The sequence below is a fragment of the Roseomonas sp. AR75 genome (assembly GCF_005222815.1).
In the GTDB taxonomy this organism is placed as follows: domain Bacteria; phylum Pseudomonadota; class Alphaproteobacteria; order Acetobacterales; family Acetobacteraceae; genus Falsiroseomonas.
Window position 1 is genome coordinate 1 of the sequence record NZ_STGB01000002.1, and the last position, 54,116, is coordinate 54,116.

General features: G+C 71.5%; 55 protein-coding genes (1 of these 55 running past the window's edge). 30 read left to right on the forward strand and 25 right to left on the reverse strand.

What is annotated here, in order from left to right; all coding sequences use genetic code 11:
* Positions 1-386 precede the first annotated feature (386 nt).
* Both E4T13_RS07920 and E4T13_RS07925 read left to right on the forward strand, forming a co-directional pair.
* Positions 387-1,598 (forward strand): DNA methyltransferase, encoded by a 1,212-nt coding sequence (locus tag E4T13_RS07920; RefSeq protein WP_137177754.1) that lies wholly within the window; start codon positions 387-389, stop codon positions 1,596-1,598.
* Positions 1,599-1,718: 120 nt separating this feature from the next.
* On the forward strand, positions 1,719-2,096 hold the full coding sequence (locus E4T13_RS07925; RefSeq protein WP_137177755.1) for a rhodanese-like domain-containing protein: 378 nt from the start codon (positions 1,719-1,721) through the stop codon (positions 2,094-2,096).
* 21 nt (positions 2,097-2,117) lie between these two features.
* Here the strand turns inward: E4T13_RS07925 and E4T13_RS07930 are convergent, their stop codons facing one another.
* Positions 2,118-3,896 (reverse strand): hypothetical protein, encoded by a 1,779-nt coding sequence (locus tag E4T13_RS07930; protein ID WP_137177756.1) that lies wholly within the window; start codon positions 3,894-3,896, stop codon positions 2,118-2,120.
* 209 nt (positions 3,897-4,105) lie between these two features.
* Here E4T13_RS07930 and E4T13_RS07935 point away from each other — a divergent pair, with 209 nt between their 5' ends.
* Both E4T13_RS07935 and E4T13_RS07940 read left to right on the forward strand, forming a co-directional pair.
* A complete protein-coding gene (locus E4T13_RS07935; protein WP_137177757.1) occupies positions 4,106-4,663 on the forward strand; it encodes a DUF882 domain-containing protein in 558 nt (185 codons plus the stop codon).
* A gap of 15 nt (positions 4,664-4,678) precedes the next feature.
* Entirely contained in the window at positions 4,679-5,302 is a 624-nt protein-coding gene (locus tag E4T13_RS07940) for a hypothetical protein (protein WP_137177758.1), read from the forward strand.
* Positions 5,303-5,307: 5 nt separating this feature from the next.
* Here E4T13_RS07940 and E4T13_RS07945 read toward each other — a convergent pair whose 3' ends face one another.
* Complete coding sequence (locus tag E4T13_RS07945) at positions 5,308-6,216, reverse strand: LysR family transcriptional regulator (protein WP_137177759.1); 909 nt, start codon at positions 6,214-6,216, stop codon at positions 5,308-5,310.
* A gap of 107 nt (positions 6,217-6,323) precedes the next feature.
* On the opposite strand from E4T13_RS07945, the gene E4T13_RS07950 reads away from it, so the two are divergent.
* On the forward strand, positions 6,324-6,554 hold the full coding sequence (locus E4T13_RS07950) for a DUF1127 domain-containing protein (RefSeq protein ID WP_137177760.1): 231 nt from the start codon (positions 6,324-6,326) through the stop codon (positions 6,552-6,554).
* A 94-nt stretch (positions 6,555-6,648) separates the two neighbouring features.
* Here the strand turns inward: E4T13_RS07950 and E4T13_RS07955 are convergent, their stop codons facing one another.
* Positions 6,649-7,062 carry a septal ring lytic transglycosylase RlpA family protein gene (locus E4T13_RS07955; RefSeq protein ID WP_170984870.1) on the reverse strand — a complete coding sequence of 138 codons (414 nt, stop codon included), beginning with the start codon at positions 7,060-7,062 and terminating at the stop codon, positions 6,649-6,651.
* Positions 7,063-7,113: 51 nt separating this feature from the next.
* Positions 7,114-7,824 (reverse strand): serine protease, encoded by a 711-nt coding sequence (locus tag E4T13_RS07960; RefSeq protein WP_137177761.1) that lies wholly within the window; start codon positions 7,822-7,824, stop codon positions 7,114-7,116.
* 227 nt (positions 7,825-8,051) lie between these two features.
* Between E4T13_RS07960 and E4T13_RS07965 the strand changes: the two genes are divergently transcribed.
* From E4T13_RS07965 to E4T13_RS07975, 3 genes are all read left to right on the forward strand, one after another.
* Positions 8,052-8,819: an ImuA family protein gene (locus E4T13_RS07965; RefSeq protein ID WP_137177762.1), complete on the forward strand. Its 768-nt coding sequence runs from the start codon at positions 8,052-8,054 to the stop codon at positions 8,817-8,819.
* Positions 8,820-9,133: 314 nt separating this feature from the next.
* On the forward strand, positions 9,134-10,576 hold the full coding sequence (locus tag E4T13_RS07970) for a DNA polymerase Y family protein (protein WP_137177763.1): 1,443 nt from the start codon (positions 9,134-9,136) through the stop codon (positions 10,574-10,576).
* Between the two features lie 125 nt (positions 10,577-10,701).
* Positions 10,702-14,052: an error-prone DNA polymerase gene (locus tag E4T13_RS07975; protein WP_137177764.1), complete on the forward strand. Its 3,351-nt coding sequence runs from the start codon at positions 10,702-10,704 to the stop codon at positions 14,050-14,052.
* Positions 14,053-14,066: 14 nt separating this feature from the next.
* On the opposite strand, the gene E4T13_RS07980 is transcribed toward E4T13_RS07975, so the two are convergent.
* Positions 14,067-14,657 (reverse strand): PEP-CTERM sorting domain-containing protein, encoded by a 591-nt coding sequence (locus E4T13_RS07980; RefSeq protein WP_206030120.1) that lies wholly within the window; start codon positions 14,655-14,657, stop codon positions 14,067-14,069.
* A gap of 191 nt (positions 14,658-14,848) precedes the next feature.
* Between E4T13_RS07980 and E4T13_RS07985 the strand changes: the two genes are divergently transcribed.
* A complete protein-coding gene (locus E4T13_RS07985) occupies positions 14,849-15,319 on the forward strand; it encodes a hypothetical protein (RefSeq protein ID WP_137177766.1) in 471 nt (156 codons plus the stop codon).
* A gap of 59 nt (positions 15,320-15,378) precedes the next feature.
* A complete protein-coding gene (locus E4T13_RS07990) occupies positions 15,379-16,521 on the forward strand; it encodes an MFS transporter (protein WP_137177767.1) in 1,143 nt (380 codons plus the stop codon).
* A 101-nt stretch (positions 16,522-16,622) separates the two neighbouring features.
* On the opposite strand, the gene E4T13_RS07995 is transcribed toward E4T13_RS07990, so the two are convergent.
* The 3 genes from E4T13_RS07995 to E4T13_RS08005 all read right to left on the reverse strand — a co-directional run bounded on the left by E4T13_RS07995 (position 16,623) and on the right by E4T13_RS08005 (position 19,530).
* Positions 16,623-17,201 (reverse strand): DUF882 domain-containing protein, encoded by a 579-nt coding sequence (locus E4T13_RS07995; RefSeq protein WP_137177768.1) that lies wholly within the window; start codon positions 17,199-17,201, stop codon positions 16,623-16,625.
* Complete coding sequence (locus tag E4T13_RS08000; RefSeq protein ID WP_137177769.1) at positions 17,201-18,694, reverse strand: murein L,D-transpeptidase; 1,494 nt, start codon at positions 18,692-18,694, stop codon at positions 17,201-17,203. Before E4T13_RS08000 ends, E4T13_RS07995 begins: the two co-directional genes overlap by 1 nt.
* An 83-nt stretch (positions 18,695-18,777) precedes the next feature.
* Positions 18,778-19,530, reverse strand: coding sequence for an SDR family oxidoreductase (locus E4T13_RS08005; RefSeq protein WP_137177770.1), 753 nt, complete (start codon positions 19,528-19,530; stop codon positions 18,778-18,780).
* A gap of 411 nt (positions 19,531-19,941) precedes the next feature.
* Between E4T13_RS08005 and E4T13_RS08010 the strand changes: the two genes are divergently transcribed.
* The 5 genes from E4T13_RS08010 (at position 19,942) to E4T13_RS08030 (ending at position 24,068) form a co-directional block, all read left to right on the forward strand.
* Positions 19,942-20,577, forward strand: a complete 636-nt coding sequence (locus E4T13_RS08010) for a DVUA0089 family protein (protein WP_137177771.1) — start codon at positions 19,942-19,944, stop codon at positions 20,575-20,577.
* Positions 20,578-20,672: 95 nt separating this feature from the next.
* Entirely contained in the window at positions 20,673-21,566 is an 894-nt protein-coding gene (locus E4T13_RS08015) for an oxaloacetate decarboxylase (RefSeq protein WP_137177772.1), read from the forward strand.
* A gap of 64 nt (positions 21,567-21,630) precedes the next feature.
* Positions 21,631-22,350, forward strand: a complete 720-nt coding sequence (locus tag E4T13_RS08020) for a haloacid dehalogenase type II (protein ID WP_137177773.1) — start codon at positions 21,631-21,633, stop codon at positions 22,348-22,350.
* A 31-nt stretch (positions 22,351-22,381) separates the two neighbouring features.
* Complete coding sequence (locus tag E4T13_RS08025; RefSeq protein WP_137177774.1) at positions 22,382-23,482, forward strand: class I SAM-dependent methyltransferase; 1,101 nt, start codon at positions 22,382-22,384, stop codon at positions 23,480-23,482.
* A 37-nt stretch (positions 23,483-23,519) separates the two neighbouring features.
* Positions 23,520-24,068 (forward strand): Uma2 family endonuclease, encoded by a 549-nt coding sequence (locus tag E4T13_RS08030; protein ID WP_170984871.1) that lies wholly within the window; start codon positions 23,520-23,522, stop codon positions 24,066-24,068.
* Positions 24,069-24,101: 33 nt separating this feature from the next.
* Here the strand turns inward: E4T13_RS08030 and E4T13_RS08035 are convergent, their stop codons facing one another.
* Positions 24,102-25,097 carry a tripartite tricarboxylate transporter substrate binding protein gene (locus tag E4T13_RS08035; RefSeq protein ID WP_240791039.1) on the reverse strand — a complete coding sequence of 332 codons (996 nt, stop codon included), beginning with the start codon at positions 25,095-25,097 and terminating at the stop codon, positions 24,102-24,104.
* 107 nt (positions 25,098-25,204) lie between these two features.
* Between E4T13_RS08035 and E4T13_RS08040 the strand changes: the two genes are divergently transcribed.
* On the forward strand, positions 25,205-25,924 hold the full coding sequence (locus E4T13_RS08040; RefSeq protein ID WP_137177776.1) for a DUF1028 domain-containing protein: 720 nt from the start codon (positions 25,205-25,207) through the stop codon (positions 25,922-25,924).
* Here the strand turns inward: E4T13_RS08040 and E4T13_RS30420 are convergent.
* Positions 25,914-26,504 carry a PEP-CTERM sorting domain-containing protein gene (locus tag E4T13_RS30420; RefSeq protein ID WP_137177777.1) on the reverse strand — a complete coding sequence of 197 codons (591 nt, stop codon included), beginning with the start codon at positions 26,502-26,504 and terminating at the stop codon, positions 25,914-25,916. The two genes, E4T13_RS08040 and E4T13_RS30420, sit on opposite strands and share 11 nt — an antisense overlap.
* A 108-nt stretch (positions 26,505-26,612) precedes the next feature.
* Here E4T13_RS30420 and E4T13_RS08050 point away from each other — a divergent pair, with 108 nt between their 5' ends.
* From E4T13_RS08050 to E4T13_RS08060, 3 genes are read left to right on the forward strand one after another with little or no spacing between them, the layout of a single operon-like run.
* Entirely contained in the window at positions 26,613-27,824 is a 1,212-nt protein-coding gene (locus E4T13_RS08050) for an MFS transporter (protein ID WP_170984872.1), read from the forward strand.
* A 28-nt stretch (positions 27,825-27,852) separates the two neighbouring features.
* Positions 27,853-28,818 (forward strand): Gfo/Idh/MocA family oxidoreductase, encoded by a 966-nt coding sequence (locus tag E4T13_RS08055; protein WP_170984873.1) that lies wholly within the window; start codon positions 27,853-27,855, stop codon positions 28,816-28,818.
* Between the two features lie 31 nt (positions 28,819-28,849).
* On the forward strand, positions 28,850-29,494 hold the full coding sequence (locus E4T13_RS08060; protein ID WP_137177779.1) for a histidine phosphatase family protein: 645 nt from the start codon (positions 28,850-28,852) through the stop codon (positions 29,492-29,494).
* A gap of 129 nt (positions 29,495-29,623) precedes the next feature.
* Here the strand turns inward: E4T13_RS08060 and pobA are convergent, their stop codons facing one another.
* Complete coding sequence (pobA, locus tag E4T13_RS08065) at positions 29,624-30,802, reverse strand: 4-hydroxybenzoate 3-monooxygenase (protein ID WP_137177780.1); 1,179 nt, start codon at positions 30,800-30,802, stop codon at positions 29,624-29,626.
* A 131-nt stretch (positions 30,803-30,933) separates the two neighbouring features.
* Here pobA and E4T13_RS08070 point away from each other — a divergent pair, with 131 nt between their 5' ends.
* Both E4T13_RS08070 and E4T13_RS08075 read left to right on the forward strand, forming a co-directional pair.
* Entirely contained in the window at positions 30,934-31,677 is a 744-nt protein-coding gene (locus E4T13_RS08070) for an SDR family NAD(P)-dependent oxidoreductase (protein ID WP_137177781.1), read from the forward strand.
* Positions 31,678-31,800: 123 nt separating this feature from the next.
* A complete protein-coding gene (locus E4T13_RS08075; protein ID WP_137177782.1) occupies positions 31,801-32,877 on the forward strand; it encodes a tartrate dehydrogenase in 1,077 nt (358 codons plus the stop codon).
* Positions 32,878-33,046: 169 nt separating this feature from the next.
* Here the strand turns inward: E4T13_RS08075 and minE are convergent, their stop codons facing one another.
* From minE to E4T13_RS08095, 4 genes are all read right to left on the reverse strand, one after another.
* A complete protein-coding gene (minE, locus tag E4T13_RS08080; protein ID WP_137177783.1) occupies positions 33,047-33,331 on the reverse strand; it encodes a cell division topological specificity factor MinE in 285 nt (94 codons plus the stop codon).
* Complete coding sequence (gene minD, locus E4T13_RS08085; RefSeq protein ID WP_137177784.1) at positions 33,331-34,149, reverse strand: septum site-determining protein MinD; 819 nt, start codon at positions 34,147-34,149, stop codon at positions 33,331-33,333. The genes minE and minD overlap by 1 nt, the downstream gene beginning before the upstream one ends.
* A gap of 35 nt (positions 34,150-34,184) precedes the next feature.
* Positions 34,185-34,967, reverse strand: coding sequence for a septum site-determining protein MinC (minC, locus tag E4T13_RS08090; RefSeq protein ID WP_137177785.1), 783 nt, complete (start codon positions 34,965-34,967; stop codon positions 34,185-34,187).
* A gap of 147 nt (positions 34,968-35,114) precedes the next feature.
* Positions 35,115-36,080, reverse strand: coding sequence for a tripartite tricarboxylate transporter substrate binding protein (locus E4T13_RS08095; protein ID WP_170984874.1), 966 nt, complete (start codon positions 36,078-36,080; stop codon positions 35,115-35,117).
* Between the two features lie 77 nt (positions 36,081-36,157).
* Between E4T13_RS08095 and E4T13_RS08100 the strand changes: the two genes are divergently transcribed.
* The 4 genes from E4T13_RS08100 (at position 36,158) to E4T13_RS08115 (ending at position 39,371) form a co-directional block, all read left to right on the forward strand.
* A complete protein-coding gene (locus tag E4T13_RS08100; RefSeq protein ID WP_170984875.1) occupies positions 36,158-37,060 on the forward strand; it encodes an ABC transporter substrate-binding protein in 903 nt (300 codons plus the stop codon).
* Positions 37,057-37,506 carry a thioesterase family protein gene (locus E4T13_RS08105; RefSeq protein WP_137177788.1) on the forward strand — a complete coding sequence of 150 codons (450 nt, stop codon included), beginning with the start codon at positions 37,057-37,059 and terminating at the stop codon, positions 37,504-37,506. The genes E4T13_RS08100 and E4T13_RS08105 overlap by 4 nt, the downstream gene beginning before the upstream one ends.
* 78 nt (positions 37,507-37,584) lie before the next feature.
* Positions 37,585-38,544, forward strand: a complete 960-nt coding sequence (locus tag E4T13_RS08110) for a D-2-hydroxyacid dehydrogenase family protein (RefSeq protein ID WP_137177789.1) — start codon at positions 37,585-37,587, stop codon at positions 38,542-38,544.
* The gene (locus E4T13_RS08115; protein WP_137177790.1) at positions 38,541-39,371 is read left to right on the forward strand and encodes an alpha/beta hydrolase; all 831 of its coding nucleotides are present in this window, start codon (positions 38,541-38,543) and stop codon (positions 39,369-39,371) included. Before E4T13_RS08110 ends, E4T13_RS08115 begins: the two co-directional genes overlap by 4 nt.
* Here E4T13_RS08115 and E4T13_RS29795 read toward each other — a convergent pair.
* A complete protein-coding gene (locus E4T13_RS29795; RefSeq protein ID WP_170984876.1) occupies positions 39,368-40,087 on the reverse strand; it encodes an endonuclease/exonuclease/phosphatase family protein in 720 nt (239 codons plus the stop codon). The two genes, E4T13_RS08115 and E4T13_RS29795, sit on opposite strands and share 4 nt — an antisense overlap.
* Entirely contained in the window at positions 40,088-40,654 is a 567-nt protein-coding gene (locus tag E4T13_RS29800; protein ID WP_170984877.1) for a DUF2238 domain-containing protein, read from the reverse strand.
* A 114-nt stretch (positions 40,655-40,768) separates the two neighbouring features.
* On the opposite strand from E4T13_RS29800, the gene E4T13_RS29805 reads away from it, so the two are divergent.
* The 3 genes from E4T13_RS29805 (at position 40,769) to E4T13_RS08135 (ending at position 44,095) form a co-directional block, all read left to right on the forward strand.
* Positions 40,769-41,941: an enolase C-terminal domain-like protein gene (locus tag E4T13_RS29805; RefSeq protein WP_170984878.1), complete on the forward strand. Its 1,173-nt coding sequence runs from the start codon at positions 40,769-40,771 to the stop codon at positions 41,939-41,941.
* Positions 41,942-41,954: 13 nt separating this feature from the next.
* The gene (locus E4T13_RS08130; protein ID WP_137177793.1) at positions 41,955-42,914 is read left to right on the forward strand and encodes a tripartite tricarboxylate transporter substrate binding protein; all 960 of its coding nucleotides are present in this window, start codon (positions 41,955-41,957) and stop codon (positions 42,912-42,914) included.
* 203 nt (positions 42,915-43,117) lie between these two features.
* Positions 43,118-44,095 (forward strand): tripartite tricarboxylate transporter substrate binding protein, encoded by a 978-nt coding sequence (locus E4T13_RS08135; RefSeq protein WP_137177794.1) that lies wholly within the window; start codon positions 43,118-43,120, stop codon positions 44,093-44,095.
* 9 nt (positions 44,096-44,104) lie between these two features.
* Here the strand turns inward: E4T13_RS08135 and E4T13_RS08140 are convergent, their stop codons facing one another.
* The 7 genes from E4T13_RS08140 to E4T13_RS08170 all read right to left on the reverse strand — a co-directional run bounded on the left by E4T13_RS08140 (position 44,105) and on the right by E4T13_RS08170 (position 51,158).
* Positions 44,105-45,307, reverse strand: coding sequence for a Zn-dependent hydrolase (locus E4T13_RS08140; RefSeq protein WP_137177795.1), 1,203 nt, complete (start codon positions 45,305-45,307; stop codon positions 44,105-44,107).
* A 181-nt stretch (positions 45,308-45,488) separates the two neighbouring features.
* Entirely contained in the window at positions 45,489-46,253 is a 765-nt protein-coding gene (locus E4T13_RS08145) for an SDR family NAD(P)-dependent oxidoreductase (RefSeq protein WP_137177796.1), read from the reverse strand.
* 179 nt (positions 46,254-46,432) lie between these two features.
* Entirely contained in the window at positions 46,433-47,398 is a 966-nt protein-coding gene (locus tag E4T13_RS08150; RefSeq protein WP_137177797.1) for a 3-hydroxyacyl-CoA dehydrogenase family protein, read from the reverse strand.
* A 5-nt stretch (positions 47,399-47,403) separates the two neighbouring features.
* The gene (locus E4T13_RS08155) at positions 47,404-49,071 is read right to left on the reverse strand and encodes a thiamine pyrophosphate-binding protein (RefSeq protein ID WP_137177798.1); all 1,668 of its coding nucleotides are present in this window, start codon (positions 49,069-49,071) and stop codon (positions 47,404-47,406) included.
* 110 nt (positions 49,072-49,181) lie between these two features.
* Positions 49,182-49,505: a hydroxyisourate hydrolase gene (gene uraH, locus E4T13_RS08160; protein ID WP_240791040.1), complete on the reverse strand. Its 324-nt coding sequence runs from the start codon at positions 49,503-49,505 to the stop codon at positions 49,182-49,184.
* A gap of 14 nt (positions 49,506-49,519) precedes the next feature.
* Positions 49,520-49,945, reverse strand: a complete 426-nt coding sequence (locus tag E4T13_RS08165) for a hypothetical protein (protein WP_137177800.1) — start codon at positions 49,943-49,945, stop codon at positions 49,520-49,522.
* A 25-nt stretch (positions 49,946-49,970) separates the two neighbouring features.
* Complete coding sequence (locus tag E4T13_RS08170; protein ID WP_137177801.1) at positions 49,971-51,158, reverse strand: urate hydroxylase PuuD; 1,188 nt, start codon at positions 51,156-51,158, stop codon at positions 49,971-49,973.
* Between the two features lie 138 nt (positions 51,159-51,296).
* Between E4T13_RS08170 and E4T13_RS08175 the strand changes: the two genes are divergently transcribed.
* The gene (locus E4T13_RS08175; protein WP_137177802.1) at positions 51,297-52,490 is read left to right on the forward strand and encodes an NAD(P)/FAD-dependent oxidoreductase; all 1,194 of its coding nucleotides are present in this window, start codon (positions 51,297-51,299) and stop codon (positions 52,488-52,490) included.
* A gap of 106 nt (positions 52,491-52,596) precedes the next feature.
* On the opposite strand, the gene E4T13_RS08180 is transcribed toward E4T13_RS08175, so the two are convergent.
* Complete coding sequence (locus E4T13_RS08180; protein ID WP_137177803.1) at positions 52,597-53,568, reverse strand: tripartite tricarboxylate transporter substrate binding protein; 972 nt, start codon at positions 53,566-53,568, stop codon at positions 52,597-52,599.
* Positions 53,569-53,693: 125 nt separating this feature from the next.
* On the opposite strand from E4T13_RS08180, the gene E4T13_RS08185 reads away from it, so the two are divergent.
* Positions 53,694-54,116, forward strand: the 5' end (the start) of a protein-coding gene (locus E4T13_RS08185; RefSeq protein WP_137177804.1) for a hypothetical protein. Its footprint extends 1,266 nt past the window's final position; 423 of the gene's 1,689 nt are visible here — the first part of the coding sequence; the start codon lies at positions 53,694-53,696; its stop codon lies off the right edge, out of view.

The following is a 54,116-nucleotide window of genomic DNA, read 5'->3' on the forward strand; positions in this document are numbered from 1 at the left end:
CTCAAAAACACCAACATCTCCATCCGGCCACCCTTCCCACCGCGCGCACCCTCTCAGGCACACACAGTCCGAATAAGGTAACCAGCTATACTCCCCTCGCCGATGCACAGTTTGAAAGAGCGAGAGGACGAAACGACCCGATCCCCTTTCGGGGCACCCGGTGCCGCCTGTCCCGATACCGCCAACTTGGCGGGGCGCAGAAGGTAGCGGGTTTGGCCCGCCGCTTCAAGTGCCCACCGCGTTCGTCGTCGGTGGCGGGTATCTAGTCCTCGGCCCGGAGGCTGTCAAACCCCCTCGATGCGTCATTCCGTCATCGCGCCGACACATCCCCCGCCGCCGGAACAACTGCCGCCTGACCGCGGCGTGCCGGGGGGCTATGACAGCGCATGGATTGGGTCCCCGAATCCGCGTCTCCCGCCTGCTTTGCCACGCAGATCCGCGCCTTCGCCGAGAGCGATCGTGCCACCGTCGCCTTCGCCGATCAGGGCATCCCCTATCTGGAGAACGCCTTCTGGACGGCGGGCCAGCGCCAGGCCCACCCGATCCACGAGATCAGCTATCGCGCCTGCTTCAAGCCGCAGCTTCCGGCCTTCTTCGTCCGGCGCCTGACCGCGCCGGGCGAGGCCGTGTACGACCCCTTCATGGGCCGCGGCACCACGCCGGTGGAGGCGGCGCTGCTCGGGCGCCGCGCCGCCGGCAACGACATCAACCCGCTCGGCGTCCTGCTGACCCGGCCCCGCCTGGCTCCGCCCGACCCGGATCAGGTCGCCGCCGCCCTCGCTACGGTGGATTGGGACGCAGGCGCCGCCGAACCGGCCGACCTTCTCGCCTTCTACAGCCAAGCCACCCTGCTACGCCTCAACGCGCTTCGGTCCTGGCTGGAACGGCATGCCTCGCTGGCGGACGAAACACCTGATCCCGTCGCCGACTGGATCCGCATGGTCGCGCTGAACCGCCTCACCGGCCATTCGCCCGGCTTCTTCTCGGGCTACACCATGCCGCCCAACCAGGCCGTCTCCGTCGCGGCGCAGCGGCGCATCAATGCGCGGCTCGACCAGACCCCGCCCGATCGCGACATCCCCGCCATCATCCTGAAGAAGTCCCGCGCATTGCTGGCGAAGCCCCTGCCCGGCCCGGCCTTGCCCTTCCGCCTCACCACCGGCCCGGCCGAGCGCAACCCGGCGATTGCCGATGGCTCTGTCGCGCTCGTCGTCACCTCGCCCCCCTTTCTCGACGTGGTGCAATACGCCGAGGACAACTGGCTGCGCTGCTGGTTCGCCGGCATCGACGCGCAGGCCGTCCCCATCGCCCGCCATGCCAGCTCTGCCGCCTGGCAGGCGATGATCCGTGCGGTGCTGGCCGAGATCGCGCGCGTGGTGCGGCCCGGCGGCCACCTCGCCTTCGAGGTCGGCGAGGTCCGCAACGGCACGGTGCTGCTGGAACGCCTGGTGTGGGAAGCGGCGGAGGGCCTGCCGCTGGAACGCCTCTTCGTGATGTTGAACCGGCAGGACTTTACGAAAACGGCCAATTGCTGGGGCGTTGCGAACAACCGGCGGGGCACCAACAGCAACCGGATCGTGGTGATGCGGAGGCAATGAGCGAGAGCGCTGCCCGCGCGCTCCCGCCTTGCGCTCCCGCCCGGCAGGATGATCGTCTCCGGGCCCCTCACTTCATCCGCGAGACTGGCTAAACTCATACCGTCAAGGAGGACAGCGCAGATGATGACCGTGAAGGAAATGCTCGCGGCCGCGAATGCCGAGGTGCCGCGCATCAGCGCCGCCGAGGCCAAGACGCTCGCGGAGCAGCCGCAGACCGTGCTGCTCGACGTGCGCGACGCTGCCGAGGTGAAGGCTTCCGGCAAGGCCAAGGGCGCGCTCGCGGTCTCACGCGGACTGCTGGAATTCCGCGCCGATCCGGAATCGCCCCTGCACGACGCGGCCTTCGACCGCGCCAAGACCATCATCGTCTACTGCGCCTCCGGCGGCCGCTCCGCGCTCGCGGGCAAGACGCTGAAGGACATGGGCTACAAGGACGTCCGCAACCTCGGCGGCTTCAAGGACTGGGTCGAAGGGGGCGGCGAGGTCGAGAACGGCTGACGCATCACGCCGGCGGGCGGGCTATTGCACCCGCCTGACTTCCACCGGCCCGGCGACCAGCCGCTTGCCTTCCCGCGTCATCACCATCGACATCGGACCGGCGGTGATGCTGAAGCGGCCATCGGCTTCCTCGGTATAGGTGCCCGGCACCGGCGGCGCGCCCGGCGCCGTCAGCACCACCCGCGTGCGGTCGAGGAATTCGATCTTCACCATGTCGCCCTCGTAGATCCGGCCGCGCATCGCGCCGGCCTCGGCGCGGTTCACCGCGGTCAGGATCGCCGCGCGGCGCTCCTGCGCCACCGCCGCGAAACGCGCCTTCTCCGCCTCCGCCGAGGCCGGCCAGCGCGCGATCCCCGGCAACACGCTGCGGTCGATCGCGGTGAGCGACTCCTCCGTGACGGGCATGGCCGCGAGCTCGGCCCGGAACGCCGGCAGCAACGCGTCGGCGATGCCGCCACGCCGCTCCGCAGCCGCCGCCTTCAGCGCGGTGCCCTCCTCCGCCGGCAGCAGCGCCAGAACATCGCCCGTGACCATGCGGTCCAGCGCGGCGAAGGCATCCGGCGAGGCGGCGACCCGCCCGACCTCCTGGCGCAGCGCGCCCGCGACCTCATGCCCCAGCGCCGCGCGCCGCGCGGCGGCCGCGCTGCGGATCTCCCGCATGCCTTCGGGCCCCACCGCGGTGTAGAAGGCGGGGTTGGGTGTCGGGTTCTCCAACTGCTGCAGCGTGCGCAGCGAGCCCAGCTGCGGCGACATCCCGGCGATGCCGGCCAGCGTCTCCTTCACCAGCGCCGCGCCGATCGCGGCGCGCCGCTCGCGCAGCACGGCGGTCACCGCGGCGACGCCCTGCGGCCCGATGGCCGCGGCATACTGGCCGGTCGCCTGCTGCTGGATCCGCGGCAGCATCTGCGCGCCGAGGATGTTCTCGGGCGCGGCGCGCGCCTGGCCGATCAGCTCGTCACGCAGCGTCGCGCCGATGGCGTCGCGGCGCGCCGCGATGGCGGCTTCCAGCTTCTGCGTCTCCTCCGCGCCGATCACCGGCCCGGTCTGCGCGACGAGCTGCGGCGCGCGACGGTCCAGGATCTGCAGCCCCGCCAGTGTCGCCGGCACCTCCTCCAGCTCTGCCTCGGCAGCCTCCCGCACGCCGCTGCGCAGCGCCGGCAGCCGTTCCGCGACAGGGCCCAGCAGCGCCGGGACCTCGTCCTGCGGGATCTCGCGCAACGCGCCCAGCAAGGCGCGCGCGCCGTTGCGCGTTGCGCCGCTCAACTGGCTGAGGGCCTGATTGGCCTGCGCCGCCGCGCCATCCGCGCTGCCGAGGGTCGCAGCCGCCTCCAGGAAGCGTAGCAGCGCGACGGAGGGTTCGGACCCTGCCAGCTCGCCGAGCAGGCGCGGCACGTCGCTGCGCGCCTCGGCAAGCGCGGCCAGGTAATTCGCCACCTCCCGTCCCGTCTGGATCCGCAGCGCGCCGAGCGCGCCGCTCGCCTCCCGGTCTCGGGCGCGGCGGAATTCGTCGGCGCAGGCGGCGAGATGCGGCGCCAGCGCCTTGGCCTCGTCCGGCGTCCATGCCAGCACCGGCTTGCCGAACAGCGCCGCGGTCCGCGGATCGGCGAACAGCGCGTTGAACCGATCCCGCCCGCCCAGGCCGAGCTCATTCGGCGCCCAGCCATCCCGCCGCTCAAAGCCCTGCGTCCATTCCGCCAGCGCCGCGCAGGAGGGTTGCGGCAGTTCCGCCCGCGCGTCCGAGACCGCGGCGACGCCGAGCAGAAGAAGCGCAGGGAGGATGACGGGGCGGGGTGCAGGCAAGGCGCTCTCCTTCGGGCGAAATCCGGGGATGCGCGCTGCCCCGGAAGGTTGCGAGGCCGGCAATCTGCGCGACGGGTGCCGGGGGGTCGACCCCGCAGGACGCCGTCTCGCGGCGCCGTGATTCACCCCGCGACTCGTCGCGGCTGGAACATTTCCTTCATTCCGTGCATAATAATGAGGCGAGACACCGCCCCCCACGGGAGATCGCCATGGCGAATACCCCCCGCCGGCTCCTGCTGGCCGCTTCCCTCGGCGCGCTGACCCTGCCGGCCCTGCCCGCCGCGGCGATGCAGCGACCCGGCGACCGCACCCGCGCCATCTGGATCCGCAACCAGGCGGGCGAGGAGGTGCGCGCCGCCTATATCCGCGCCGATGGCCAGATGGATTGGCAGGTGGTGGCGCGGCTGCAGCGCCTGTTCCGCGACCTGCGGCAGAACGCGACCGGCCCGATGCCGGTGCTGCTGCTGGACAAGCTCGGCCAGATCCAGGCGCGCTGGGGCTTCCACCGCCCGCTGCTCCTGCTGTCCGGCTATCGCACGTCGCGCACCAATGCCTCGCTGGAAGGCGCGGCGCAGAACAGCCGCCATCTCGAGGGCCAGGCGGCGGACATCCAGATGGCCGGCGTCACGCCGACGGACCTGGCCGCGGTGGCCACGGATGTCTCGCGCCACAACATGTTCATGGGCATCGGCACCTATGGCGGGTTCGTCCATGTGGATATCGGGCCGTTGCGCGGCTGGCGGGGGGCGGCGCCGGCGCGGTCCTGACCGGAGGGCACCGCCATGCCTGGCGACTGGTCCGGGCAGCCGATCGAGCGGATCATCGACCGCGAGCTTGGCCGGAACCCGGAGCTGCGTTCCGGCATGGCCGCCTATGCCGCCCTGCTGACGGATTTCGGCGCTACCGGCAATGACGCGCCGCTGCTGGAAGGCATCCTCGATCATGCCGCGACGCAGTATCGCAAGGCGGGTGTGCCCGATGCCCAGCTGGTCATCCTCGATGACGGCGCGGTGGACCTGCTGTTCGACCTCACGCGGGAACGGACGGTCATCGTCTGGGGCCGCAGCCGGAGCGTCGCGCCGAACACGCGGGACAGCGCCTATCACGCCGGTTATCCGCGCGCCGGCGACGGGCTCGACAAGGGCCATGCCTGGTCGCATGCGCAGGGCGGGCGGGAGGGCGGGCCGAACTATTTCCGCCAGGCCCGCCGGCTGAACCAGGCGCGCTCCGACAACGGCCTGCTGTGGCGCGCGATCGAGCAGCACCTGGCGGCGAATGCGGGGCTGCGGGCCTTCGTTCGGCTGATCTACGGCGCGGCGAATGCCAGCGACCGGCCGGACGAGGTGGAATACGGCATCCTGCCGGCCAGCGGGCAGTTCCGCGCAGTCATCTTTCCGAACCGCTGAGCGGGTCAGGCCGCGATGGCGATCCCGGGCCCGGCCGCGCGCAGGAAGCCGTCGGCGATATGCGCGGCGAGGGTATCCGCGGCCGGCACGCCGAGCGCCGCCTCATGCCGCAACAGCACGATGCCCATCTCCGGCAGCGCCGGCAGGCCCTCGGCCTCGCCCATCCAGGCCAGACCTTCCGGCAGGGTGCAGGGCGTGCTGACGGTCAGCGCGAGGCCGGCCAGCGCCACGGTGAAGCAGCCCGTCTGCGTCGCCGAATTGTAGGTCACCCGCGCCGCCCTGCCCTGCATGCGCAACGCGCTCAGCGCCGCGCTGCGCCACGTACAGAAATTGTCGGGGCGGGAGAGCGCCAGCGGCAGCGGGTCGCGCTTGTGCAGGCCATGCGTCGGGCTGCCGACCCAGCGCAGCGGTCCCCGCCAGATGCGCTGCGCCGGCACGTGCCGCGGTTCCTGCCCCTCGCTGAGCAGGGTCAGGTCCAGCCGCCCTTCCAGGAATTGCTGCGCGAGCACGTCGGAGTTCAGGCAGACCACCTCCAACTCGACAGCCGGATGCGCCTCCGCGAAGCGCGCCAGGATCGCCGGCAGCCATTGCAGCGCATAGTCGTCGGGCGTGCCGAGCCGCACCGTGCCGACCATCGGCGGGGCGCGGAAATTGCCGACGATCTCGTCATTCAGCGCCAGCATCGCGCGGGCACGGTCGAGCAGCCACATGCCCTGCGGCGTCGGCTGCACGCCCTTCGGCGTGCGCACCAGCAGCGGCTGTCCCAGCGTCTCCTCCAGCCGCCGGATCTGCATGGAGACGGCGGATTGGGTGCGCCCGACGCGCTCGGCGGCGCGGGTGAAGGAGCCGCCCTCGGCGATCAGCACGAAGGCGCGCAGCAGGTCGGGGTCGAGGCCGGGGGGCAGCGCGAGCATGCCAGGAACATCAAGACATCTGATGCACAACGTCAAGACAATTCGTTTTACTGATGCCTGCCACAGGGTGATGTTCGAGCCGTCCATTGAGGGAAGGAACCCCACCGATGTCCGGCCATGTGCTCACCCGTCCTGTCCTGCGGCGCCGCCCGCGGGCCTCGGTCGGCTGGCTCGACTGGTTGGCCGCCGCCATGCATGCCATCGAGGGCCGCCGACGCCTGGCCGAGATGGATGACCGGATGCTGAAAGACATCGGCGTCAGTCGCAGCGACGCGCTGGAGGAAGCCGCCCGCGCGCCCTGGGACCTGACGCCCCACGCATCCTGGGACCGGATGTAGGACCCCGCGGCTCCTTCCCCGCCGTTCCTCTCCCTCCCCCGCAGTGCGGGGGAGGGTCGGGGTGGGGGCCGAGCAACCTTCAAGGGCAGCGCGCTCAATCCGTCCCGCTCTGCCCATCCCGCGCCCGGTTCGGCAGCAGCCCGAGGGTGCGCAGCCGGACGGTCGCGGTGCCGTCCTCGATCATGCCGAGTTCCTCGGCCACGCGGGGCGAGACATCCAGGATGCGGCCGCGCGCGTAAGGGCCGCGATCCTCGATCACCACCACCTGCGTCGCGCCGGTTTCGACATTCGTCACCTCCACCAGCGTGCCGAGTGGCAGGGTGCGGTGCGCCGCCGCGTTCGACTGCGGGTCGAAGCGGTCGCCATTGGCCATGCGCCGCCCGGTGAAGCGATGCGGGTGGTAGTAGGAGGCCTCGCCGCGCTGCACGGCGGCGCTTTTCTGCCGCTCGGCGCCGGCGGCCATGCCGGGGGCGAGGGTGAGGCTCAGGATCAGCAGGGGACGTAGCATGGCGGGGGGACGCGATGTCTCCCGGCTGGTTGCATGATGCTCGCGGCTTCGTCAGCGCGGGGCGATGCGGGCGGCCTCCGTCAGCGCCTCCTCGATACCGAGCAGGAAGACCTCCCGATCCCCGCGCGCCAGCCCATCCAGGTCCATGCCGGAGAGTGCGGCCAGCAGCGGCGCGGCGCCGGGCTGTGGCACCGCGGTCACGAGACCAAGCAGCCGGCCCTGCCCATCCAGCGCGGGCCCGCCGGAATAGCCGAGCAGCGCGCCGATCCGGGCGGTGAAGCCCGGCCCATGGCCTGGCAGGACCGTGCCGGTGCGGGTGACGTGCCCCGCCACCACTGCCGGCCCGGCCGCCGGCGACCCGGCCGCCCAGAGCGGCGAGGTCTCGGCCGGTGGCGCCTCGGCCGGCGGGGCCGGGGCGAAGACGGCCGGCACCTCCAGCACCGCCAGGTCCATCCGGTCGCTGCGCGCCAGCAGCCGCGCCGGGCCGGAGGCCGCGCCGTCGCCGCGCCGGAAGGACAGGTCCTGCACGCCTGCAGGGATGACATGCGCGTTGGTCAGCAGCCGGTCCGGCGCGATCGCCACCGCGGAGCCGAGCGGCATGCCGGTGGCGCTGAGGCGCGCGAAGCCCTGCGCGGCGACGGCCTCGGCCGGGGTGCCACGCGCCTCCTCGGCCGGCAGCCGGGCGCAGGCGCCGAGCAGCGCGGCCGCCAGGAGCGGAACGAGGAAGCCTCGAAGGCAGGCGGAGACTGGGACGACTCGCATCGGAGGGACCTTCCTCAAGGGCGCATCCGGAGTTGAGGCGGCCGGGAGTTAAGGATGTGTTGACGCGAGAAGTGCGGCTTTCCCTGAGGCTTGGATGATTTTGCGGAACAAGGCCATAAGCCACTGTATTTACAATAATCCACAGCAAAATCCAGCCCCGGCAACCGCAAACCGCTTGACCCGCGGCACCCTGGTATTAGAACATATAGCGAACATCAGCCATCGCCATGGACCCCGACCCCACCCCCTACCCGCTGCCGCCCGAGCCGCTGCCGATGGACCGCCCGGCCCTGCTCGCCGCGCTGCGCGCCCGCATCGGCCGGCTCGAACGCGCCGGTGCCGCCGCCGCTCTCGCCCGCAGCCAGGCGGGGGTGGTGAGTTTGTCCGAAAGCATCGACGCCCACCTCCCCGGCGGCGGCCTCGCCCGCGCCGGGCTGCACGAGATCCTCGCCGCCGAGCCCGGCGCCGCCGCCGGCTTCTGCGCCGTGATCCTCGGCCGTACCGCGGGCCCCGTCCTCTGGATCGGTCCGGACCCCGACGCCTGGCCACCCGGCCTGGTGCGCTTCGGCCTCTCCCCCGCAGACCTCGTGCTCGTCCGCGCCCCGCGCCCCACCGACGGGCTCTGGGCCATGGAGGAAGCGCTGCGCTGCCCAGCCGTCGGCGGCGCCCTGCTGACTTTGTCCGACCTCGACCTCACCGCCGCCCGCCGCCTGCAACTCGCCGCCGAGGCCGGCGGCGCACTTGGCCTCCTCCTGCGCCCCGACACCGAGGATCCCGGGCCCTCCGCCGCTCTCACCCGTTGGCGGATCAACGCATTACCGGGCGACTCTGGCAGCCCGCATAAGCTGGGCGACCCCCGCTGGCAGCTCGACCTGCTCCGTTGCCGCGGCAGCACCCCCCGCACCTGGACCGTCACCTGGCGCACCACGACCGACCGGCTCGACACAGACACCGACACGATCCCCGCGGCCACCCCGCGCCGCCGCCGCGCATGAGCCGCCGCCGCGCGGCCCACCCGCCGCGGCTGCCGCTGCCGGGGCTGGGGCTGGATGACGGGCGGGGTGCGGAGGTGGTTTGCAGGGGGACGCTGTCCCCCTGCACCCCCTGCCAGGAGCCTGAGGCTCCTGGACCTGCATTCCCTTCATGCCCCGAAGGGAGGGGGGCCGAAGTGCCCCCCTCCCTTCGGGGCATAAACGAGTGTCGGGGTCCGGGGAGCTTCAAGCTCCCCGGCGGGGGCGCGGGGGCAGAGCCCCCGCAGACCGCCCCTGCAACACGCCGTCATCTCGCCCTTGCCCTGCCGCGGCTGGCCGTGGAGCGGCTGGGGCCGGGCGGGCCGGTGCTGGTCTGGCGCGGTGTGGGGTCGCGGCGGGAGGTGGTGGCGGTCGGCGGCGTTGAGGGCGTGCGGGCGGGGCAGGCCCTGTCGGACGCGCAGGCGATCGCGCCGGAGGCGCAGGCGGTGGAGGAGGATGCGGCCGCCGAGGCCGCGCTGCTGGAGCGCCTGGCCCTCTGGGCGTTGCGCTTCTCCCCGCTCGTCTCTCCCTCCCCCGTTCACGGGGGAGGGTCGGGGTGGGGGCCGGGCACCCCTGCCCTCCTCCTCGACATCACTGGCGCCACCCATCTCTTCGGCGGCGAGGCCGCCTTGCTGCGTCGCGTCGTGGCGGGCCTGGCCGGGCTCGGCTTCACCGCCTGCGGCGTGATCGCCGGCGCCCCCGGCACGGCGCTGGCCCTGGCGCGGTCCGGGGGCGCGGGCATCATCCCGCCAAGCGAGGAAGCCGCGGCGGTCGAGGACCTGCCCTTGTCGGTCCTGCCCATCGCGCCGGAGGTCGTGACCGCCCTCTCCCGCATGGGGTTGCGCCGCATCGGCGAGGTGCGGCGCCAGCCGCGCGGCCCGCTCGCCCGGCGGTTCGGCGCGGCGACGCTGCGCGCGCTGGAGGAAGCCGCCGGAGAGGTTTCGGCGCCGATCTCCCCCATCCGCCCACCGCCCGATTTTTCCGCGACGCGCGAGTTCCTGGAACCGCTGATCACGCGGGAGGCCATCGACATCGCCGTCGCGGCGCTGCTCCGTGCGCTCTGCCGCAGGCTGGAGGAAGCCAGCCGCGGCGCGCGGCGCGTGGTGCTGCGGGCGCACCGGGTGGATGGCGCGGTGCAGGAGGTCGCGATCGGCACCGGCCTCGCCGTGCGCGACCCGGCCCATCTCGGCCGGCTGTTCGAGCAGAAGCTGGAGAGGCTGGAACCCGGCTTCGGCTTCGATCGCATCGTCCTCGGCGCCGAGGCGACGGAGGCGATGACCGGGCTGCAGGGCGGCTTCGTAAGGGGGGCGCAAGAGACGGAGGATCTGGCCCGCCTGTTCGACCGCCTGGCCCAGCGCGTGCAGGTCTGGCGCCTGGCCCCCGCCGAGAGCCACTGGCCGGAGCGCGAGGTGACGCGCGTTCACGCCACGGCCGGCGTGCTGGTGCCGCAGGACTGGCCGCGCGCGGTGCGCCCGGTGCGGCTGCTGCGCCGGCCGCTGGAGGTCAGCGCGATGGCGCTGCTGCCGGACGCGCCCCCTTCCCTGCTGCGGATCGGCAAGGTCGGCCATCGCGTGCGCGCGGCGGAGGGGCCGGAGCGGATCGAGCCCGAATGGTGGCGCGCCAGGCCGGACCGGCCGGGGCGGGATTATTATCGCCTGGAACTGGCCTCCGGCGTGCGGCTCTGGGTGTGCCGCTCGGGCTTCGGGGCGGAAGCGCGGTGGTTCGTGCAGGGGCGGCTGTGATGCGGTCGGTCGTGCCCCCTCCCAACCCTCCCCCGCACTGCGGGGGAGGGCTTCTCTCCCTCCCCCGCAGTGCGGGGGAGGGTCGGGGTGGGGGCCGCGCAACTCATGGCGCGAAGCCCTGACCCATGGACGAACCTTTCGCCGAACTCGGCGCCCTCTCGAACTTCACCTTCCTCGAAGGCGCCTCCTACCCGCGCGAACTTGCGGTCGCCGCCAAGGCGCTCGGCATGGCCGCCTTCGGCATCGCGGACCGCAATTCCGTCGCTGGGCTGGTGCGCGGGATGGTCGCGGCGGAGCAGGTCGGCATCCACTTCGTCGCGGGCATCCGCCTGTGTCTGAACGACGGCGCAGAGTATCTCGCCTGGCCGGCGGATCGTGCCGCCTGGGGCCGACTCTGCCGCATGCTGTCGGCGGCGCGGATGGAAGGCGAGAAGGGCGACACGCGCCTGACGCGGGAGATGCTGCTCGACCATGCCGAGGGCAGCGTGATGGCGCGCATCCCGCCCGCGCAGGTCACCAGCGACTTCGCGCAGGCGCTTCGCGCCGATGCACGCGCATTGAACGGACGAACCGCGCTGCCGCTGTTCTGCACGGCGGATCATCGCTGCCGCGGCGACGACCAGGCGCGGCTGGATGCGCTGGCGGCCCTCGGTGTGCCGCTGATCGCGGCGGGCGGCGTGCGCTATCACGTGGCGTCGCGCCGGCGCGTCGCGGATGTGCTCACCGCCATCCGCCTCGGCCGCACGGTGGAGACACTGGGCTATGCCGCGGAAGCGAATGCCGAGGCGCATCTGCTGCCGCCCGCGGAGGTCGCGCGCCGCCTCGCGCGCTTCCCCGAGGCGATCGCCGCCACCGCGCGGGTGCGCCGCGCCTGCCGCTTCTCGCTGCGCGACCTCTCCTACGAATACCCGGAGGAAATTCTCGATCCCGGCCGCACCGCGCAGGAGACGCTGCAGTCGCGCGTCGCGGAAGCGTGTCGGGTGAAATGGCCGGACGGCGTGCCGGAGAAGGTGCAGCGGCAGATCCGGCACGAGCTCTCGCTCATCGCGCAGATGGACTACGCGCCCTATTTCCTGACGGTGCATGAGATCGTGCGCTTCGCGCAATCGCAGGACATTCTCTGCCAGGGGCGCGGCTCGGCGGCAAATTCGGCGGTGTGCTACGTGCTCGGCATCACCGCCGTCGCGCCCGACAAGCACGACATGCTGTTCGAGCGCTTCATCTCCGCCGCCCGCGACGAGCCGCCCGACATCGACGTGGATTTCGAGCATGAGCGGCGCGAGGAGGTGATCCAGCACATCTACCGCACCTACGGCCGCGACCGCGCAGCGATCACCGCGACGCTGATCCGCTATCGCGAGCGCAGCGCGATCCGCGAGGTCGGCAAGGCGATGGGCCTGACCGAGGACGTGACCGCGCGCATCGCCAAATCCACCTGGGGCGCGGGCGAGAAATCGCTGGAGGAGCTGGCGGCGGACCAGGGGCTGCGGCCCGATGCGGACCCGCGCATCCGTCACGCGATGGACATTGCGGAAGAAATCCAGGATTTCCCGCGCCACCTGGCAACGCATGTCGGCGGCTTCGTCATCACCAAGGGGCCGCTGACGGAACACACGGTGGTGGTGAAGGCGGCGATGGAGAACCGCACCACCATCGAATGGGACAAGGACGACATCGAGGCGCTGCGCATCCTGAAGGTGGATGTGCTGGGGCTGGGCATGCTCACCTGCATCCGCCGCGCCTTCCACCTGATCGAGGGTGTCACCGGCGAGCGGCTCACGCTTGCGGCCGTGCCGCAGGATGACGACCAAACGTACAAAATGCTGCGCCGGGGCGATTCCATCGGCGTCTTCCAGGTGGAGAGCCGCGCGCAGATGAACATGCTGCCGCGGCTGCGCCCGAAGGAGTTCTATGACCTGGTGATCGAGGTCGCGATCGTGCGCCCCGGCCCGATCCAGGGCGACATGGTGCATCCCTATCTGCGCCGGCGGAATGGCGAGGAACCGGTGGAGATCCCGCACGGCCTGGAAGGTGTTCTGAAGAAAACGTTGGGCGTGCCGCTGTTCCAGGAACAGGCGATGAAGATCGCGATCGTCGGCGCCGGCTTCTCGCCCTCCCGCGCGGACGAGCTGCGCCGCGCCATGGCGACATTTCGGAACACCGGCGAGATCTGGAAATTCCGCGAGGAGTTTTTGGCCGGCATGGCGGCGAATGGCTACGACGCCGATTTCGCGCAGCGCTGCTTCCGCCAGCTCGAAGGCTTCGGGACCTATGGCTTCCCGGAAAGCCACGCGGCGAGCTTTGCCTCGCTGGTCTATGTCTCCGCCTGGATCAAGCGGCACCATCCCGCGGCCTTCGCCGCCGCGCTGCTGAACAGCCAGCCCATGGGCTTCTACGCGCCGGCGCAGATCGTGCGCGATGCGAAGGAGCATGGGGTTGAGGTGCGGGCGGCGGATGTGACGGTGTCGGATTGGGATTGCGCGTTGGAGGTGGGGGACGAGGTCGCGCGGCCCTCTCCTGCCCTGTCTCCCTCCCCTGCGGAGCGGGGGAGGGTCGGGGTGGGGGCCGGAGCACCTTCGACCTTGCCGACGCCCCCCTCACCCAACCCTCTCCCCCCTGTGGGGGGAGAGGGCAAAGGACCCGTCCTCCGCCTCGGCCTCCGCCTCATCGCCGGCCTCAAGAAAGATGACGCCGAGGCGATCATGCAGGCCCGCGCCCAAGAACCGTTCCGCGACGTCGCCGACCTCGCTCATCGCGCGCGGCTCGATCGCGGCGCCATGGATGCGCTCGCGCGCGCCGATGCGCTGCGCTCCCTGACGCAAGGCCGCCGCCATGCGCTGTGGGAAGCCGCGGGCGTCGAGGCCGCGCTGCCGCTTTCCGAGGCGCACGATGCGGAACAGCCCAGCCTTCCCGCCGAAACCGCGGGCGAGCAGACCGTGCTGGACTACGCCGCCACCGGCCTCTCGCTGCGGCGCCATCCGCTGGCGCTGCTGCGCCCGGTGCTGAAGGAGCGCGGCGCGGTGGACACGCGCGCGCTGAACGCCGCGCGGCAGGGTCGCTGGATCCGCCTCGCCGGCCTCGTGCTGGTGCGCCAGCGACCCGGCAGCGCCAAGGGCGTGGTGTTCTTCACCGTCGAGGACGAGTTCGGCACCGGCAACCTCGTGCTCTACACCGACATCGTGCAGCGCGACCGCGCCGCGGTGATCGGCGCCCGCCTGGTGCTGGCCGAGGGCCGCATCGAGCGGATGGAGCAGGCGGAGGTGCCGATCATCCACCTCATCGTGCGCAAGCTGCACGACTGGTCCGGCCTGCTGGACGGGCTGCACCGGCTGGAGGATCCGGCCGCAACCTGGAAGCGCGTGCTGGCCAATGCCGACGAGGTCAGCAGCCCCAATCTGCACGACCCGCGCGACCCCGCGGTGCGCGCCGGCAAGCGCGGCGCCGCGGCCATGCCGCCTTCGCGGGATTTCCGCTGAGCCGCGCCCGCCCCTCAGGTCGCCGCGTGCGATCGCCGCCGGCGCATCGCCACGACGCCGAGGCCGGACAGCGCGAGGCCGAGCAACGCCAGGCTGGCCGGCTCCGGCACCTCCACCGGATCGGGCACGAAGGCGAAGTCGATCGCCACGACCTCGCCGTCCACATAGGACAGGCCGTTCCAGTCCACTCGGATCTCCGTGTCCGTGAAGGTGACGCGGCCCGCCGTGAAGCCCGGCATCGTGGTCGCGCCGTTCAGCGACACGCCGGTGATCCCGAGGGGCGCGACTGCCGTGAAGACCGGCCCGTTGAACGCCACGGCGTTCCATGTCGGGCTGGTCAGGACCGTGTCGAACACCAGGGTGAGGCGCGTGTCGGTGAAATCGGCCGTGATGAACGTCACACTTTCGACATCGCCGACTGTCTCGGCGCCCGCCCCGACGGTGAAGCTCGGCGGCGCCCATGTGGCGAAGGGGTACACCGTGCCCAGGTCGGGAAAGCGATAGAACGCGGAGAATTCCGCACCGAGGAAACCGGCCTGGGCGCCCGGCGCCCCGACCGAGAGGAGGACCGACAGAGCGGCCCCAAAGAGCAGCTTGTGTGTCATGACCGAAAGGGTTCCATGGCGATCCATCCCATGCGAGTCCAATCGTCTCTCTTTTAATCACAAGACCGCCATAATGAGTCGAATAAGATCATGATTGAGAAATAAGATACTTCCTCTCCTGCGCATCGCTTGTTTGCGAATCATTCTCAGTTGCACTATGCTCTCGCCGATCAAGGGGAGACTCCGATCCGATGGCAACGCGCGGCATGCCCACCTGGCCCTACACCGGCACCGACCCCGAGGAGCTGCCGCAGGCCGAGCGCCTGCTGCTGGACACCGCCCGCGCCTGGGCCGCCGCCTGCAACCAGGGCATCGCAACCATCCCTGCCATGCGCCGCGTGCTCGCCACCGAATCCGCCGACGCCGCGGCACCGATCGTGGATGCCCTGCTGCGCGCCCTGGCGCAGGCCGGGCCGCTGACCATCGGCTGCCCGCTCTGCCCGCACCTGGTGGGCGAGGAGCCGCCGCTGCTGCTGATCGCGGCGCTGGCCCAGCGCGGGCCGCGGCGCGAGGCCTTCGCCTGCCTGCTGAACCGCATGCCCGGGAAGCTCGGCTACGATGCGATGGCGGCGGCGATCGGGCTGGGCTGCGCCTTTCGCCAGGCCGGGCTGCTCTTCGGCGACCCCTGGCGCGCCAGCGCCACCGCGCGCCGCGCCTGCTGAGGGCCAGGGCTGCTGGCAGGGCGCATGACAGCGCGCCCCGGCGCGCCTATGCCGGCGGCATGGACCGACGGATATGGCTGCTCGCCGGCGCGCAATTCGCCGCCGCCACGGGGGCCTATGCCTTCACGGGCATGCTGGCGCCGATGGCCGCCGATCTCGGCGTCTCGCTGGCGACAGCCGGGCAGCTCGCCACCGCCTATGCGCTGACCTACGCGCTGTGCGGGGCGCCCGCGGCCGCGCTGACGGCGCGGATGGACCGGCGCAGCCTGCTGTTGATCGGCCTCGTGCTCGTCGGCCTGCTGAACCTGGCCACCGCCGCGGCGCCGGATGTGGGGGTCATGCTGGCGCTGCGCATCGCCACGGGGGCCGCCATCACACTGGTGCTGCCGGGCGTCGCGGCCTCCATGATCGTGCCGCCGGAACAGCGCGCGCGGGCGATGGCCAATGTTCTGGCCGGCATGACCTTCGCCTTCTCGCTCGGCATCCCGCTGGGCACGGCGATCGGCGGCTGGTTCGGCTGGCGCGCCTGCTTCGTCTTCGGCGGCGCCATCGCGCTGGTCGCCGCCGTCGCGGTGCGCGCGGGCCTGCCGCCCCTGCCCTCCACCGACCGCGGCGGCGCAGGCTCGGCGGGGCGGGTGATGCGCCGGGACATCCTGCTGGTGCTGGCGGCGAGCCTGCTCTCCTTCGCCGGGCTGTTCTGCATTGCGGCTTATCTCGGCCCGATCGTGACCGCGATCACCGGCATCACCGGCGCGGGCATCGGCGCGATCCAGGCCTTCGTCGGCATCGGCAGCATCGCCGGCATCCTGATCGGTGGCCGCGCCGCCATGCGAGAGGGAGCGGCCGTGCCGACTGCACTGATGCTGCTGCTGGCGGCGGCGCTGCTCGGCTATTCCTCGCTGCTCGCCTTCGCGCCGGCGCTGTGGCATGCGGCGCCGCTGGCCGCCTGCGTCTTCGCGGGCTCCGCGGCGCTGTTCGCGCTGGCGCCGATCATGCAGACGCGGCTGATCACGCTGGCGCCGGAGGACCGCGCGGTCGCGCTGGCGCTGAGCGGCGCGGTGGCGCTGGGCGGGCAGGGCCTGGGCGCGGCCTATGGCGGCGTGGTGATTGCCGCGGCAGGGCTGGCCTGGACCGGCGTGGCCGGCGCGATGCTCGCAGGGCTGGGCGCGGTGCTGGCGTGGAGGGCGTTCAGCAGGGGGTAGTGCGGCGGCGGAGCGGCACGCTCGATAGGCACGCCCCCCTCACCCAACCCTCTCCCCCCTGAGGGGGGAGAGGGCCTTTCCGGGGAGGGCGGGCCGCGGCGCTACCAGCGGCGGACGGGGCCGCAATCGAGGTGGACGAAGCCGTCGCGGCGATAAAGCCCGACGCCACCGAGCTGCAGATCCGCCGCCCGGCGCGCCATCTGCATGCTGATGCGGTCGGGCAGGCGGCAATCCGCGGCCATGCCGGACATGTGCAGCGACACGGCCGAGACCCGCCGGCTGCGCCCGGCATTGCGCGCATTCGTCTCCGGCGTGCGATAGCCGCTGATCACCTCATAGGCCTCGTCGCTGTCCACCGCCTGCGCGACCGCCGCCATCAGGTCGAACAGGCGCGGGTCCATCGGCGTCGTCTCCGCCGCCGACAGGTCGCGGAAGACGAAGTCGAGCTGGCGCAGCGCATCCCGGTCGTAGCGGCCGTCGCGCCAGTAGACGCCATCGAAGCTGTCGAGCGTGACCTGCCGCCGCACCTTCAGGCGGCGCGTCGAGGCCTGCGCCAGCGCCGGCGGCACCGCGAGCGCCGCCGCCACGCCGACCGCCGCGGCAAGAAAGCCGCGGCGCGGCAGGACCTGCTCCGCCCCGCAGCAGGGGCAGAGCGCGCCATGACCGATAATGCCGGCCATCAGAGGCGCGCCACCTGGGCGCGCGCCGCCGCGTTCAGCGCGCGCGCATAGGCCGCGTCGAGGCCGTATATGTCGGGGCGGATGCGCACGCCCGCGGGCTCCACCATCACCGTCCGGTAGCGCAGCAGCACGGGCAGGCTGCGCGCGAGGGTGACGGCGCTGGTCGCGCGGCTGGCCAGCGCGCGCTCGGCCCGCGCCATGTCCCAGCCGGGCTGGCCCTGAAGCAGCATCGCCATGAAGTCCATCGGCCGCTCCAGCCGGATGCAGCCGGAGGAGAAGGCGCGGTCCGGACGGCGGAACAGGTGCCGGTCCGGCGTGTCGTGCATGAAGATGTCTTCGCTGTTCGGCATGATGAACTTGATGCGGCCGAGCGCATTCGAATCGCCCGCATCCTGCCGCACGAAATAGGGGAAGTTGTTGCGGTTCATGCTGGACCAGTCGACCTCCCGCGGGTCGACCTCCACCCGCTCGCCGCCGATCACCTGGAACAGGCGGAAGCCACGCTCCATCATGGCCTGCGGGTCGCGGCGGAAGCGCGGCAACAGGTCCTCCCGCGCGTTGCGCTCGGGCACGCCCCAGGGCGGGTTGAACTGGATCGCGGTCATCCGCACGCGCAGCAGCGGCGTAGGGCGGGAACGGCTGCCGACGATCACCGCCATGCCCAGGATCTCGCGCCCACCCTCCAGCACCGAGAGGTGATAGTCGGGCACGTTCACCTCGATGCGGCGATCCGCCGGCACCGGCGCGGCGGCGCGGATCATGTCGAGTGCCACGCGAAGCTGGTCCAGCCGCGCTTCCGGCGGCCGGTTGAGCTGGCCGAGCGAGATGCGGCCGACGCGGCCATCCACCTCCAGCCCGTTCGCCGCCTGCCAGCGGCGCACCGCATCTTCCAGCACGCGGTCATAGACCGCCCCGCCATCGGGGGCGGCAGCCAGCACGGCGTCCTCGGCGGCAAGCCGCGCGCGCAGCGCGGGAATGCGCACGGCGTCCACGCTGCCGGGCTCGATGGTGCTGTCGCCGGGAATGGTCGCCCAGCCGGCGCGGGCCATGGCACGGGTGCGGGCGAGCTCCGCCTTCAGCGCGGCCGCCTCGGGCGGTCGGAGCGCGGCGCGGGAGATCACGGCGGCAGGCTCGGCGGCCGAAAGCAGTTCGGCCTGCCAAGTCTCGAGCCCCACGCCCGCGGCATCCCGGCGCAGGTCGGGGCGGCCGGGCAGTTCCCGCACGCGGCCGATCAGCAGGTCCTGCAGCGCCAGCGTCGCGGCGCGTTCCAGCGCGGCCTGCCAGGCAGCCGGGTTCATGGCGGCCATCGCCGGATCGGGAATGCCGTAGTGGCGCGGGTCGAGCCCGTCCTCCTCCAGCGCCAGCAGCCGTTCGGTCAGGCGCAGCGCGGCCGCGCGGTCCGCCGACAGCGCGGCGGCGGCGGGCCGGGATGCGAGCGGCGCTGCGGCAAGGCCGAGCGCGGCGGCGAGCAGGGGTCGGCGGGCCGTGTCCATGGCGCGGAGATACAATTGCCGGGGCGCGCTTGCCAAGTTGAACTGATCGTGGATCGGCTCGCGGGACGTTCCCGAACAGAAGCTTAACGGCCGCCGGAGACGTCCAGCACAGCGCCCGTCACATAGGAGGCCGCGTCGGAGAGCAGCCACAGCACTGCCTCCGCCACCTCCTCCGGCGTGCCGAGTCGCTGCATGGGCACGGTCGGCACGATTCGCGCGACGCGCTCCGGCACCCCGGCGCTGGCATGGATGGCGGTGTCGATCATCCCGGGGGCCACGGCGTTCACCCGGATGCCCTGCCCCGCCAGTTCCTTGGCCAGGCCGCGCACCATCGGGTCCACCGCCCCCTTGGAAGCCGCGTAGTGGACGAATTCGAAGGGCGAGCCGAAGGCCGGCGCGCGTGAGCCGATGATCACGATGCCGCCGCCCCGCCCGCCATGCCCCGTCGCCATGCGCCGCGCCGCCTGCCGGCAGGCCGAGGCGAGGCCGAGGACATTCACCTCGAACACGCGCCGCCAGGTGGCGTCGGTCGAGTCGAGGAAGGACGAGGCTGGACCCGTGATGCCGGCATTGCCGACGAAGGCATCGAGCCGGCCGAAGCGGGCGTCGCAGGCGATGAAGGCCGCCTCGGTCGCGTCCGGGTCGGCGGCATCGGCCTGGACGAGTTCCACGGCGGCGCCGGCTTCGCGGCAGGCGGCGGCGGTCGCCTCGCCGGCGGCGCGGTCGCTGCCCCAGGTCAGCACAAGGTCGTGGCCGCGGGCGGCGGCGAGACGCGCCACGGCCGCACCGATCCCCTTCCCCGCTCCGGTGACCAGCATCACGCGTCGTTCGGCCATCGTGTTCCTCCCGCTCGGCAGAGTGGGCCGGGCGAGGCCGCGCGTCACGCCCCGCAACACCGACCGGGCATGTCGGACGCCTTTACAGATGGAGGACGCAACCTTTCTGGTCCCGTGCCCCGGCCAGCAGCGATGCGGCGCAGCTTGGCGCGCACAGGTCAGGACCTGCCTAGGGTAGGAGGCCTTCGTAGCCGACCCGTGGCGACGGGACGACCAGCGGCGAACCGCCCAGCGCCACGGAGGCCGGCGCCGCACACACGCTGCTGTAAGCAATTCCGACGGAATGCGCGCGCGAACCGCGCCCGTTTCGTCCAAGTTATTGTTGTATACAATAATTCTTTCTCGGCACACTTATTGCGTGAGTAGGCGTACAAGTGGCAGCGAATTGTCGCGCACTTGGAGGATACCGTAATGGTTCGCCACTTCGCCTTTGCCGCGGCGCTCCTCGCCGCGGTCCCCGCCAGCGCCGCCGACCTCACCTTCACCGGCAATTTCGGGCGCGACGACAACGTGCTGCTGTTCAACTTCAGCATCGCCTCCGCGCAGACCGTCGGCATCCGCTCGACGAGCTGGCAGTCGCCCGATGGCGGCGGCTTCGACCCGATCCTCTACATCGCCGACAGCGCCGGCAACATCATCACGAGCCAGGACGACGGCGGCGTGGCGGGTTCGCTGACCGTCAACGGCATGAACTACGATTACGGCGTGTATGACAGCTTCTTCGACGTGGCCCTGGCGGCCGGCACCTACACGGCCATCATCACGCAGTACGCGAACTTCGCGAATACGGGCAACATCGCCGGCGGCTTCTCGAAGGACGGCAACCCGAACTTCACCTTCGACGAGGGCTATGGCGGCGCGACCCAGCCCATGTTCAACGGCGTCTGGGACGACAACGACCCGCGCACCAGCTTCTGGCGCTTCCACCTGCTGAACGTGGACAGCGTGACCGTGGTGGACCCGAACCCGGTGCCGGCGCCCGGCGCGCTCGGCCTGTTCGGCTTCGCGCTCGCAGCCCTGGTGGCGCAGAAGCGCCGCCGCGCCTGAGGCCCGGTGGGCGCGGCCGCGCGCCGCGCCTCGCGGAGCTTCCGCCCTGCCCCGGCCGGCGCTACTCAGCGCTGGCCGTTGCAGGAGAGACGTCCATGGCCGACCCCGCCCTCAAGCGCGCCCTCGACGCGGACGAGTTCATCCTCGCGCCGGGCGTGTTCGACATGATTTCCGCGCGTGTCGCGGACGGCATGGGTTTCAAGGCGCTCTACGCTACCGGCTTCGGCACCGTGGCGTCCCATCTGGGTGTCGCGGATGCGGGGATCGCGACCTACACCGACATGGTCGGCCGCATGGGCACCATCGCGCGCGGCTGTCGCACGCCGCTGATCGCGGATGCGGACACGGGCTATGGTGGCTTGCTGAACGTGCGGCACACCGTCGCGGGCTACGAGGCCGCGGGCGTCACCGCGATCCAGCTCGAAGACCAGGAGATGCCGAAGAAGTGCGGCCACACGCCGGGCCGCCGCGTCATCCCGGCCGAGGAGATGGCACTGAAGATCCGGGTCGCGGCGGAAACACGGAAGTCGCCGGATTTCCTCATCATCGCCCGCACGGACGCCCGCACCTCGCTGGGCCTTGAGGAGGCGATCCGCCGCGGGAAGATCTACGCCGAGGCCGGCGCCGATGTGATCTTCGTCGAAAGCCCGGAAACCGAGGCGGAGATGGCCGAGGTCGGGAAGCAGATCAGCAAGCCGCTATTTGCCAACATGGTGGAAGGCGGGCGCACGCCGATCCTGCCGGCGGAGACGCTGCACAAATATGGCTACCGCATCGCGATCTATCCCGCCGTCGGCTTCCTGACCGTCGCGGCGGCGCTGGAGCGCGCCTATGCGCAACTCAAGAAGGACGGGCATTCGAACAACCTGCCGGCCGATGCCTCCTACGGCTTCGGACGGATGTGCGAGCTGATGGGCTTCCCGGAGGTCTGGGACTTCGACCGGAAATGGGCGGAGATCGCGGGGAATCTTCCGAAGGCTGCCGAGTGATTCCCCCCAACCCGACCCTCCCCCGCAACGGCGGGAGAGGGAGACGTCAGGCGGAGTGCGCGCGATGACCCAAGTGAAGGCGCTGCTGTTCGACACCTTCGGCACGGTGGTGGATTGGCGCAGCGGCATCGCGCGGGATGCGGCGCCCTTCCTGGCGAAGCACGGAATCGCGGCCGATCCGCACGCCTTCGCCGATGCCTGGCGCAAGCGCTACCGGCCCGCGATGAAGGAGGTGATCGAAGGACGCCGCCCCTTCACCCGGCTGGACGTGCTGCACCGGGAGAACCTGGATGGCGTTCTGCGCGACCTCGGCGCCGATCCCGGTGGCATCCCGGAGGCCGAACTGGACGATCTCAACCGCGCCTGGCACCGGCTGGACCCCTGGCCGGATTCGATCCCCGGCCTGACGCGCCTCAAGAAGAAATACATCATTGCGCCGCTGTCGAATGGGAACATCGCGCTGCTGCTCAACATGGCCAAGCGTGCCGGGTTGCCCTGGGATGCGATCCTCGGCGCGGAGGTGGCGCGGGCCTACAAGCGCGATCCGCGCGCCTATCTGAACACCGCCGAGATCCTCGGGCTGCCGCCCGAAGCCTGCATGCTGGTCGCCGCCCACAACGACGACCTCGCCGCCGCCCGCGGCGTGGGCTTCGCCACCGGCTTCGTGCTGCGCGCCACCGAGCATGGCCCCGCCCAGACCACCAACCTGGCGCCGGAGCAGGATTGGGATGTCGTTGCGGGAAATCTGATGGAGCTGGCGGACAGGCTCGGCTGCCCGGCTTGATCCGGCGCGCAGGGAACGCGAGACTCCGCCCATGTCCTTCCCGCACGACGACAGGCCCTGGGCCGAAGCGGCCGCGTTCCTCCGCGACCGGCTGATGCCGGCCCACCGGCTGGTGGCGCCCGATCCCTTCCGCTTCGTGGTGCCCCGCGCGCTGCGCTTCGCGCAGCTTCGCGCCGAGCGGCCGCGCGGCTTCGACTGGGTGGTGGTGCACAAGGGGCAGCTCGATCGCGTGCCGCGCGGCTTCCTGCTCGCCCTGCCGGAGGAGGCGGTGCCGGTGTTCGGCAACGAGGTCTTCGTGATCTTCGCGACCGCGCCTTCCGCCGACCTGGCCGACCTCGGCGAATCCGACCATGTCCGCGCCTTCCGCAATGCGCTGCCGGAACTCGCAGCGGAGGCCGGCGCGCCCGTGCCGCGGCATGCACCCGAGATCCAGGCGGTGCCGCGGCCCTGGCTGCAGCCGGGTGGCGTTCCCGGCACGGCGCGGGAGCGCGCCTGGCAGGATGAGCTCGACCGGCTGGTGGTGGATTATCTCGGCACCGCGGAGGGTCTTTCGGTGCTCGACATCGGCTGCGGCAGCGGGCGGCTGGCCGGGCTCCTGACCGGCGCGTCCGCGCTGGTCGGGGTGGACCTGGCGGATGATGCGCTGGCGCGGGCACGGGCGCGGCTCGGTGCCCAGCCGGGCCTTGCCTTCGCGCGCATGGATGCGGCGCGGCTCGGCTTTCCCGAGGCGAGCTTCGACACGGCGGTGATGCTCGACGTCGCGGATGGCCTGGCGGACCTGCCGGCGGCGCTGGCGGAGGCGGCGCGCGTGCTGGCGCGCGGCGGGCGGCTGATGCTGACGGCGAGCAACCGCGACAGCCTGCCGCTGCGCGCGTTGCGCCGGCTCGGCCAGAAGGTGCCGCCGGGCGGCCTTTCGGTGCAGGAACTCACGGGCATGCTGCGCGCGGCGGGGCTGACGCCGCTGCGGCTCGATGGCGTGCTGCTGTCGCTGGGCTGGGCGATGCCGGGCGCGTCCAGCGCCTTCGGGCCGCTGGAGGAGGACCCCGAATTCATCGAGGCGTCGCGCATGCTGGGGCGGCGTTGCGGGCCGGACCACGCGCTTGGCATCGCGGTACTGGCGCGGAAATCCTGACTCGCGTCGAGACCGGCCGCACCTTACCTTCCATGGCATGAGCGCCGCGCTGAAAGGCCGCCCGCCGACCAGCCTGGCCGAGTTCCTGGATTGGGAACGCGGGCAGCCGGTCCGGCATGAATGGGACGGGGTGCAGCCGATCGCGATGGTCGGCGGAACCTACCGCCACACGGAAATCGCCAGCCGGCTGTACGACGCGCTGCGCGGCGCCCTGCGCGGCGGGCCGTGCAGCGTAGTCCGGACGGACATGAAGGTGCTGACGGCGCAGGAATCGCGGGTGCGCTACCCGGATCTCGTCGTCACCTGCACGCCGATCCCGTCGCTTGCCGTCGCCGTCCCCGACCCCGTGCTGATCATGGAAGTGCTGTCGGACAGCACGGCAGGGGCGGATCTCGGCGTCAAGCTGGCGGAATACACCGCCCTGCCCTCGCTCCGCCGCTACCTCATCCTCGACACCGAGGACCGCCTCGCTTTGGCCTTCGCGCGGGACCAGGCGTTCCGTCGGGTCGAGCTGCGCGACGTGCTCGACCTGCCGGAATTCGACCTGCGCATCCCGCTCGCGCCACTGTACGAAGGGCTGGTCTGAGGCGCGGCGCACAAGGCGCCGCGCCCTGCCACCTCACTCCGTACGGATCCCGCCCTCGCGGATGATCGGCGTCCAGCGCGCGATCTCGCCCTGGATGAAGCTGGCGAATTGCTGCGGCGTGCCGCCCACGACGGTGCCGGCCTGGGTCTCGAAGATACGCTGCTTCACCGCCTCCATCGCGGCGATCTGGCCGAACACCGCGTTGATGCGGGCGACCAGCGCAGGGTCCATCCCCGCCGGCGCGACGATGCCGTGCCACACCGCCACGCGGAAGCCCGGCAGCACGGAGGAGACCGGCGGCACGTCCGGCAGCAGCGGCGTGCCCTCGGGATTGCCGATGCCGAGCGCCTTCGCATTGCCCTGGCGGATCTGGCCGATGCCGGAGGAGACGGTGGGGAAGCCGAACTGCGCATCGCCGCGGATCAGCGCCGTCACCATCTCGGCGCCGGAGCGATAGGGCACATGCACCATCCTGATGCCGGCCTCCTTCAGGAACAGCGCCATGAACAGGTGGCTGCCATTGCCGTTGCCGGCGGAGGAATAGGTGAAGCCGTCGGGCCGCGCCTTCGCCGCCGCGATCACCTCCGGCATCGTGTTCGCGGTGACGGAGGGATGCTTCATCAGCACCGCCGGCAGATTCACCAGGTGGATGATCGGCGTGAAGGCCGTGGCGGGATCATAGGCGAGGTTCGGGTTCAGCTCCTTGCCGATGGCGTTGGCGCCGACATCGGCCATCATCAGCACGCTGCCGTCCGGCCGCTCGCGCGAGACCGCCAGCCCCGCGATGGTGCCGCCGGCGCCGGCCCGGTTCTCCACCACCAGCGTCTGGCCGCCAGTGACCTCCGGAAAGCGCTGCGCCACGGTGCGGGAGAGCGTGTCGATCGCCCCGCCCGCGCCGAAGGGCACGATCAGCCGGACCGGCCGGTCGGGCCAGGAACCCTGGGCGCGGCTTCCGGCCGGCCAGAGGGCGGGCGCGGCCAGGCCGGCGCTCAGCAACAGCGCGCGGCGGCGCGGCATCAGGGACGTCATGCGGTATCCTCCCGGTTCGAGTGCGGTCGGAAAATGCTGCGCGACGCGCTTGCGCGCAACCGATCGACCGGATGTAGTGCGGAGGCACGCGGGAATCGGATGGTCGCATGACGTGGTCCATCGTTGCGCATGACCCCGGCAGCGGCGCCTTCGCGGTCGCCGTCGCGACCTGCGCCTTCGCCGTGGGGGCCTCCTGCCCCTTCGTCCGGACAGGGGTGGGCGCGGTATCCACGCAGTCCATGACCAACCGCTATCTCGGCCCCGCGGTGCTGGACGGGATGGCGCGCGGCCTGTCGCCGGCGGCAGCGATCGAGGGCGCGCTGGTCGGGGACGAGGGCAAGGGGCTGCGCCAGGTGCATGCGGTGGACCGCCATGGCCGCGCCGCCGCCTTCACGGGCCAGAATTGCGTCGAGTGGTGCGGAGAGATCACCTCGGCCGGCGTCTCCTTCGCCGGCAACATGCTGGCCGGACCGGCGGTGCTGGCGGACACCTATGCCGCCTATGTCACCCATGCCGAATTGCCCCTGCCGGAGCGGCTGCTGATCGCGCTCGATGCCGGCGATGCCGCGGGCGGCGACCGGCGTGGGCGGCAATCCGCGGCACTGGTGATGATCACCACCGAGGATTTCCCGGACCTGTCGCTGCGCGTGGACGACCACGGCCAGCCGCTGGACGAGCTGCGGCGCCTCTACGAGCTGTGGCTGCGGGAGCGTGCGCCCGGGCTGAAGGACCAGCCGAGTCGGGCGCGGCCCTCCGGCACGGTGGACATGGATGCGATCGAGGCGCGCTGGAAGCGCCAGGGTCTCGACCTGAAGTTCAGGCGGTAGCGCCCGGCCGGCGCCGACGCGTCGCAGCGAGCCCGATCAGCCCGGCCCCGAGCAGCAACAGGGAAGCGGGCTCCGGCACCGCCGCGCCGATCTGCACCGTCAGCGTGTCGCCGAAGGTCTGCCCTCCCCAGGACCACACATAGGTGCCGGGCGTCAGGCCGAGCGAGGCGAAGCTCGCCCCGGCGAAGGTCATGCCGTTGCTCAGCGCGGCGCCGGAGACGTAGCCCTGCGGGACGCCGATGATGGCGGCCGCGCCATCGAGATAGACCACGTCGCCGAAGGACGATGTGGCGGCGAGTTCGTCGCCGGAGCCGAAGGATGCGGGGCCGCTGACCAGGTCATAGATCGTGATGTCGCCGGCGGTGGTGAGCCCGGCGGCGCTGCCCTTGATGAGGGCCGGGACAGGGCCTCCGCCACCCGGATTCAGCCCGGAGAGGTTCAGCGTGCCGCTGCCGGTCACCACGACATCGCCGCCCTGCTCGAGGATGGTGAAGGTGAAGGCGGCCTCGGCCGGCGCCGCCAGCCCCGCCGCGACCGGCGCGGCGAGCACCGCCGCGCGGATGGCTCGTCCCAGATCCATCGTCCCGATCCCCTGCCGATGCGGCCGCGAGGTTCCTGCAGTCGCAACGATCTGGCAAGCGCCCGGGCGTCTGGACGCCGCGTTCCCGCGGACGCAGGCTGGCGCCCGATGCGCGCACCCTGGTTGCCGGCCCTTCTCGCCACCCTGTTGATCCAGACCGTCGGCAGCGCCACCAGCCAGTTCGTGCCCGTGGTGGCGCCGCGCATGACCGCGGATCTCGGCGTGCCGCCGGAGATGGTCGGCAACTTCTCCTCGCTGAACACGCTCGGCGCGATCCTCTTCCTGCTGTTCGGCACGCCGCTGGTCGCCGCCTTCGGGCCGGCGCGGCTGCTGCAATGGGGCGTGCTGACGGGCGCGGCGGCACTGACGCTGGTGGCGATGGGGCAGTTCTGGCTGCTGCCCTTCGCGGCGATGCTGATGGGCATCGGCTACGGGCCGACGGGGCCGGCGGGCAGCCGCATCCTGCAGGCCACCGCGCCGCCGCGGCACCGCGTGCTGATCTTCTCGGTCAAGCAGGCCGGGGCGCCGCTGGGCGGCGCGCTGGCGGGGCTGGTGGCGGCGCCGGTGGCGGCAATCTGGGGCTGGCAGGCCGCGATGTTCTGCGGCGTGGCGGCGGCGGTGCTTGCGGCGCTGGCGCTGCAGCCGCTGCGCCATACGCTGGATGCCGAGCGCAACCCCGCCTTCCCGATCCGCGAGGCCTTCACCCTGAAGCGACTGGCGGCGCCGGTGACGACGCTGCGGATGCATCCGGTACTGCCGCCGCTCTGCCTCCAGGCCTTTGCCTTCGCCGCGCTGCAGGGCAGCCTGTTCAGCTTCACCGTGACCTGGCTGGTGGAGGCGCATGGCATGGCGCTGACCACAGCCGGCACGCTCTATGCGGCGATGCAGCTTGCCGGGGTGATCGGCCGGCTGATCCTGGGCTGGGCCGCCGACCGCCTGGGCGACGCGACGCGCAGCCTTGCGGTGCATGGCGTGGCGGCGGCCGGGCTGGCCTGCCTCTGGGTCCTGTTCGGCCCGGGCCTGCCCTTCGCGGCCGCGTTCGCCCTCGCCTTCCTCTGCGGCTTCACCGCGGCGTCCTGGAACGGGATCTTCCTGGCCGAGGTCGCGCGCGTGGTGCCGGCGGATCGCGTGGCGGAGGCCTCCTCCGGCGCGATCATGCTGTGCTTCCTGGGCTATCTGTCCGCGCCGACCGCCTTCGCCTTTGCGGTCAGCCGGACAGGAAGCTGGACCCTGCCCTTCATGCTGGCTTGCGGGCTGCTGGCGACGATCTCCCTGCTTGTCCTGCTCTGGCGGGGTGCGCGCGGCGCGCCGCTGCGGTAGGGACCGCTGCCTGACCAGGGAGGGCATCATGTCCGTCGCACTCGGCATCGTCGGCTTCGGCATCATGGGGGAGCGGCTGCTGCGGGCGGCGCTGAACCACGATCCCGCGGTGCTGCGGCCCGTGGCGGCGTGGGATCCCTCGCCCGCCGCCGCCGCGCGGCTCGCCGAGGTCGCGCCGGGGCTGCCGATGCTGGAATCCGCGGCGGCGGTGATCGCGGCCTGCGACGCGCTCTACGTCGCCTCACCGCCCGCCTCCCACATCGCCCATGCCGAGGCGGCCTTCGCGGCCGGCAGGGCCGTGTTCCTGGAAAAGCCGCTGGCGGCCGACCTGGCCGCGGCGCGTCGCTTCGTCGCGGCGGCGGAGGCGGCGGGGCGGCGCGCGGCGGTGAACTTCCCGATGGCCTCCTCCCCCGCCGTCGCGCAGCTTTCCGCCTGGCGCCGCGATCTCGGCGCGCCGCAGGCGCTGGCCATCCACCTCGCCTTCGCGACCTGGCCGCGCGGCTGGCAGCAGGGTGCGGCGGGGTGGCTGGCCAGGCGCGCGGAAGGCGGCTTCACGCGGGAGGTGCTCTCGCATTTCCTGTTCCTGACGCGTCGCCAGCTCGGCCCCATCGCCGTGCTCTCGCGCGAGGCCACCTTCCCCCCCGGCGACGGCGCGGAGACGGCGATCCGCGCGACTCTCTCGGCCGGCGGTGTACCGGTGGAGGTCACCGGCGGCGTCGGCATCACGGAGGCCGACGACCATAATGAATGGCGGCTGGAGAGTGCGGGCGGCGCGATCCGCCTGCGCGACTGGTCCTATGCCGAGAAGCTGGCCGTGGATGTCGGCTGGCACGCCGCGCCGGATGCGCTGCCGAACGAGCGCATGCGCCCGATGGTGCTGAAGGGGCAGCTCGACAAGCTCGCGGCGCTGACGCGCGGCGAGGCGGTGGACCTGGCGACGCTGCGCGAGGCGCTGGAGGTGCAGGAGGTGGCGGAGGCGATCCTCGGCACTTGAGCCCGGGCGCGCCGCCCCAATCTGGCGGCGCATGCTCCGCCGCGCCCTTCTCGCCCTGCCCTGCCTCGCCGCGCCTGCGCTGGCGCAGCAACGCCTGGTCCCCGTCACGCCGGAACAGCCGCAGGGCGCGGCCCTGGTCGCGCGGCTGCGGCAGGGCGGGCTGGTGCTGTATTTCCGCCATGCCGACACGCGCGGAGAGCCCTGCGATTCCAGCTATCGCATCGGCGACCGCGGGGGGCAGCGCAACATCTCCCCCCTTGGCGTGGAGCAGTCGCGCCGCATTGGCCAGCGCCTCGCGGAGCTCGGCATCCCTGTCGCAAAGCCGGTGCTGGCGGGGCCGGTGTTCCGCGCGCGCGACACGGCGGAGCACGCCTTCGGCGCGGCCGATGTCACCGTGACCGACAGCCTGCTCGCGGACGACTATGCCGGCGCGCGGCTGGACTGGGTGCTGGCGGAGCATCGCCGGCTGTTCGCCGCGGCCCCGCCGGCAGGCACCAACCGCGTGCTGGTGGGCCACCGGACGCCGGGCATCATGGTGTTCGGCGATGCCGTCGCCGGCCGTGCCTTCCCGGAAGGCAGCGGGCTGGTGATCGCACCGCGCGGCGACGGCTTCGCGCTGCTCGGCGTGCTGGAGCTTGCGCCGTTGCCGGGCGGCGGCTTCCACGATTGCGGCTGACGCCAAGCGCATGAAGGTCCGACCGGCGCCCGCCGAAGGCGGGCGAGGCCGCGCATGCGGCGAGCCGAGCGAAGCACCGGCGATGGAGCGCACGAAGGTGAAACCGTCATGCGCTTGGCATGCGACGGGCTACACCTCGAAGGGCAGGCCCACGTAGTTCTCGGCCAGCGTCGTCATCGCGGCACGGCTGGTCGAGACATAGTCCAGCTCCGCCACCTGCACGCGGTGCTCGAAGGGGTCGTCGCCGTCGAAGCGGTGCAGCATGGAGGTCATCCACCAGGAGAAGCGCTGGCCCTTCCAGATGCGACGCAGGCAGATCTCCGCGTAGCGGTCCAGCAGATCCGTCTCGCCCTTCGCATAGAAGCGCTCCAGGCCGCGGGCGAGCACGCGGATGTCGGCGATGGCGAGGTTCATGCCCTTCGCGCCGGTGGGCGGCACGATATGCGCGGCGTCGCCAGCCAGGAACAGGCGGCCATGGCGCATCGTCTCGCAGACGAAGCTGCGCATCGGCGTGACGCCCTTCTGGAAGATCTTTCCTTCTTCCAGTTCCGCCCCGCAGCCGAGGCGCCGGTGCAGTTCATCCCAGATGCGCGCATCGGACCAGAGGGCTAGGTCCTCGTCCGGCGCGCATTGCAGATACAGCCGGCTGACCGTGTTCGATCGCATCGTCGCCAGCGCGAAGCCCTCGGCATGGCGCGCGTAGATCAGCTCCTCGCTGACCGGCCGCGAATGGGAGAGGATGCCGAGCCAGGCGAAGGGATAGACCCGCTCGAAGATGGCGAGGTCGGGAATCGCCGGGCGGCAGATGCCGTGGAAGCCGTCGCAGCCGCCGACGAAGTCGCACTCCACCACCTGCTCGCGGCCCTCGTGGCGGAAGGTGATGCGCGGCGTCGCGCCGGTGACGTCGTGCACCGCGACATCCTCCACCTCGAACAGGATCGGCGCGTGGTCGTGCCGGGCGCCGGCGGCCAGCCGCGCGGCGATCAGGTCCTTCACCACCTCCTGCTGGCCATAGATCGTGACGACCTTGCCGGTCAGGTCGGTCAGCGGGATGCGGTGGCCCACGCCGTCGAAGCGCAGCTCGATGCCGTGATGCACCAGGCCCTCGCGATGCAGGCGGTCGGCGACGCCGGCCTCGGTCAGCGTCTCGACGCTGCCCTGTTCCAGCAGGCCGGCACGCACGCGCTGCTCGACATAGTCGCGCGAGCGCACCTCCAGGACGATGCTGTCGATGCCGGCCAGATGCAGCAGGTGGGACAGCAGCAGTCCCGAAGGACCGGCGCCGATGATGCCGACCTGGGTGCGCATGGGGCCTGCTCCTCCTGCCCGATGGTTGGGTGGGCCAACCTTCCGGTTCCTATGTGCTCATCGGCGGCCGGTTGGCAACCGGAATGCGCGGGCCGAGGATGCGCGCCGGCAGACGCGAAGGGAACGCCAGGATGAGCAAGGTCGCGGTGGTGACGGGGGGCGCGCGGGGCATCGGGCGGGGCTGCGCGCATGCGCTCGCGGAGCGCGGCTTCGACCTGGCGCTGGTGGACCTGCTGGCGCCGGAGATGGCGCGCACCAAGGGCGAGCTGGAAGGTATGGGCGTGCGCTGCCTGACCTTCGAGGCCGATGTCGCCGACCACGCCGCCGCCAGGCGCATCGCCGCCGAGGTGGAGGCGCAATGGGGCCGCTGCGACGTGCTGGTGAACAACGCCGGCAAGGCGAACCCCAAGGGCATCCTGGACTGCACGGAGGAGGAGTTCGACCGCACCATCGCGATCAACCTGAAATCCTGCTTCAACTACATCCAGGCCTTCGTGCCGCTGATGCGCCGGAATGGCGGAGGGCGCATCGTGTCCATGTCCTCGCTGAACGCGCATACCGGCGGCGTGACGAGCGCGGTCAGCAAGTTCTCCTACGCCGCGGCGAAGGCCGGCATCATCGGCATGACGCGGTCCCTGGCGAAGGAGCTGGGGCCGGAGATCGCGATCAACTGCGTCTGCCCTGGCATCATTGAGACCGAGGTCGGCAACAGCCTGACCAAGAGCCGCGGGCCGGAACTGGCGAAGAAGATCGCGCTGGGGCGCGTCGGCAAGCCCGCGGATGTCGCGCGGGTGGTGGCGTTCCTGGCGGCGGAGCAGCCGAACTTCATCACGGGGCAGGACATCAAGATCGACGGCTTCCAGTGGGAGATCTGAGCGTCTGGGCGCGCGCGGCCCCCACCCCGACCCTCCCCCGTAAACGGGGGAGCGAGATGCTGGCGTGATTGCCGTCACCGCGCCGCGTTGTTAGACCCGCCGCCCTACGGAAAGGGCCAGGACATGCGCAGGCACAGGATCGCGGCGATGGGCGGCGACGGCATCGGGCCGGAGGTGATCGCCGCCGGCTGCCGCGTGCTGGATGCGGTGGCGGAAGCCGATGGCGGTTTCGCCTTCACCACCGAGACCTTCGACTGGGGCAGCGCGATGTATCGCGCGACCGGGCGGATGATGCCGGCGGACGGCCTCGATCGCCTCAAGGATTTCGACGCGATCTTCTTCGGCGCCGTCGGCGCGCCCGACATCCCCGACCACATCACGCTGTGGGAGTTGCGGCTGGCGATCTGCCAGGGCTTCGACCAGTACGCGAATGTCCGCCCGACCCGCCTGCTGCCCGGCGTGGTCGGCCCACTGCGCGAGGATCTCGGCCGGCGCATCGACTGGGTGATCGTGCGCGAGAATTCCGAGGGCGAGTATGCCGGCGTCGGCGGACGCGCGCATCGCGGCCTGCCGATCGAGGTCGGCATGGATGTGGCGGTCTTCACCCGCGCCGGTGTCGAGCGGATCTGCCGCTATGCCTGCGAATTGGCGATGACCCGGCCGCGGAAGAAGCTGACCGTCGTGACGAAATCCAACGCGCAGCGCCACGGCCTGGTGATGTGGGACGAGGTCTGCGCGGATGTGACGGGGCAGTTCCCGGAGCTCACCGTGGACAAGATGCTGGTGGACGCCATGACCGCGCGCATGGTGATGAAGCCCGAGACGATCGACACGGTGGTCGCCACCAATTTGCATGCCGACATCCTGTCGGACCTGGCCTCGGCGCTGGCGGGATCGCTTGGCATCGGCGCGACGGGGAACATCGACCCGACGCGCAAGCGGCCTTCGATGTTCGAGCCGATCCACGGCTCGGCCTTCGACATCACCGGCAAGGGCATCGCGAACCCGCTGGGCTCGTTCTGGACGGCATCGATGATGCTGGAGCATCTCGGCGAGGGTGACGCCGCGCGGCGCCTGATGCGCGCGGTGGAGGCGGTCACGGAACGCGGCGAGGTGCTGACGCCCGATCTCGGCGGGCGCGCGACGACGGAAGAGGTGACGGATGCGGTGATCGCCGCGCTGAAGGGCGCGAACGTATAGGACGGTCAAAAAAGCCCTCTCCACCCAAAGGGGGGAGAGGGTGGGGTGAGGGGGGCTTCCAGGTGGCTGACGGTCAGGTCGTCTTGCGCGTCCCCCTCACCCAACCCTCTCCCCCATAAGTGGGGGAGAGGGCTCTCCCGTGCGGGTGGAGAGGGCCTTCACGCCGCCCTCAGCTCGCGCGCCGCAGCCCCGCGCCCTGGGGTCCCGGCAGGTCGATCTCGATCGCCAGCGTGGACATGTCGCCGCCGCGGTCGAGCGAGACATTCACCTTGCCCGGGTCGATGGCGACATACTTCGCCACGACCATCACGATCTCCTGCTGCAGCTTCGGCAGGAAATCCTCGCGCGTGCGGCCGATGCGCTCATGCGCCAGCACGATCTGCAGGCGCTCCTTGGCCTGGTCCGCGGTGGCCTGCTCCGGCTTGCGGGAGCGGAAGAAATCGAGCCAGCTCATCAGGCGGCCCTCCCCCCGAACAGGCGCGAGAAGATGCCCTTCTTCTGCGCTTCCAGGAAACGGTGCTCCACCTTCTCGCCGAGGAAGCGGCCGACCGCATCCTTGTAGGCCTGGCCGGCGATGCTCTCGGCGTCCATCACCACGGGCGTGCCGGTGTTCGACGCGCGCAGCACGCTCTCGCTCTCGGGGATGACGCCGAGCAGCGGGATCGCCAGGATCTCGCGGATGTCGTCGAGCTTGAGCATCTCGCCCTTCTCGACGCGGGCGGGGTCGTAGCGGGTGACGAGCAGATGCTCCTTCACGGGCTCCCGCTTCTCCTCCGCCCGCTTCGACTTCGACTGCAGCACGCCGAGGATGCGGTCGGAATCGCGGACCGAGGAGACCTCGGGGTTGGTCACCACGATCGCCTGGTCGGCGAAATACAGCGCCAGCAGCGCGCCCTTCTCGATGCCGGCGGGGCTGTCGCAGAGGATGTAGTCGTGGTCCTTCGCCAGCTCGTCGATGATCTGGCCGACGCCTTCCTTGGTCAGCGCGTCCTTGTCGCGGGTCTGGCTGGCCGGAAGGATCGAGAGTGAATCGACACGCTTGTCCTTGATCAGCGCCTGGTTCAGCCGCGCCTCGCCCTGGATCACGTTGACGATGTCGAACACCACGCGGCGCTCGACGCCCATGATCAGGTCGAGGTTGCGCAGGCCGACGTCGAAGTCGATCACCACCACCTTCTTGCCGCGCTGCGCGAGGCCGGTGGCGAAGGCGGCCGAGCTGGTGGTCTTGCCGACCCCTCCCTTCCCCGATGTGACGACGATGACTTCCGCCATGCAAACCCCCTGCCTTGTCCCTGTCGCCGACGCTGTCAGGCCAGCGGATCGAAACGCATCTGCTCGCCGATGAGGCGGGCCATCACGGCCTTGCCGATCGGCGCACCGCCGAGGCCTTCCCGCACCGCGTAGTAGCCGGCGATGGAGACGAGCTCGGGGTCGAAATGGGTCGCGAAGATCCGCGCCTCCGTCGCCGACTGGCCGCCGGCGATGGCGCGGCCGAGCAACCGCCCGTACACGTGGATGTTGCCGTCCGCGATGACCTCGGCGCCCGGATTGACCGTGCCGACCACGATCAGGTCGGCGCCCTGCGCCCAGATGCGCGTGCCGGCGCGGACCGGCTGGTCCACGATCATCGCGGGCTTCGCGGCGGCCTGCTGCTGTTGCTGCGGGGCGGGCGGCGGCGCGGGCTCCGGCGGTGCTGCGGCAGGCACGGGTTCCGGCGCGGGCTCGGCCGCGGCGATCTCGGTCGCCTTCCCGCCGGCCATGCGCAGCGGCGGCAGGCCGACGCCCATCGCGGCGTTGCGCATCTCCGGCGTGCCGCCGGTGGTGCCGACGGGCACGATCTCGATGGCGCGCAGCCCCTGCGCCAGCGCGGCGAAGTCGACCTCCTCGGGCCGGGCGCTGATATCGTCCAGCCCGATCACCACGGGGGCGAAGCGCAGAAAGCCCGGGGCGCGGCGGAACTGGTCGCCGATCGCCGGCACCACGACCTCCGCCCGATGATCGAGCAGGCGCAGCACCAGCAGGTTGAAATTGGCCCCGCGGAGCCGGAAGGGCTCTAGGCGGGGGCCGGTGGGCCTGGGCGCAGCGGGCATCGCGGCAATGGTTTCTCGCGCTTGGGGGGCTTTCAGCGTCTATAGCCGTGGCCCCCGCGGCGGCGAAGCCTTCTTCCGCAGCTATTACGGAATCAAGGCGCTTGGCGGGGAAAGCTCAGGCCGCAGGTCAACTGCGACTCGGCGCGGTCAGCCGCCGCGGATGTTGAGGCTGCGCACCAGCTCGCTCCACTTGGCGACCTCCACGCGCAGATGGGCGGCCAGCGCCTCCGGCGAGGTGTCCTCGAATACATCCACCCCGGCGCGCGCCAGGCGCTCCTTCGTCGCGGGATCACGCACCGCGGCGGCCGCGGCGGCGGAGATCGGGCGGATCGCGGCGTCGGGCGTGCCGGCCGGCGCGTAGATGCCATTCCAGGCGGAGCTGTCGTAGCCGGCCACCCCGGCCTCGGCGAGGCTCGGCAGCGCCGGCAGCATGGAGCTGCGCTGCGCGGTGGTCACCGCCAGGCCCCGCACCCGGTTGCCGGCCATCAGCGGCGCCAGCAGCGTCTGGCTGTCGATCATGAAGTCCACGCGCCCGGCGGTGAGGTCGGAGACGCCCTGCGGCGTGGTGCGGTAGGGCACCACGGTGAAGCCGACGCCGGTGATCTTGCGCAGCAGCTCCGCCGAGAGATGGCTGGTCGCGCCGATGCCGGCGGTGCCGAAATTCGCCTCCCCGTTGCGACTGCGCAGCCACGCCAGGAACGAGGGCACGTCGGTGGCGGGGACCGAGGGATGCACGACCACCACGAAGGGCTGGCGCGTGGTGAGCGCCACGGGCGCATAGCTCTCGATCGGGTCGAAGGGGAAATTGGCGTAGAGCGCCTTCATCGCGGTGTGGCCGACGCTGCCGACCATGATGGTGTTGCCGTCCGGCGCGGCGCGCGCAGCCGCGGCGGCGCCGATGGTGCTGCCGGCGCCGCCCATGTTCTCGATCACCATGGGCCGGCCGAGCGCGGGCGACATGAACTCGATCAGGATACGCGCCACCACGTCGGTGAGCCCACCGACGCCGAAGGGCACGATCACCCGGATCGGGCGCGGCGACTGGGCCAGCGCGGGCTTGGCGAGCGGCGTGGCGGCAAGCGTGGCGAGCAGCGCGCGGCGATGGATGGTCATCTCGTTCTCTCCCCCTGTTTCAGGACTGGGGGAGTTTGCTGCAATCTGCGGGCCAGGCCGAGACCCGGAGGCGCGACGTGACCGCATTGCGACTGCAGGAGCCCTTCCGGGCCGTCTTCTACACGCCCTTCTACGCGGCGCTCGCGCGCGGCGATTTCGCGGCGCAGGGCCTGGAGGTGGAGCTGCTGACCGTAGGCGATCCCGACCGGGCCGCGCAGAACCTGCTCGCCGGCGCGGCAGACCTGGCCTGGAGCGGACCGATGCGTGTGATCCGCGAGCAGGCGCGCGAGGGCGGCGGGCCGCTGGTGAGCTTCGGCGCGGTGGTGATGCGCGATCCCTTCCTGCTGCTCGGCCTCGGTGCCCGGCCCGGCTTCACGGTGAAGGATCTCGTGGGGATGACGCTTGGCGTGGTGAGCGAGGTGCCGACGCCCTGGTGGTGCCTGCAATACGATCTGGCGCGCGCCGGCCTTGGCGCCGATGCAGCGCGGGTGGTCACGGGTAACGACATGGCCGCGAACATGGCGGCGGTGGCCGAGGGGAAGCTCCAGGTCGCCATGCTGTTCGAGCCCTTCGCCAGCCTGCTGGAGGATCGCGGCGGCGCGGTGTGGTATGCGCAGGCCTCGCGCGGCCCGACCAGCTACACGGCCTTCTATGCCACCCGCGCCGCGCTGCGCGAGAAGCGGGAGGCGCTGCGCGGCATGGTGCGCGGCATCGCCGCGACGCAGGCCTGGCTGCATGCCGCAACCGCCAAGGAGATCGCCGCGACGGTCGCGCCCTTCTTCGCGGATATCGCGCGGGCGCTGCTGGAACGCGCCATCGCCCGCTACAAGGGCCTCGATCTCTGGAGCCGCACGCCGCATTTCCCGCGCGAGGCCTTCGAGACGCTGCAGGCGGCCATGCTCGGCGCCGGCGCCATCGCCCGCGCGCCGGGATTCGATGCCTGCGTGGACGTGGCGATCGTTGAGGAAGCGCTGGCATGAGCAAGGCGCGGCCGACGCGCGGCGAGTACAGCTTCTTCCTGGAGATCCCGACGCGCTGGATGGACAACGACGTGTATCGGCACGTCAACAACGTGACCTACTATTCCTGGTTCGACACGGTGGTGGCGCGCTTCCTGCTGGGTTCGGGGGCGATCAACCTGGTGGACAGCCCCGTGATCGGCGTGGTGGTGGAAACGCTCTGCCGCTACCACGCGCCGATCGCCTTCCCGGAGACGGTCACCGCCGGGCTGCGGGTGGAGCGGCTGGGCAATACCTCGATCCGCTACGGCATCGCGATCTTCCGCGAGGATGACGACGAGGCCAGCGCGGACGGCCATTTCGTGCATGTCTATGTCGATCGCGCGACGCAGGCGAAGCCCCAGGCGCTGCCGGCCCTGCTGCGGGAGGCTGCGGCGGCGCTGGTGGTGAACGTGGCGGAACGGTAAGTGCGTTGATGCAAAGGGGATCCCCCCACCCCGACCCTCCCCCGCAAGCGCGGGGGAGGGAGATGACGAGGAACCGATATGCCGTCGCTCTCCCGCCTTGCGATCCTTGACGACTACCAGGGCGTCGCGCTGTCCATGGGGCCGTGGGACCGCCTACCGAAATCCCTCTCCATCGAGGTGTTCCGCGACACGCTGAAGGACCGCGAGGCTCTGGTGCAGCGCCTTGCCCCCTTCGACGCCATCCTGGGCATGCGGGAACGCACGCCCTTCCCCGCCGCGCTGATCGAGCGGCTGCCGAATCTCAAGCTGCTGATCACCACGGGCGAGCGCAACCGCGGCTTCGACGTGGCGGCGGCGAAGGCGCGCGGCATCACCGTGAGCGGCACGCCCGGCGCGGGCGCGCCGACGGTGGACATCACCTGGGCGCTGATCCTGAACCTGCTGCGCAACGTGCCGGCGGAGATGGAGAGCCTGCGCGCCGGCCGCTGGCAGACCACCGTCGGCACCTCTGCCGGCGGGCTGACGCTCGGCGTGGTCGGGCTCGGCAAGCTCGGCACGCGGGTGGCGGCGGTGGGCAAGGCGCTGGGGATGAAGGTCATCGCCTGGAGCCAGAACCTGACGCCGGAGAAGGCCGAAGCTGCCGGCGTGGCGTATGCGACGAAGGAGGAGCTTTTCGCCCGCGCCGATGTCGTCACGCTGCATGTGATTCTCTCGGACCGTTCGCGCGGCCTGGTCGGCGCGGCGGACCTGGCGCGGATGAAGCCCGGCGCGATCATCGTGAACACCTCCCGCGCGCCGCTGATCGACCAGGCCGCGCTGATCGCCGCGCTCAACGAGCGCAGAATCCGCGCCGGGCTCGACGTGTTCGACGACGAGCCGCTGCCGCCGGACGCGCCGATCCTCGCCTGCCCGAACACGATGCTGACGCCGCATCTCGGCTATGTCTCGAGCCAGGCCTATGCCGCCTATTTCGAGGGCGCCGTTGCGGCGATCGAGGGCTACATGGCCGGCAAGCCCGTGATGGAACTGCCGGCATGAGCCCCCTCCCCGGCTTCTGGGCCGCCGCCAGCCAGGCGGAGCGCGACGCCGCCTATGACAATGCCGGCGCCGTCGACGACAGCCCCGCGCTGATCGCCGAGCGCAACGCCGCCGCCGCCGCCTTCCGCGCCGCGCATGCCGGGCATCTCGACCTGCGCTTCGGCGACAGCGAACGCGAGGCCTGGGACATCTTCCCCGGCCGCGACCCGCACGCGCCCTGCCTGGTCTTCATCCATGGCGGCTACTGGCAGCGCAACCGGCGCGAGGATTTTGCCCACCTCGCCGAAGGCGCGCTGGCGATGGGCTGGAGCTTCGCCTGCAACGGCTACACGCTGGCGCCCGAAGCCTCGCTGACGCGCATCGCCTGGCAGGTGCAGGCGGCGCTGGACTGGCTCTCGGCGCATGGCGCGGAACACGGCATCGCCGGGCCGCTGGTTGCCTCGGGCTGGTCGGCGGGCGGGCATCTGACGGCGCTGGCGCTGGAGCATCCCGCGGTGACGGCGGGCCTCGCCATCTCCGGCATCTTCGAACTCGCGCCGATCCGCGACACCAACCTCAACGCCGCGCTGAAGCTGACCGAGGAGCAGATCGCGGAACTCTCCCCGATGCGCCGGCCGATCGTCCAGAAGCCGCTGGCGATCGCCTATGGCAGCGCGGAGCTGCCGGAACTCTGCCGCCAGTCGCGCGACTTCCACGCGCTGCGCAGCGCCGCGCATGCGCCGGGCCCGCTGGTGCCGGTGCCGGGCGCCGATCATTTCCGCGTGCTGGAGGCGCTGCGCGTGCCGGATGGCAGCCTGCTGCGCGTGGCGGCGACGCTGCTGAGCTAATCCAGCATCGGCGGCCGCTTGGCGCCGAGATCCACCTCCGCCACCAGCGGCAGGTGGTCTGAGGCGCGGCGCGCCAACGGCGTGTCATGCGCGCGCACGGCCGGGATAAGGCCGGGGCGGTCGCCCATGATGCGGTCGAGCGACAGCGCGGGACCGAAAGAGGGGAAGGTCGGGGCACGTAGCGGCGTGCCGAAGACCGGGCGCAGCACCTCCAGCGCCGCACCGCCGTCGCGCCGCTCGTTCAGGTCGCCGAGCAGCAGCGTCGGCAGCGCGGAGCCGACGCCGTCCCGCATCGCCTGCAGCAGCCGCCGCGCCTGCTCCCGGCGCCGCTCCGCGCCCAGGCTGAGATGCGTCGCGAGCAGGCGGAACGGCCCGTGGCCCAGGTCGAGCTCCGCCATGATGGCGCCGCGCGGCTCCATGCCGCCGAGGCGGATGCCCACAGGCGCCCGCAGCACGCGCGCATACTGCGTCACCAGCAGCACGTTGCCGCGCCACCCGAGATGCTCCGGCCGCTGCGTTACTGCCAGCGGGCGCAGGCCGAGGCAGGCGAGGATGCGAGCGTCGAGCATGTCGGCGCCGGGGCGCAGCCAGTGCTGCGCCTCCTGCAGGGCGATGACCTCCGCGCCGAGATCCGCGACCACGTCGAGGATGCGGCGTGGATTGTACCAGCCCGCCGCGCCCCAGCCGCGATGGATGTTGTAGGTGGCGACCCGCACTCAGCGCGCGGTCCCGAAGCGGTGCCAGAGCGCCGCGCCGGCGGCGCTGCCCGACGCGGTCAGCAGCACATCCGTCCAGGTGTCGCGCCAGTCGCCGATGATCGCGATGGCCCATTCGAACGCCTCCCACGCGACACCCAGCGCCAGGCCGAAGCCGGCGCCGACCAACGCCATGCGCCCTGCGCCACGCTGCCGGCCATCGGCGAGCAGCAGCGCGGCGAACACCGCGCCGGCCAGCACGCCGCTGAGCAGGTGCACGACCTCGTCATAGGGGTTCACGCCATAAAAGTAGTTCAGCCCGTAGCCGGGGCTGGCGAGCAGCGTGGCGAGCACCGGGGCGCTGTCGAGCGTCCGCGGCAGGGCGCGCAGGCGCCAGGGCAGGGCCTGCATCCGCTCGCGCGGCGGCAGGATCAGGCCCAGGCAGCCGAGCAGCGCCGCGGCGGTGCCGATGGCGGCGCTGCGCTTCTCGGCCGACCACAGCAGCAGGATCACCGCGGCGAGCGCACCGAGGCAGAGCCAGGTCAACACGGCATGTCGCCGCAAATCCTGCCGCGTCAGCAGCGCCAATCGAGCCTCCCGGTCAGCGGCTTCTGCCGCACAGGCCATGAACGCGGGCGCGCCTCCCTGGTGGCATGGCGCGACCCTTCCCCCTGCCTCACGCGCCGCGCTAGCCTCGGTTCCATGCCGACCATCGCCGCGATCCAGGCCTTCCCGATCCGAAGCGACCTGGTCGGCGGCCCGCCGCGCACCAAACCGCGCCGTCCCAGCTGGAACGGCAAGGCCGAGGTCGCCGGGCCGATGGCGCGGCATGCGCGCTTCAAGGTGGACCGGACGATCTGGCGACCCTCCTGGCCCGGCGTCGGCTGCCTGGTGACGGCCAGCGACGGCACATGGGGCTTCGGCATCACGCGCTATGCGGGGCCGGTGATCCCCACCATCGAGAGCCACCTGGCGCCGCTGCTGATCGGCGAGGATGCGCTGGCGACCGAGACGCTGTGGGACATGATGGCCCGCATGGCCTCGCCTTATTCCGCCGCCGGGCTGGCGTCCTACGCGATCAGCGCGGTGGACCTCGCGCTGTGGGACCTCAAGGGCAAGATCCTGGGGCAGCCGGTGTGGCGGCTGATCGGCGGGCCGGCGCGGCGCGCCATCCCCTGCTACGCCACCGGCGGCGACACGGACTGGCACATGGAACTCGGCTTCCGCGCCACCAAGCTGCCGCTGCCCTATGGCCCGGCCGACGGCCTGCCCGGGCTGAACCGCAACGAGGACCTGGTCGCGCGCACGCGGGAGATGATCGGCCGCGACGTGGAGCTGATGCTGGATTGCTGGATGGCGCTCGACGTCGAATACGCCGTACGCTTGGCCGAACGGCTGCGCCCGCATGGCCTGCGCTGGATCGAGGACTGCCTCATCCCGGAGGACATGGACGGTCAGGAATCGCTCAGAAAGCGTCTGCCCTGGATGGGGCTGGCGACGGGCGAGCACTGGTACATGCCGCCGCCCTTCCTGCATGCCGCGGCGCGCCGCATGGCCGACGTGCTGCAGCCCGACATCGCCTGGGCCGGCGGGCTGACGGCGCTGCTGCGCATCCACGCCATCGCGGATGCCGCCGGCATCGCGGTGATCCCGCATGCGGGGATGAACACGCCCTATGGCCAGCATCTCGGCTTCGCCATGCCGGGCGCGCCGATGGGCGAGATGTTCGTGGGCACCGCCCCCGGCATTCCGCTGGAGGAGACGCGGCTGTTCCCCGGCATGGCCGTGCCGGCGGAGGGCGATCTCGTGCCGAACGACGCGCCCGGCTTCGGACTCGGCGCCACGCTCGATGACATAGCGGCGATGAAGCCGTGAAGGAGGAAGGTCCATGTTGCTGAACCGTCGCTTCCTGCTGGCCGCCGGCGGCGCGCTGGCGCTGCCCGCCATCGCCCGTGCGCAGGACGGGCCGGTGCGCATCGTCGTCCCCGCCCCGCCCGGCGCCTTCAACGACGGGCTGGCGCGGCTGCTGGCGGATCGCCTTCCGGCGGGTCTCGGCCAGTCCGTCGTCGTGGACAACAAGGCTGGCGCGGGCGGCATGATCGGCACGCGGGAGGTGGTGCAGGCGCGGCCCGACGGGCGGACCATCGGCATCGCCAACACCGCGACCATGGCGATCAACCCGCATCTCTTCACCAATGCCGGCTACGACCCGCTGCGCGACCTGACGCCGGTGGCGGGCTGCGCGCAGATCATGATCGTCATGGTCGCCTCGCAGAAGCTGAACGTCTCCTCCGTGGCCGAGCTGGTGGCGGCGGCGAAGGCGCGGCCGGGGGCGCTGAACTACGCCTCCGCCGGGATCGGCGGCAGCACGCATCTGGCTTTCGAGCTGTTCAAGCTGCGCGCGGGCGTGGACATCACCCACGTCCCCTATCGCGGCGCCGCGCCGGTCGCGACGGCACTGCTGGCGAAGGAGATCGACGTCGCCTTCGAGGGCGTGCCGCTGCTGCTGCCGCATATCCAGGCCGGCACGCTGAAGCCGCTCGCGGTCTCCGGCGCCGAGCGCCATCCCGCGCTGCCGAACGTGCCGACGATGAGGGAAGCCGGCATCGACTACGAGATGGCGATCTGGTTCGGCCTGGTCGCGCCGAACGGCGTGGCGGCGCCGGTGCTGGCGAAGCTGGAGGCGGAGACGCTGAAGGTGATGCGCGACCCGGCGATGGCGGCCCGCGTCGCCGACCAGGGCGCACGCGTGACGCCGCGCAGCGCGGCGGAGTTCGGCGCCTTCATGCGGGCGGAGAACGCCAAGTTCGGCGAGGTGGTGCGCGCGGCGAACATCCAGGCGCAGTAGCCGCCGAACGCCACGGGCCGGCTGCGGCGCCGCGGCTCGGGCGCGCGCCGCTGTCGGCTTGTGGGGGGCCCGTGCGCGCAGTGACGGACGGAGGGGCGACGCTCCCCTTGCCTCGCACCTCCGCCCGTCACAAAAACATCACAGAAGCGCAGGTCGCGCGGGACGGTCATCGGGGGAACGCCAGCATGTCGTCGCAAGGATCCATGTCTCGCCGCGCCTTGGGTCGCGGCGCACTCGGAGTCGCGAGCGTTGGCTTCGCCGCCACCGGCGCAGGCGCGCAGGATGCCTGGCCCGGCAACCGGCCCGTCAGCATCGTCGTCTCCTTCGCGCCTGGCGGGTCCACCGACATCATCGCGCGGATCCTGGCGCAGCAGCTCTCGCGTGAGCTCAACGCCAACTTCGTCGTGGAGAACCGGCCGGGCGCAAGCGGCACGATCGGCATGGCGTCCGTCGCGCGGTCGCGGCCGGATGGCCATACGCTCGTCTTCTCCGGTGGCGGCACCTATTCGATGGTCGGCCATCTCTATCCGCGGCGCGGCTATGACGAGGAGACAAGCTTCGATCCGGTCGGATCGGTGACGACCTCCTCCATCTTCCTCTGCGTCAATCCGAACATCGGCGTCCGGGACATCCAGGGCTTCATCGCCAAGGCGAAGGCGGAGCCGGGGAAGATGTCCTACGGCTCCTCCGGCGCCGGCGGGAGCGCCCATGTCGCGACGGAGCTGTTCCTCGGCGATGCCGGGATCGAGGTGGAGAGCATCACCTATCGCGGCGGCGCGCCCGCCTTGCAGGCGCTGATCTCCGGGGAGGTGCAGATGGCCTTCGTCGAGGCCGTCTCGGCGCTGCCCGCAATGCGCCAGGGCAGCATCCTCGGCATCGGCGTCAGCAGCGCGGAACGCAGCCCGCTCGCGCCGGACGTGCCTGCCATCGGCGAGGTGCTGCACGGCTATGAATGCACCACCGTGACGGCGCTGTTCGCGCCCGCCGGCACGCCAGAGCCGATCATCCGCCGGCTCTACGCGGGCATCGTCGTGGCGATGCAGGTGCCGGAGGTGGTGGCGCAGCTGCGGACCGGCGCGGTCTTCCCGCGCGTCATGTCGCCCGAGGAATTCCGCCCCTACCTCGCCGCGGAGCGGAAGAAATGGGGCGAGGTGATCCGCGCGCGCAACATCCGGGTGTAGCGCGGCGCGCTACGCAGCGAGATAGCGCGCCGCGCCTTCCGCCAGCACCCGCACGCAGAGCGCCAGGTCCTCCTCCTTCGTATCCTCGGCCCAGTGATGGCTGATGCCGTTGATCGAGGGGGTGAAGAGCATCGCCGCCGGCATCACCCGCGCGACGTATTGCGCGTCGTGCCCCGCGCCGGAGGGCATGCGCTGCCAGGCGCCGGGCGCGATCGCCTCCGCCGCATCGGCCAGCGCCTGTTGCATCGCGTCGTCGCACAGCGCGGGGGTGGAGAGGCTGACGGGCTCCAGCACGCAGGGGCATTTCTCGCGCCGGTTGCTCTCCTGCACCAGGGCGCGCAGGCGCTCCTCCATGCGGGCGATGATCGCGGTGTCCACGTCGCGCAGCTGGAAGAGCACCTCGCAGCGGCCGGGGATGATGCTGGAGGCGCCGGGATCGAGGCTGATGCGGCCCGTGGTCCAGGTGCTGCGCGGGCCGCAGACCAGCGGGAAATTCCTGTCGATCTCCGCGAGAAGGCGGATGGCCGAAAGGCCCGCGTCGCGTCGCTCCGCCATCGTCGTGCCGCCGGCATGGTCCTGCATGCCGGTGAAGATCAGCTTGTACTGCCGGATCGCGACGATGCCGGTGACGACGCCGACTTGCAGGCCCGCACCTTCGAGCTGGGTCCCCTGCTCGATATGCATCTCCAGGAAGCCCTTGTAGCGGCCCTCGGCGCAGCGCATCCGCGGGCGACCTGCGAGGCCGGCCTCCTTCAGCGCGTCCCGCAGCGTCTTGCCGTGGTAGCGGTTGGCGAGCGTGTCGATCTCCGCGTCGTCGAGCTGTCCGATGAAGCTGCGGCTGCCGATGAAGCCGCCGTAGTGGCCTTCCTCGTCGGCGAAGGCGATCACGTCCACCGGCAGCCCGGCACGCGCGAGCGCCAGGCCGGAAACGACGCCGAGCGCACCGTCCAGCCAGCCGGCGTGGTTCTGCGTCTCGATATGGCTGCCGACCAGCAGATGCGGCCCGGCGCCCTTGTGGCGGCCGATAACGTTGCCGATGCCGTCCATCTCCGGCTCCAGCCCGCACTCGCGCATGCGGTCCATCAGCCAGCGCCGGCTTTCCATGTCGTCCGGCGTGTAGGTCGGGCGGTGCACGCCGGTCTTGTAGGTGCCGATCTTCCGGAGGTCGTGGAGATCGGCGAGGAAGCGGGCAGTGTCCACGGCGATGGGCATGGTCTGTCATTCTTTGCGTTTGCGCGGTCGGTCGCGCCCCCACCCGTCCTCGCTTCGCTCGGCCACCCTCCCCCGCTGCGCGGGAGAGGGATACTGGGCGGTCGCTGCTCCCTCCCCTGCGCTAGCGGGGGAGGGTTGGGGTGGGGGCGTCGCAGTCCTCAGCCACTATCGCCCCATCGCATCACGTCGTCAGCCCGCCATCCACCACCACGGTCTGTCCGGTGACCATCGCCGCGCCGGCCAGCAGGAACACCACGACTTCGGCGATATCCTCCGGCGTGCAGCGGCGCTTGAGCAGCGCGTTGTCGATCGAGCTGGCGCGCTGCTCGTTGGTCCATTCGATCATCCAGGTGGAATCCACCGCCCCCGGCGCCACGGCATTCACCCGCACCTCCGGCGACAGGCCGCGGGCCAGGTTCTTGGTCAGGCTGATCACGCCGGCCTTGGTCGCGCCATAGGCCATGGAGGAGCCGGCATGGTTGATCCCGGCGATCGAGGCGATGGAGACGATCGCGCCATGCGCCTTCTTCAGTGCCGGCGCCGCCGCCTTGCTGCAGCGGAACACGCCGAGCAGGTTCACCTCCAGCAGCGTGTGCCAGACCTCTTCCGTCAACCGCTCGAGCTCATGCGGCGCGATGGTGGTGCGGGTGGCGGGCGTGCCGGCGTTGTTGACCAGGAAGTCGAGCCGGCCGAGCTCGGCCACCGCGCGCTCCACCATCCCCGCGCAATCGGCGGCGTCGCCGACGTTCCCGGGCGCGGAGACGATCTTCGCGCCTGTCATGGCGTGCAGCTTCGCCACCGCCTCCGGCCCGCGCGGGTCGTCGGCCAGGTGGTTGATCGCGACGGCCGCGCCGCCACGCGCCAGGATGGTCGCGGTGGCGAGCCCGATGCCGGAGGCGCCGCCGGTGACCAGCGCGGCCTTGCCCTTGAGGTCGTAGGTAATCATGCGCGGACTCCCTGGCGCGGCGGTGTTCCTGTCAACGGCGCGGAGTTGGCAAGGTCGGTCGCGCCCTCACCCTCCCACGCGCCTGCGGCGCGCGGGCCCCTCCCTCTCCCGCCATGCGGGAGAGGGTGCCTGAGCGCAGCGAGGGCGGGTGAGGGCACGACCGGCAGTGCAGGAATGGGCTACTCCTGCGCCCGCGTCGCGCCGGCCATGGTGCCGATCTCGCGCATCGCCTTCTTCAGCGCCATCAGCCGCCGGTCGCGCGCGGCCATCAGCGCCTGCGTGTCGCCCCCCCAATCGTAGTAGCCGGCGCCCGACATCACGCCGGTGCGGCCTTCTTCGATCAGCTTGTCCAGCGTGTCGCTGTTCGCGCGCGGGGGCGGCGGCTGATACGTCGCATTGCGCAGCGCGTGCTGCAGCAGCGGCAGGCCGGTGAAGTCCGCCTTGGCCATCACCGCGACCACGGGGATGCGCAGCGCGAGGCCATGCACCACGGCGGTGTCGATATCCTCCGCCGTGCAGACGCCTTCGTCCAGCAGGCGATACACCTCGGCGGCGATGGCGGACTGGATGCGGTTGGCGATGTAGCCGGGCACGAATTTCTGCATCACCAGCGGCACCTTCCCCATCGCCGAGACGACGTCGCTCGACCAGGCGATGATGGCGGGATCGGTCTTCGGCCCACCGACGATGTCCACCAGGTCCACCAGGTAGGGCGGCGTGTACCAGTGCATCACGAGCGCGCGCGCCTGGCGGCGTTCAGGCATGAGTGGGAAGGGATCGAGATAGGAAGTGTTGGAGGCGATGACCGCTTCCATCGGCGCAAGGCGATCCAGCTCGGCGAAGAGCAGACGCTTCACCTCGGGATTCTCGACGATCGCCTCGACGATGAGGTCGGCGCCCGCCACCGTCTCCGCCAGCATCGGCAGGCGGGAGACCTGGGTGTGCAGCCATTCCGCCGTGCACGTCGCCGGCGCCTCCCCGGCCTCCACGAGGGAAGCCAGCGCCGTCTCCATAAGCCCGCCGGCCTTGTCGAGCATCGTCATGGAACTGTCGGTCAGGCGCACCTCGTGCCCGCCCAGCGCGTAGACCAGCGCAAGCGCGTGGCCCATCGTCCCCGCGCCGATGACCGCGACCTTGATCGCCATGGTATTCACCCTCCCGGGATGCTGGCCTCGGGGGCCCGCGATTCGATGTCCGTGCGCACATCCAGCACGGTGGTCTCGTTGCGCGCCAGCGCCGCGCGCAGCGCGGGCGCGATGTCGGCGGGGCGTTCGACCGTGACGCCGTGCAGACCGAAGCCGCGCGCGATGGCGGCGAAATCCGCGCTCTCGCCGAAGCGCAGGATCTCCGCCGCAGCGTCGCTGTCGTTGCCGGCGACGCGGCGGACGTTGGGCCAGCCCTGACCGAAGCCGCGGTTGTTGTTCACCACGACGACGACGGCAAGGCCAAGCCGCTTCGCCGTCTCCAGCTCCGGCAGATGATAGTGGAAAGCACCGTCGCCGCAGTAGCAGACAATGGGGCGATCCGGCGCCGCGCATTTCGCGCCGAGCGCGGCGGGAAAGGCCCAGCCGAGCGAACCGGCGGCGCGCAGATAGGTCTGGGTCGTGATCTCGATAAGCGTGCCGGTCCAGATGCCGGAATAACCGGTGTCGGCGACAAGGATCGCGTCCTCCGGCAGCGAGCGCGACAATTCCGCGCAGAGCCGCGCGGGGTCGATCGGCACGGCGTCGCTGGCCAGGCGCGGGGCGATCTCCGCGCCGAATTCCGTGATCTGCCCCTGCGCGTCCTCCAGGAAGGCGCGGTCGCGCGGCGCGTCCGGCAGCGCGGCGGCGAGTGCCGCCAGCGCGGCGCGTGGATCGGCCAGCACCGCGACCTGCGCCGGGTAGCTGCGGTCGAATTCCAGCGGGTCGGCGTCGATCTGCACCACCGGCGTGCCCGCCGGCGGCACGCGCCAGCCATGCGTCACCTGGTCGCCGCTGTCGCAGCCGACCAGCAGCAGCAGCTCCGCGCCGGCAACGACGCGGTTGGCGGGCGGCGAGGAATAGCTGCCGACCACGCCGGCATGCAGCGCATGCGTCGTCGGCACCACGCCACGCGCACCGAGCGTGGTCAGGATCGGCGCGGCGAGCCTTTCGGCCACCGCCAGCAACTCCGCGCCGCAATCCGACAGCGCCGTGCCGTCGCCGGCGATGATCGCCACCCGCCGCGCGCGCGAGAGTGCCGCGGCGGCGTCCGCGATCGCGGCGGGATCGGGGTGCGGGCGGAAGCGCGGCGCGGCCAGCGCGCCAAGTTCCAGCGGCGGCGCGGCGACCTGCCCCTGCTCGATCACCTCCGCCTGCAAACCGGCGAGATCGAGATGTACCGGCCTGGCCGGCACACTGACCGCGGCGGCCCAGGCCTGGCGCAGGCGCTGCGGCAATTCATCCGCGGCGGCCACCTCGGCGGCGAATTTCGTCACCGCCTGGAACAGCGGCGCATGCGCCACTTCCTGGTAGGCGTTGCGGTGCTGGTGCGCTGCCACCTTGCGCCCGGTCATCGCGATCACCGGGGCGCGCGCCAGGAAGGCGTCCTGCAGCCCGGCGGCGAGGTTCGCGGCGCCGACCGACTGCGCCGCCACCACGCCGGGCCGGCCGCTGACGCGGGCATAGGCATCGGCCATGTAGACCGCCGCCTTCTCGGTATGCGCGAGCACCGGCTTCACGCCGAGCCGCGACAGCGCCAGCAGGGTCGGGCGCAGCACCGCATCCACGAAGAACACATGGGTCTGGCCGGAGGCGGCGAGGCTTCGCGCCAGCCACTCGGCACCGGTGATGCTCATGAGGTCGTCCCGCTCCCCGCCGCGCCATACGCTCCGCGGCCTTGGGCGCAAACCTGCCGGCTGGCCTGCGCGGAGACAAGCCGGCGCGCGCGCAAACTATCGGGCGCGGCTCAGCTGCCGCGATAGGTCGCGTAGCTCCAGGGGGAGCACAGCAGGGGCACGTGGTAATGCCCCTGCCCTGCCTCCAACTTCACCGCGATGGGCACGACATCGAGGAAGCCGACGCCGCCGAAATAGGCGCCCACGTGGAACCGCAACTCGTAGCGCCCCGCGACGAAGCTTTCGGGCGTCAGCAGCGGCGCGTCCGTGCGACCATCGGCGTTGGTCAGCGCCTCCGTCACCTTGACCGGGCCGCCGGGCGCGGCGCGGAACAGTTCGACGCGCACGCCCGCGGCCGGCCTGCCCTCGGCGGTGTCGAGGACATGAGTGCTCAAGGCTGAAGGACGACTCACGGGGCGAAACTCCGCAAGGATTCCAGCTTCTTGTCCATCCACTCGCGAATTCGGTCGAGCGATCCGCCCTGGCGGAACAGCAGGACGCAGAACACCACGAGCGTAATGACGGCTGTGAGTAGCGCGCCGACGCCCAGCGCGAGCAGCACCTGCGATGTTATGAACGCACCGAGCGCAGGCGCGACAAGGTCGCGCACATAGGGTGCGACGCCGCGCTCCACCTCATTGTAGCTGCTGTCAGGGCTGGCCGCCGCGAGCGTGGCAACCTGGATGCGGGCGAGCGATGGCTTGCCGTTGATGAAGGCATTCACCTGGCACCAAAGCTTGAGCGCGGACTCGGGCGCCATGGCGGAGGCCGCCTCCAGCCATTCAAGAAAGCGCGCCTGCGCGGTAAGATGATCGTTGGGAAGGGAGTGCGGCATGCCTTGCTCCTGTCCAGCCCTGATGTCACTGGGCCGGCGCCCCTGCCGCGATCCAGGCGAGCAGCTTCGTCCGCTCCTCCTGCGTGATCTCGGTGAGGTTGCCGGGCGGCATCGCCTCGGTCTCGATCTGCTGGCGCATGGAGGCGGCCCAGCGGCGGATCTGCTGCGGCGTTTCCAGCATCACCCCCTTCGGCGCGGCGGCGATGCCCTCGAAGGTCGGGCGCGCGGCGTGGCAGGTGGCGCAGCGCGCGGCGGCGATGGCATGGACCTCCGCGATCGGCGGCACCTCGATGCCGGCGAGCGCGGGGTTGGGCGCGGGGCGCAGCACCACCATTAGCCCGACCACCACCGCGGTTGCCGCGGCGGGCAGCAGCAGCGGGTTCCGGCCGAACTGGCGGGAGACGAAATACTGCCGCACCAGCGCGCCGGCCAGCGTGATGGCCAGCAGGATCACCCAGTTGAAGGGGTGGCTCCAGGTCATCGGGTAGTGCGGGCTGATCATCAGGAACAGCACGGGCAGCGTCAGGTAGGTGTTGTGGATGCTGCGCTGCTTGCCCCAGCGGCCGTATTTCGGGTCGGGCTCCTGCCCCGCCTGCATGGCGGCGACCATCTTCTTCTGGCCGGGAATGATCACCATGGCGACGTTGGCCACCATGATCGTGCCGGTCATCGCGCCAACCTGCAGGAAGGCGCCGCGGCCACTGAAGAGGTGGCAGGCGACGAAGGCCACCACGACCAGCAGCGCGACCATGGCGATCGATAGCTTCGTCTCGTCCTCGCCGAACTTCGATCGGCAGATCAGATCGTACACCACCCAGCCGCCGGCGAGCATCGCGGCCGAGACCAGCACCGCGACCCAGGGCGGCATATCGAGCACCGCCGGGTCCACCAGGTAGGTCGAGGCATTGCCCCAGTAGATCAGCATGAACAGCGAGAAGCCGCTGATCCAGGTCCAGTAGGCTTCCCACTTGAACCAGTGCAGCGTCTCCGGCAGCCGCTCCGGCGCCACGGCGTATTTCTGCTTGTGATAGAAACCGCCGCCATGGATGGACCATTGCTCGCCCTTGACGCGGGGATTGCCGTCGCGCGGCGGGTCGAGCTGGTTGTCGAGGCCGATGAAGTAGAAGCTGGTGCCGATCCAGGCGATGCCGGTGATCAGGTGCAGCCAGCGGATCAGCAGGTTGCCCCATTCGGCAAGGTAGGCGAGGTCCATCCGAATCCCGGTCCTTCGGCGCGTGACAGCGCCTGTGCGATGCAACAATCGCGCCGCGGCCAAGGGCGGGCAAGCCTTCCGCGCCGCGCCCGCCCCGCCTAGCTTCGCGCGGGCGACAAGCCGGGAAAGGACAATGGCATGACGGAACCGCGCGTCCTGATCGCGGGGGCCGGGCCGGCGGGGCTGACCGCGGCGCTGTTCCTCGCGCGCGCCGGCGTGCCCGTGCGCGTGCTGGAGCGCCACACCGAGCCCTTCGAGGACCCGCGCGCCGCCACCATCCATCCCCCGACCATGGAGATGTTCGCGGAGTCCGGCGTCACGGCCGACCTGCTGGCGCAGGGCATCCGCGCGCCGGTCTGGCAGTTCCGCGGCCGGGCGGAAGGCGTGGTGGCGGAGTTCGACCTCTCCATCCTGGCCGACGTCACGCCTTATCCGTTCCGCCTGCAATGCGAGCAGCACAAGCTCTGCCGCATCCTGCTGGCGCATCTGTCCCGGCATTCGCATGCCGAGATCCACTGGGGCGTCGAAGTCGAGGCCGCCGCGCAGGACGCCGATGGCGTGAGCGTGACGACGACCGGCGGCGAGACCCATCGCGCGGCGTATCTGATCGGCGCCGATGGCGGCCGCAGCAACGTTCGGAAATCGCAGGGTATCGGCTTCGAGGGCTTCACCTATCCGGAGCGATTCCTGGTGGTCACCACGCCGGAGGACATGGGCGGCAAGGGCTATGCCATCTCCTCCTATGTCTCCGATCCCGTGACCTGGTGCGCGATGTTCAAGGTGCCGGCGAAGGGCCCGCCCGGCCTCTGGCGCATCGTCTTCCCGACCGATCCGGAGGCCGAGGAAGCGGCGCTGCTGGACCGTGCCGCGGCGCGCGAGCGGGTGCGCGCGCTGATCCCGCAGCCGGGCGCCTTCGAGGTGGTTCACACCAACCTCTACACGGTGCACCAGCGCGTCGCCGCGACCTTCCGCAGGGGGCGCGCGCTTTTGGCGGGCGATGCGGCGCATGTGAACAACCCGCTCGGCGGCATGGGCATGAATTTCGGCATCCATGACGCGATCCTGGCGGCCGAGCGTATCGCCGCGGTGCTGGAGGGCGGCGCGGACGACCTGCTGGACCGCTACGACCGCCAGCGGCGGCACGTGGCCGAGGCCTTCCTGCAGGCGATGACGATCGCCAACAAGAAGACGCTGGAGGAGAAGGACCCGGCGAAGCGGGCGGCGCGGCTGGCGGAGCTGCGCGCGACCGCCGCGGACCCGGCGAAGGCGCGCGCGCATCTGCTGCGCACCAGCATGATCGAGGGGGTGCGCGCGGCGGCGGCGGTGGGGTGAAGGCAGAAGGTCGGTAAGGCCGGTCGTGCCCCCACCCCGACCAGCCTTCGGCCTCCGACGCCTTTGGCGTCGAAGCCCCCGCACAGCGGGGGAGGGAGAAACAGCCCTACTGGAAGCGGATGCCCGCGACGCGCACCACCTCGTTCCACCGTGCCACATCGGCCTTCAGCCGCGCGGCGAAGGCATCTGGCCCCTCGCCAAGCGGATCGGCGCCGATGCGGTCCATGCGCGCCCGGACCTCCGGCTGCTTCAGCGCCTCCGCGATCACGCCGGAAATCCGCGCGACCACGGGCGCCGGCATCCCCTTCGGCCCCATCAGCCCGTTCCAGGTGATCGTCTCGAAGCCGGGCAACTGCTCGGCGATGGCCGGCACGCCCGGAAGCTGCGGGCTGCGCTGCAGGCCGGAGACGCCATGCAGCCGCACCGCCGGGTTCTGCGCATGCGGCACCGCTTCCGACAGGTTGGCGAACATCATCGGCGCGTTGCCCGCCAGCACATCAGCCAGCGCCGGCGCGCCGCCGCGATAGGGCACGTGCTCGGCCTGCACGCCAAGCCGCTGCAGCAGCAAGGCCATGGACAGGTGCTGGAAGCTGCCGACGCCGCCCGAGGCATAGACGAAGCGGCCCGACCGCGCCTTCATCCAGTCCAGCAGGGAAGCGAGGTCGGTCGCCTCCACGCTGCGATGGGTCATGAGCACGAAGGGGTTGGTGCCGAGGTTCACGATCGGCGTGACATCTGCCACCGGGTCGAAGCGCGGCGGCTGCGCCATCGCCACCGGCGCCACAGCCAGCACGGCCACCGCCACCATCATCAGGGTGTAGCCGTCCGGCGCGGCGCGTACCATCTGCTCCGCGGCCAGCAGCCCGCCGGCGCCGGTGCGGTTCTCCACCACGAAGCTCGAACCCGGCATCGCGCCCTGGAGCAGGTCGGCGGAAAGCCGGGCCAGGGCGTCGGTGTTCCCGCCCGGCGCGAAGGGCACCAGGATGCGGACCGGGCGCTCCGGCCAGGCCTGCGCCAAGGCCGGGGGTGTCAGGGCCAGCGCAGCGGGCGCGGCCAGCAGGGCGCGGCGTCGGATCATTCGTTCATCTCCCGGTCGTTCGGCGCAGGGTAGCAACTCCGGACGGGCGGAACACCCGGCGTCGCGTTGGACGGACAGCGAACAGCGACGTAATCTGCCTCTTGCGTCAGCACATGGAGAACGAGATGCGCCATCGCCTCCCCGCCCTCGCCCTCGGCGGGGTCCTGCTCGTTGCGGGCGTCGGCGCGCTCGCCCAGGCCGAGGCGGACCGCCGCCTGGATGCGGCGATCGCCAGGCTGCGCGCCGCCCTGCCGCCGGAGATGCGGCTCGAGATCGGCGGGCGCCAGGTGGACCCGGTCACCGGCCGCGCCGTGCTCACCAACGTCGTGCTGACCGACGGCAAGGGCCGCGTGCAGGTGCCGGAACTGCGCATCGCCGATGTTTCGGACACGCGGGTCGGCAGCGCGGAGGCGCTGCGGATCGTCATCCAGACCCCGGATGGCGGCAGCGGCGAGGTCGCCCGCGTCATGGTCGCCGGCCTTCCCGTGCCGGTGGAAGGCAAGACGCTCAACATGGGCAACCTCCGGCTCGATGCGCTGGAACTGGAC

What these genes read in the sequence shown, in the direction of transcription:
- E4T13_RS30420 (WP_137177777.1), bottom strand. Translation starts at nt 26,504, where the DNA reads ATGGATCTGGGACGAGCCATCCGCGCGGCGGTGCTCGCCGCGCCGGTC.
- E4T13_RS08180 (WP_137177803.1), bottom strand. Translation starts at nt 53,568, where the DNA reads ATGATCCGACGCCGCGCCCTGCTGGCCGCGCCCGCTGCGCTGGCCCTG.
- E4T13_RS07950 (WP_137177760.1), top strand. Translation starts at nt 6,324, where the DNA reads ATGTCCGGCCATGTGCTCACCCGTCCTGTCCTGCGGCGCCGCCCGCGG.
- E4T13_RS08015 (WP_137177772.1), top strand. Translation starts at nt 20,673, where the DNA reads ATGGCCGACCCCGCCCTCAAGCGCGCCCTCGACGCGGACGAGTTCATC.
- E4T13_RS08095 (WP_170984874.1), bottom strand. Translation starts at nt 36,080, where the DNA reads ATGACCATCCATCGCCGCGCGCTGCTCGCCACGCTTGCCGCCACGCCG.
- E4T13_RS08000 (WP_137177769.1), bottom strand. Translation starts at nt 18,694, where the DNA reads ATGGACACGGCCCGCCGACCCCTGCTCGCCGCCGCGCTCGGCCTTGCC.
- minC (WP_137177785.1), bottom strand. Translation starts at nt 34,967, where the DNA reads ATGCCCGCTGCGCCCAGGCCCACCGGCCCCCGCCTAGAGCCCTTCCGG.
- E4T13_RS08175 (WP_137177802.1), top strand. Translation starts at nt 51,297, where the DNA reads ATGACGGAACCGCGCGTCCTGATCGCGGGGGCCGGGCCGGCGGGGCTG.
- E4T13_RS08025 (WP_137177774.1), top strand. Translation starts at nt 22,382, where the DNA reads ATGTCCTTCCCGCACGACGACAGGCCCTGGGCCGAAGCGGCCGCGTTC.
- E4T13_RS07980 (WP_206030120.1), bottom strand. Translation starts at nt 14,657, where the DNA reads ATGACACACAAGCTGCTCTTTGGGGCCGCTCTGTCGGTCCTCCTCTCG.
- E4T13_RS08070 (WP_137177781.1), top strand. Translation starts at nt 30,934, where the DNA reads ATGAGCAAGGTCGCGGTGGTGACGGGGGGCGCGCGGGGCATCGGGCGG.
- E4T13_RS08145 (WP_137177796.1), bottom strand. Translation starts at nt 46,253, where the DNA reads ATGATTACCTACGACCTCAAGGGCAAGGCCGCGCTGGTCACCGGCGGC.
- minD (WP_137177784.1), bottom strand. Translation starts at nt 34,149, where the DNA reads ATGGCGGAAGTCATCGTCGTCACATCGGGGAAGGGAGGGGTCGGCAAG.
- E4T13_RS07975 (WP_137177764.1), top strand. Translation starts at nt 10,702, where the DNA reads ATGGACGAACCTTTCGCCGAACTCGGCGCCCTCTCGAACTTCACCTTC.
- E4T13_RS07990 (WP_137177767.1), top strand. Translation starts at nt 15,379, where the DNA reads ATGGACCGACGGATATGGCTGCTCGCCGGCGCGCAATTCGCCGCCGCC.
- E4T13_RS08115 (WP_137177790.1), top strand. Translation starts at nt 38,541, where the DNA reads ATGAGCCCCCTCCCCGGCTTCTGGGCCGCCGCCAGCCAGGCGGAGCGC.
- E4T13_RS07920 (WP_137177754.1), top strand. Translation starts at nt 387, where the DNA reads ATGGATTGGGTCCCCGAATCCGCGTCTCCCGCCTGCTTTGCCACGCAG.
- E4T13_RS07960 (WP_137177761.1), bottom strand. Translation starts at nt 7,824, where the DNA reads ATGCGAGTCGTCCCAGTCTCCGCCTGCCTTCGAGGCTTCCTCGTTCCG.
- E4T13_RS07985 (WP_137177766.1), top strand. Translation starts at nt 14,849, where the DNA reads ATGGCAACGCGCGGCATGCCCACCTGGCCCTACACCGGCACCGACCCC.
- E4T13_RS08040 (WP_137177776.1), top strand. Translation starts at nt 25,205, where the DNA reads ATGACGTGGTCCATCGTTGCGCATGACCCCGGCAGCGGCGCCTTCGCG.
- E4T13_RS08005 (WP_137177770.1), bottom strand. Translation starts at nt 19,530, where the DNA reads ATGGCCGAACGACGCGTGATGCTGGTCACCGGAGCGGGGAAGGGGATC.
- E4T13_RS08035 (WP_240791039.1), bottom strand. Translation starts at nt 25,097, where the DNA reads ATGACGTCCCTGATGCCGCGCCGCCGCGCGCTGTTGCTGAGCGCCGGC.
- E4T13_RS08170 (WP_137177801.1), bottom strand. Translation starts at nt 51,158, where the DNA reads ATGGACCTCGCCTACCTTGCCGAATGGGGCAACCTGCTGATCCGCTGG.
- E4T13_RS08155 (WP_137177798.1), bottom strand. Translation starts at nt 49,071, where the DNA reads ATGAGCATCACCGGTGCCGAGTGGCTGGCGCGAAGCCTCGCCGCCTCC.
- E4T13_RS07935 (WP_137177757.1), top strand. Translation starts at nt 4,106, where the DNA reads ATGGCGAATACCCCCCGCCGGCTCCTGCTGGCCGCTTCCCTCGGCGCG.
- E4T13_RS08075 (WP_137177782.1), top strand. Translation starts at nt 31,801, where the DNA reads ATGCGCAGGCACAGGATCGCGGCGATGGGCGGCGACGGCATCGGGCCG.
- E4T13_RS08130 (WP_137177793.1), top strand. Translation starts at nt 41,955, where the DNA reads ATGTTGCTGAACCGTCGCTTCCTGCTGGCCGCCGGCGGCGCGCTGGCG.
- E4T13_RS08050 (WP_170984872.1), top strand. Translation starts at nt 26,613, where the DNA reads ATGCGCGCACCCTGGTTGCCGGCCCTTCTCGCCACCCTGTTGATCCAG.
- E4T13_RS07955 (WP_170984870.1), bottom strand. Translation starts at nt 7,062, where the DNA reads ATGCTACGTCCCCTGCTGATCCTGAGCCTCACCCTCGCCCCCGGCATG.
- minE (WP_137177783.1), bottom strand. Translation starts at nt 33,331, where the DNA reads ATGAGCTGGCTCGATTTCTTCCGCTCCCGCAAGCCGGAGCAGGCCACC.
- E4T13_RS08110 (WP_137177789.1), top strand. Translation starts at nt 37,585, where the DNA reads ATGCCGTCGCTCTCCCGCCTTGCGATCCTTGACGACTACCAGGGCGTC.
- E4T13_RS29805 (WP_170984878.1), top strand. Translation starts at nt 40,769, where the DNA reads ATGCCGACCATCGCCGCGATCCAGGCCTTCCCGATCCGAAGCGACCTG.
- E4T13_RS08030 (WP_170984871.1), top strand. Translation starts at nt 23,520, where the DNA reads ATGAGCGCCGCGCTGAAAGGCCGCCCGCCGACCAGCCTGGCCGAGTTC.
- E4T13_RS08140 (WP_137177795.1), bottom strand. Translation starts at nt 45,307, where the DNA reads ATGCCCATCGCCGTGGACACTGCCCGCTTCCTCGCCGATCTCCACGAC.
- E4T13_RS08020 (WP_137177773.1), top strand. Translation starts at nt 21,631, where the DNA reads ATGACCCAAGTGAAGGCGCTGCTGTTCGACACCTTCGGCACGGTGGTG.
- E4T13_RS08060 (WP_137177779.1), top strand. Translation starts at nt 28,850, where the DNA reads ATGCTCCGCCGCGCCCTTCTCGCCCTGCCCTGCCTCGCCGCGCCTGCG.
- E4T13_RS08055 (WP_170984873.1), top strand. Translation starts at nt 27,853, where the DNA reads ATGTCCGTCGCACTCGGCATCGTCGGCTTCGGCATCATGGGGGAGCGG.
- E4T13_RS07995 (WP_137177768.1), bottom strand. Translation starts at nt 17,201, where the DNA reads ATGGCCGGCATTATCGGTCATGGCGCGCTCTGCCCCTGCTGCGGGGCG.
- E4T13_RS08135 (WP_137177794.1), top strand. Translation starts at nt 43,118, where the DNA reads ATGTCTCGCCGCGCCTTGGGTCGCGGCGCACTCGGAGTCGCGAGCGTT.
- E4T13_RS07965 (WP_137177762.1), top strand. Translation starts at nt 8,052, where the DNA reads ATGGACCCCGACCCCACCCCCTACCCGCTGCCGCCCGAGCCGCTGCCG.
- E4T13_RS08165 (WP_137177800.1), bottom strand. Translation starts at nt 49,945, where the DNA reads ATGCCGCACTCCCTTCCCAACGATCATCTTACCGCGCAGGCGCGCTTT.
- E4T13_RS08010 (WP_137177771.1), top strand. Translation starts at nt 19,942, where the DNA reads ATGGTTCGCCACTTCGCCTTTGCCGCGGCGCTCCTCGCCGCGGTCCCC.
- E4T13_RS08105 (WP_137177788.1), top strand. Translation starts at nt 37,057, where the DNA reads ATGAGCAAGGCGCGGCCGACGCGCGGCGAGTACAGCTTCTTCCTGGAG.
- E4T13_RS07945 (WP_137177759.1), bottom strand. Translation starts at nt 6,216, where the DNA reads ATGCTCGCGCTGCCCCCCGGCCTCGACCCCGACCTGCTGCGCGCCTTC.
- E4T13_RS07940 (WP_137177758.1), top strand. Translation starts at nt 4,679, where the DNA reads ATGCCTGGCGACTGGTCCGGGCAGCCGATCGAGCGGATCATCGACCGC.
- pobA (WP_137177780.1), bottom strand. Translation starts at nt 30,802, where the DNA reads ATGCGCACCCAGGTCGGCATCATCGGCGCCGGTCCTTCGGGACTGCTG.
- E4T13_RS08150 (WP_137177797.1), bottom strand. Translation starts at nt 47,398, where the DNA reads ATGGCGATCAAGGTCGCGGTCATCGGCGCGGGGACGATGGGCCACGCG.
- E4T13_RS07925 (WP_137177755.1), top strand. Translation starts at nt 1,719, where the DNA reads ATGATGACCGTGAAGGAAATGCTCGCGGCCGCGAATGCCGAGGTGCCG.